A 57,062-nucleotide genomic window follows, 5' to 3' on the forward strand; every position below is an offset into this window, starting at 1 on the left:
AAATTATTGAACGGGAACAGCTTCTCGAACACGTTCGGAACGTCGCTCCGGTATTTCAGGATCAACTACAGCAGCTGCGTCAAATTGACATCGTTGCCGATGTGCGCGGGATGGGGTTGATGGGATGCGTTCAATGCTCAGTTGATGGTGATCCCCGGAGCGACCTGGGATGCGACTACGAGATTGGCGGCCAAATCGATATTGAATGCCAGAAACGTGGGCTACTTGTTCGACCTGTGATCAACATGTGTGTTCTTTCACCGCCCCTAATGATTAGCGAAAGTGAAATTGAGCAGATGTTTTCTGTCTTGCGCAAAGGGCTTGAAGCGACAAGTGCATGGCTCGGCGGGATCAGGGACTAATGAAATGCGTGCGCCTTTGTTGTGAATGTCCAGAGATCGGGATGCCATTGAAGCATTTGAGCTTAGAGCTCAAGGTCCGTTTCTCCAATTGAGCGTTTGGGTCAAGCTCGATTTCCTTGATTGTAAGGGGCCATATTCACTCTTCCGGGTCACACTTCTCTTCGCAGTCTGGGTGATGCCGGATGACTCACTTCGTTTTTTACAATTGCCTGGGCCACAGTCGACGGCCGTCCTTCCCAACGGGAATTGAGTAGCCGAACGCATGGAGTTGTTTTGTATTTTCTAATCACTTGTGAACTCACCTAAAGCTTGAGAGTTCATGATGTCTGTTTCCTTTTGAAGGCATCATAAGCTTCTAGGTGCTAGTTCTCACTAACTCTCTCGTCGCGCTCGTTTTCAGCGCCTGTGCGAATGGTCTCTCAGAAGCGCGAGAGAATGCACCTAAAAGGAGTTTTCGGCATGTTTCGCCGACCGGTCAGAGTTTTCACACAGCCTCCGGACAAAGCTGCCGTCGGTTAAATGGTTGCTTGTGACGGGTCTATGGCCCAAACCGGACGTTCCCAGCTGAGCTTTGCAAATCCCGAGTTGCTTAAGAAAGCAAAAAAGTCCGTGGCGAAGGCTTTGCCAAAGCCCCGTTCGGGCCAACCATAGACGCAGTTTAGATGAATTCTTCGCCACAACTGAGGTCTTGCGCAGGTCCATCCCTTCGAATCTGGCAATTCGACCGAATGACTGCAAACTGAATTTAGTGCGAGAAACCACCAATGCACTCAATTCAGGACATCAGCGATTGCCCTTATCAGGTTCAACACTTCATAAGTTTCACGGTTTATTTCGTAAACGTAGTTTCCGGCTCGCACGTAATATCCATTGCGCCGCAATCCCCACCGGCTAGGATTATCGACTCGGGCATACCCATCATAAATGTAGTCCCCACGACGGTATTTTTTGGCCTGTCTTGGCGGTACGAACGGGACCGCTTTTTTCGCCAAGCCTGGTGGACAAAGTCCGGATTTGGATTTCACTTGGATTGGCGGGTAGCGCCAACTCCACTAGCTTGCCCTGTGTTATGGCTGCACAAACTGGGATTTGCGTTGGCTGGTGACGCACCTTGTGCGGTCAGTGCCAGCGCCAAAACTCCAATAATTTTTTTCCTAACGAGCACCTTCTCTATCTTAACAGCCTAGATATAAGTTTGAATGGGTCATGGCGAGTTCATCAGCGAAGAGTCGCTTTCCTGTACGATAAATTGCTTACGACCTGAGACCATGTGCTGAGATTGTGATCGCATGATCCAACCAAAGTGCCAGGTTAGGGTGCTCTTCGTCCACCTCGTCGCCCGCTTAATCCTTTGTCTTTATTTCGCGAACAACATTAACCGAACGTGAACAATGTGTTCTCAAAGTGTTCAATCAAACTGAGGCATAGTGCTCATGTTGGATCGAACGAGTTGTAAACCGTTTGATCGCTGACAAGGGGAAACGCATGATTAAGTCTGCCTTTGTGACTGAAGAGTCCAGCCCAACAACTGTGATGCAAACCTCCGGCAAAGTTGCCGTGGAACGTTTGTCAACCACAACAAGGTCGAGCAGTGGTCGCTTCCCTCCTATAGAAAATGCACTGACAGAAATCGTTAAAAACAAGCGGCTTTTTGAGGCACATAACAACGTCTGAAGACAGTTCAGCAGACTCTCAAACAATTCCCGATATTCGTCCTAAATATTGGAATTGATAACTAAATCCTGCTCCGGTTTGGGGCGGGGTTTCTTTTTGTGCGCCCTAGGGAAATTGACGCAACCTTTGGCGAACTCAATGAACTTCGGGCCAGCCGCTTCTCACTCTTGGGAAACATTTGGCTGGCCCGGCGCTGAGTGCTTCCGTGAGTGGTCAGCACTTCGAGTTGATTGACGAGAAGAGGCTGGGATCTTTCGTTACAGACCCAACAACGCTTTCACCTCTTCTTCAACTGCGTCGGTGACGGGTTTGTTGGCTGCGGCTTCCAGCGCTTCTCGCTCAGCCAATTCTTGTTCATCAACCAGATCAACGAGTTCTTGCACTTCTTCGGTTGCTTCTTCGTATTCAACAGCAGCTTGTCGTTCGTCGTTCAGGTCCTGTGCTTCTTCGACCGAACTGTCTAAATCCGCACGTGCTTCTTCGAGCTGTTCTTCGATTTCAGGATCCGTTCCACCGGCGTCTTCGAGCGCCTGTTCAAGGTCTTCGACCCTCTCTTGATTCTCTTGAACGTCGACCAGAGCTGTGCGCAAGTCTTCTTCTATCTCGGGAATAGTCCGCTCTGGAGGTTCCAATCCGGCGAGTTCTTCCAATTGTTCCGCAAGCTCCTCGCGCAGCGGCTCTCCGGCTAGAACGGTGTCTCGGTAATTGGCAATTCGACCGACACGGGAATTGGGTGCAGCGTTTTCTAATGCAGTTGCGTTGGCATTGGCTGCGTTAAGCGCTCCTAATTCGGACGGGTGAGCGCCGAGAAGCGCCGCCATACTGTTCCCTTTGGTTCGCACGGCCGGGCGGATGGACTCTTCGACAATCACGGTTGTTGATGATTTCGAATATGTCCTTGGCTTTTGCTTACCGCTATGAGTGGTCGTGTTTTTCTTTGAAGTGTTAAACGTTCTAGTCTTACCTTTTCCGCTGAAGATATCCTTCAATGTAAAACGACCGCTATTCCCAGAAGCAGAGCGCGAGGATTTTGACTTCGAGTTTCCAAAAATGGACTTCCCAGCACTTCGCCCACTCCGGCCTTTGTCGGCATCTTTCTTTCCGCCTTTGTTACCGGCAGAACTGTGGTCGCTACGGTCTCCTTTATCTGAGTTCCCTTTGCCGCTGCTATTACCTTTTCCGCCGCCGTTTCCTCCAGCGTTTCCATTATCGGCGCCCTTGCCGTTTCCGCCAGCGTCACCTTTTCCGCCGCCGTTTCCTCCACCTTTACCGTTTCCTCCACCTTTACCGTTTCCTCCGCCATTGCCTTTACCTTCCTTAGCAAAGGCTACATCCGGCGCGGCGATGGTGGCCACGATGGCAGTTGATCCCAGCAACGCGATTGCCAAGGTTGATGCTTTTAACAGTCCAAAATTGGTGGTTTTCATAACAGCCTCCTCAGTGGAAATCAGCGGACGTTAATTCTTTAAATCGGCTCTCTGTGTTCCAAAGTCTCGATTCACGTACGAATCTTCAAAGTTCGTTTCCATTTAACTTGAGGGTAATTGAACGCAGGGCTAACTGCTTGTTCATCATCGGTTCATGTCGAAAGACGTAGCCTCTAGCCGCGAAATACGAGGACGTTCATGCGTGCGAAGGTGATCTTGATTGTTGCAAGTTTGCTGGTTGCTTTGCCCATTGGGGAAGCGGCTGCCCAGACGCGCGAGCTCATGCAAGGTGAACTGCGCAAGGCGACCTTGACCGGCGGCACCATCCGTTTGAAACGGGTTATCAAAGGCGTCGAGAAAGCCTTTGGTGGCACCCCCGTTGATGCGCGCGCGTTTCAGGCTGATCAAATTTACTATCGCATTCTTGTCAAAAAGCCCGATGGAAAAATTGTCAGTGTAATTGTGAATGCCCAGACCGGAACGGTCGTTTCCAATCGATCCAGTGTTGGTCGACAAATATCGAAAGCAGCGCGTTCGACACCTGCTGACGTCAGCAACAGTCGCAATACTTCTACGAGCCGTGGAAACAATGGCAACGGAGGTGGCAACGCTGGTGGCAACGGGAATGCTGGAGGCAATGGCAACGGTGGCGACAACGGCAATGCTGGAGGCAACGGCGGCGGCAATGGCAATGCTGGAGGCAACGGCGGCGGCAATGGCAACGCCGGTGGCAATGGCAACGGTGGCGGCAACGGTAACGGCGGCGGCAATGGGAACGGCGGTGGTAACGCAGGTGGCAATGGCAACGGCGGTGGGAATTCTGGCGGGAACGGCAAAGGCGATCGTTAAAAATAGTGCTTAAACTAATGCCGTTGCGACTGTAGCTTTTGAATATGAGAGTACTTCTGGCTGAAGATGAACCGCAGCTATGCGAGCAGGTTAAAAAACTTCTAATTGCGGAAGGCCGTGTTGTAGATGTGGCCAACAATGGTACAGACGCCCTGCACCTGGGTGCGACAGAACCTTACGACATAATCATCCTCGACATCGGGTTGCCAGAACGCGACGGTATTTCTGTCTTGCGTGAATGGCGTAGTGCAGGCGTTAAGACGCCTGTTTTGATCCTGACGGCTCGCGACGGGTGGAGCGAGCGCGTGGATGGCCTGGATGCCGGCGCTGATGACTACATGACCAAGCCGTTCCACATGCCCGAGTTGGCAGCACGTGTGCGTGCAATCCTGCGCAGACAAAGCGGTCAGTTGAACCCTGTGATCGAAATGGGGGATGTCTCGCTCGACACACGAAACGGGCGCGTCAGTGTTGGTGGAATTCCTGTGGTTCTGACCGCGCAAGAGATCGCCGTTCTTACCTACCTTGCTCACAACATGGGACGCATGGTTTCGCGCACCGAGTTGTCAGAACACATTTACGAATACGACGGCGATCGGGATTCCAACACCATTGCTGTTTTCATAACCCGGCTGCGTAAAAAACTAGGCTCTGAACTTATTACGACTGTCAGAGGGCGCGGCTATATGATCGATACCGCCTGATGTTGTCGCTTCGCCAACGCGCGTTGCTTGGCGGCCTCGCGACTGGCGCCCTTTCTGTGGGTGTCGGAACGCTCGTTGTGTTTTCCTACATCAATACCCGCGTCCTGGAACAGTTTGATGAGACGCTGCGCGACAGGCACACGCAACTTATTGTCGGCCTGAGCGCAACCACAGACGACCCTGAGGCTCTGCGTGATCTCATGTTCGACCCGGCCTACGGAACGCCGTACTCCGGCAGGTATTGGCAAGTGACGGATGGCAGCGGCGCCATATTTACGTCCGCATCGCTCTTTGACGAAACAATTTCCGAACCTGCTGGCTTGAGGGAAGAGGCAGTCGTCTGGAACACCGCTGGCCCGGATAATGAGGCCGTGCGAAGTGTGTTTCAGAAGATCACGTTCGAAGACGGAACCGAATGGGGCGTGACTGTCGCTGAAAGCAGAGGAGAGCTGATCAGCGAACGCCGGGCCGCGCAGGACAACTTGCTGCCGGTTTTTGGATTGGTTGGCTTGATCGGAGTTGCTGGTTCATTGATGTTGATGTCTGCAATTGTCGGTCCTCTCAGGAAGCTGCGCGCAGATGTGGCGCATCGCTGGGACAAGGGAGACGATCTTAAGCCGGAGGGCTATCCGGAAGAAGTTTCGCCACTTGTCGAGGACCTCAATCAATTGCTGCACAGAAACCGCGAGATTGTATCTGGTTCTCGACGGCAAGCGGCTGATTTGGCGCATGCGCTAAAAACCCCGACTGCGATCCTCCGAAACGAACTGGCAGCTTTGTCGGACAACGGAGCAGATACCGAACCTGCCGACGACGCGTTGAACAGGATCGATGCTCAGCTCAAGCGCTCCCTTGCACGCATGCGTGCGTCAAACACCGCTGAACTTACATACTCTCGAACTGATCTTACTCATTCGGTTAATAGGCTATCCAGATTGTTCTCGGTCACGGCAGAGCGTGAAGGAAAATCTTTAACGACAGAATGCGAGAGCGGACTTCAGGTCCGAATGGACGCTCAAGACATCGAAGAAGTGATTGGAAACCTCCTCGACAACGCTCTGAAATGGTGTCGGACAAGAATTCACATAGCTGCCAAACGTGTTGCGGGCGGTATTGAGATTTGCATTGAGGATGACGGACCTGGAATTCCAGAAGATGCACGTGAAGGGGTACTGCATTCCGGAGGGCGGCTGGACACTTCTGTTCGAGGAACCGGTTTAGGTTTGGCCATAACAGTTGACTTGTTGAACGCTTACGGCTGCAAGCTAACACTGGATACATCCTCTAGCCTCGGCGGCTTGGCTTGCCGGATTCTAATTTCAGGAAAGACACAAACATAAATAGCCGAGACCAGTCCCTAGCTTCGGGCAATCGAAGTACAACTCATTTGAGAAGAATGGGAATTCGAACGACTTCGACACTTCTCGTACGGGGAACAGTGTGCGTGTTGGCCGCGACTGCGGAATCGTAGCAAGATATAGAATAACGGGCGCATGTCACAGGGCGAACTTTGCAAAGCCCGGTTACTGCGCTTCACTGTTATTCGAACAGCATGCACCATCTTGTCGGTTTTTGACTCATTGCGGCCTTGCGCCAACGCAGCAATGCCGTTGCGCCAGGCAGGTTCACGCTGCACGTCTTGATCCTTAGCGCGGAGTAGATCGGGCCAACGCCAACTAGACCTGTGATGAGCGGGATGATGCCAATAAGCCCCACATCGTCTGAGAGCCGACAAAGGTCAAAGACAGCAACACAAGGTCAAGAATGATACGCGTGCGCGACCAAGTGTTCCTTCATTTCTGGACATCATTAAATCCTCCTTGGTTGATTGATGCCCAATTCTAACCTTTTACGTCGCCGACAGACGGTGACAGAGTCACCGCTAACCTGCGGCAACATGTTCCAGTTCCTTGCGATCAAGTATGGCGATGCCGTCCTCATGCTGCTTTACCCAGCCTTTCTTCGCGAACTCCGCCAATCTGCGGGACACGTAGGCGCGGCCTGAGGCTGTTTCGCTTGTGAGTACGGAGTGGGTTGCCTTCACCCTGCTGCCTGAAGACGCAAGCCTTATCAAGGCCTTGGCGAGTCACGCATCGAAGTTCGTAAGCGCCACATCTTCAATCAACTGCTGTTGTTCCGAAAACCGCGAGGAAACGGACAACATAATCATAACTCGGAACTCAGCGTCCTCGGCGAGCTTCTTTCGAAACTCGTGAGCTAGCACGATTTGCCCGGTCAAGTCGGTCTCTGCAACACCTTCGGCACCGTAGGCCTCGTCCCTTATCAGGCATGACAAAATCTGGAGGCATACGTCGGCCGACGTGACACGATATAGGACCACTTCGCGTCCGCTCGGGCCTGTAAGCGTTACACGACTTGATCCCTCTGACAGAATGATGAAGCTTGGACATGCTTGACCTGGTTGAAAGACTGTTGCGCCACATGGCGCGGCAAAACTGCGGAGGACACTCGTTCTCGCAAATATCCCAAATTCCCGAAGATTAGAAACTCGTGAATTGATCAATTCAAGCCGGATCGCCTTAGATTCTTCTCGTGTGCAGTCTGGGCTCAGTTTTGCCGTTCTCCGCAGCAATCATAATTGATTGGAGGAGCCCAATGCGAACGTTTCCGACTGGACATTGCAAATTTGGAAAGTCAAAAATGTAAGAACTCGAAAGTCTCAGTTGCATAAAATCACTTAGCTAGCGCTTCCGATATACGTTCGACTAGTGCCTTCTGAACTACAGCAAACCTTGGAGTTTGCGAGATTTCTTCTAACGTTGCGACCCACAGCGGAACCTCGAACTTAGGATTCACTTCCTTCGACCGCTTAAGGCGGGTATCCACGTCGCCAAAAAATGACGGCAAAAAGGTTTTACCAGCTCCCGAGGCCGCCATCTGCTGTAGCACCAGAAAACTGTCTGCTCCATTGGTCATTTCGTCGGCGCTTACATTCTGCGCCAGCCATTTGGCAGGAAGTGAACGACTCAACGCTCCGTCTAGCCTCATCCATTTGCGATTGGGGCTACCATCGTCATAGACACCGAAGGACAGCGTTCCTGCACGCTCTCCGATTAGCCCTTCCCCGAGCTTTATCGAAGGGCGCACAGCAATGTCTGCTGTCAGTCGGGAAAGATCATGGTGGCTGTTCTGGCTTAGCAGAGTCAGGTTCAAACCTGGGTAAAGGAGTGAGATTTCGTTGAGTATTCTTGGGAGAACAATCTGACAAAGACTATCAGTCGATGTAATGCGCACGTGACCCATTGGCGAGCGATTTGCTCCGACAACCGCCCGCTCCACCGAAAGCACCGCTTCTTCAACGCTTTCCATGGCTGAAAAGATCGCACTGGCTTCGGGGAGAACGGAATATCCTGACGAACTTTTCTGAAAAACCACGCAACCATTGCGTTCTTCGAATGCGGCCACCCTGCGCAAGACTGTGGCGTGCGTGACGCCCATCGCCGCCGCCGCCGCGTTCAACGAACCGTATTTGCTTACGGCTAGTGCGTACCGAATGTCATCCCAGTTTTCATTGTTCATAAATTAACAAGTGACGACCAATAACAAACAATTACAAGAAAATTCGTTCAAGCTAACATTCGGAGCATTGAACAGGGAGACACATCATGATGAAGAAGTTCTCAATCTTCGCGGCAGGTCTTTTGTCATTGGTCGCCATTGGCACAGCCATCGCCCACGAAAGTGAAAACCCGGCTGTGAAAGCTCGAACCTCAATCATGCAACTCTATGCCTTCAATCTTGGTACACTTGGCGGCATGGCCAAAGGCGAAGTGGACTATGATGCCGAAGCCGCAACACGGGCTGCAAACAACCTTGTTGTGCTAACGCAGATCGACCAATCCGCGATGTGGCCCCAGGGATCTGACAATGTGTCCGATCCGTCCACCCGAGCGCTGTCGGCAATCTGGGAAAACTTCCCTGACGTTGGTGCGAAAGGGCAGGCCATGGCAGATGCCGCTATTGCGATGCAGGCTGCGGCTGGCCAAGATGTTGATGCCCTGAAAGCGGCCATGGGCGATCTGGGTGGAAGCTGTTCGGCGTGTCACAAAGCTTACAGAGCACCGAAAGACTAATCGGCAGATAGCTGTGAAGCGGATTTTCCTATTTACCGCTTTCGTTGCACTTTTGGTTGGGTTGGCCGGTTTGGTTCTGACCCGACCACAAAGAGTGGAGCCGTCTCAACTCGACGGTTTGAACCCAGATCACGCCAGAGGTGAAATCGTGTTCTACGCGGCAGGATGCGCATCCTGTCATGCAGCGCCTGATGCAGTTGGCGAGGACAAGCTCATGCTCTCCGGTGGTCGCCGGTTTGAGACGGATTTCGGCACGTTCACTGCCCCCAACATTTCCAGTGACCCAGAAGTCGGCATTGGGTCCTGGTCTGCCCTGGATCTGGCCAACGCCTTGATCCAGGGGACCGGACCCGAAGGGCAGCACTATTTTCCAGCGTTTCCCTATACATCTTACGCCAACATGTCAGCACACGACGTCGTTTCGCTTCACGCATTCCTCGGCACTCTGCCAGCAGCCACAACTGCAAGCGTTCCGCATGAGGTAGGTTTTCCTTTCAATGTTCGTCGTGGATTGGGGGGATGGAAACTGTTGTTCATGACACCAGGTTGGGTAGTCGAAAGTGATTTGACCGACCAACAAAGACATGGCAGGTATTTAGTCGAGGCGCTGGGTCATTGCGCTGAATGCCATACCCCGCGAAATGGTCTAGGTGGTTTAAAACGAGACCTTTGGCTGACGGGCGCTCCAAATCCAAACGGGAAAGGTCGTATCCCCGGCCTTACTTCAGACCAGCTTGATTGGTCCGAGGCTGACATTGCCGAGTACCTCAAATCTGGCTTCACGCCGGATTATGACAGTGCTGGTGGTGAAATGGTGGGGGTCATCGAGAACACGTCTCGCCTTACAGATGAGGACCGTTTGGCGATTGCAGCGTATCTCAAAGCTGTTCCTGTTTCGTCGACGGGGCTTCCATCAGAGTAACGTCGTTGGCGCCATGCAGGTGGACCAGATGCTGTCGTCGGTCGCTGTTAGGAAGCCGCAGGGCATATTCCCTTTTCACCAAACACCTGTTTTACGTGCTGAACACCGGAGTTCACCAGTCACCCGAGTTTCTGTTCATGATTGACAAAGGGTCGTGGCCAAATGACACAAAAAATCGCTCTTTGGTCCATTCCAATTTCCATTGTGGTACCGGCCTTGTAACTGCTGACCTGGTAGCTGACGGGCTCGGTGGCGTTGTTGTCAGACGCAATGGAATCAACTGTAAATGTCGTTGCAGCGCTGCTGGCGTATTTTGCAGTTCGGATTTCCAATATACCCCTGACGAAAAACACCTCTTTGGTCACAAAAAGGCCGAGTATCTTTCCGCCGTCGCCGAGGGCGTACTGATTGTGCTGGCGGCATTCTTAATCATCAGAGAAGCTGTGCTGGCACTCCCAAACCCGCATCTTGAGGATGCGCCACTTCTTGGAATCGTTGTCAATGTCATCGCAACTGGTGTGAATGGCGCATGGGCTTACCCACTGTTCGGAAATTGTGCGTTTCCTTGCAAGCCATGGTGAGAAAATTTTACAATTGAACTTGAGCAACCACGCATGTGTTGATGCCCTTCCGTCCATTGGCGTAAGGAAGTTGATGAGCTCGTGCTCAAGGGAAACTGAACGTTCTGGCGATCCAGCGCCGGGAACCTGAAACTGATACGTACTCTTCGCAAAGAATACCCCCGCTTCCCTCAAACCGACACGTATAAGGAAAGAGCACTAAATGACCCAGACCACTGATACTAATCGCCGGATCGTATTGAATGAGCGTCCCAGTGGCGAGCCCGACGCCAGTACGCTCCGTTTGGAAACCGCAGATATCCCTACGCCGGGCGCAGGTGAAATGCTGGTCCGCACACATTACCTGTCGCTCGACCCCTACATGCGTGGGCGGATGAACGACGCTAAATCCTATGCCGAACCCGTAGCAATAGGAGAAGTGATGACGGGACAGGTTGTAGGGGAAGTCATTGCTGCAAATCTCGATGGTTTCGAAGTTGGCGACTTTGTCCTCTCAAACAGTGGGTGGCAAGATTATGCAATCTCCGATGGTCACGAGGTCATCAACATGGGTAAATCTCCCCAAAACCCGTCTTGGGCTCTTGGGATACTTGGGATGCCTGGCTATACTGCCTATGCAGGGTTATTGCAGATAGGCGAACCAAAACCCGGCGAAACCGTTGTTGTTGCCGCAGCCTCCGGCCCTGTTGGAGCTACCGTGGGTCAGATTGCCAAACTCAAGGGTTGCCGAGTTGTCGGGATTGCTGGTGGGGCCGACAAGTGTGCCCATGTGGTCGAAAACCTCGGTTTCAACGCCTGTATTGATCATAAGACCGCCGATTTTGCCGACCAGCTGCGCGCAGCATGCCCCGATGGGATCGATGTCTACTTCGAGAATGTTGGTGGCAAGGTGCTTTATGCTGTTTTACCCTTGCTCAACCCCTTTGCCCGTATGCCAATCTGCGGCGTAGTTTCGTGGTACAATTTGACGGAGCTACCCAAAGGTCCCGATATGGGACCAGCAATAATGGGCACCTTGCTGAGGCAGAAGGTGAAAGCACAGGGTTTCATCATTTTCGACAGCTTTCCAATATCGCTTTACCAAGAGTTCACACGCGATATGACAAGTTGGATTCAGGATGGTGCGGTTAAGTACCGCGAGCACATGGTGGATGGGTTGGAGGCTGCACCAGAAGCCCTGAACCAGCTACTTCGCGGGGAGAATTTTGGCAAAATGGTTGTGAATGTTGGTGCCTGAAGAGGCCAAGGAAAGTTCTAACGAACAAGTGCCAATCGATTTTTTGGTTGGCACTAATAGTACTTAGGGTCAGGACTCATAGCCAATAGATGACGGTAGCCGCCAGTGCGATGGCTGAGAGGAAGACGTTTGGGCACCTGTCGTATCGGGTTGCCACTCGCCGCCAATCTTTCAGCCTTCCGAACATGATCTCGATCCGATTGCGACGTTTGTAGCGGCGCTTGTCGTACTTCACCGCTTTCTTCCGCTGCTTCCGGCCTGGGATGCACGCGCGTATACCTTTGTCTTTCAACGCTTCCCGGAACCAATCAGCGTCATATCCGCGATCCCCAAGCAGCCATTCGACATCTGGCTGGCTGCTCAACAATGCCCGTGCGTCGATATAATCGCTGACCTGCCCGGCCGTCACAAAAAAGTTGAGTGGGCGTCCCTTGCTGTCGCAGATAGCGTGCAGCTTCGTGTTCATGCCGCCCTTGGTCCGACCGATCAGGCGTCCACGCCCCCCTTTTTGACGCCCAAAATGGTCGCTGTGCGGTGCGTCTTCAGGTAGGTCGCATCTATCATCACGGTCTTATCTTCGCCGTGCTCAGCGGCCAATCCGGCCATCATCCGGGCGAAGATGCCCTTGTCGCTCCAACGTTTCCAGCGGTTGTAGAGCGTCTTGTGCGGGCCGTATTCCTTTGGCGCATCGCGCCAGCGCAAGCCATTGCGATTAATGAAGACTATCCCGCTCAACACCCGCCGGTCATGGACGCGGGGTTTGCCGTGAGACTTTGGGAAGAAGGGCTCAAGACGCGCCATCTGGGCGTCGGTCAACCAAAACAGATCAGACATGTTCGCCGCTCGTTTTTCGAACCGTGAATCACGCAACCCCGTAGAAATCAATGGGTCCTGACACTAGGGATTCTATTTCTTTCAGAACCACGCCACATCGCAACTAACTTCATTGAGCCGCTTGGCGCTCTTTCTCCGGCCAAAATTCATCCACCACCACATATGCGATGATTACAAAAAAAGCGGCGCTGGCAACTTGCAATACGCGAGTGATGCTCTTGACGTCAGCCTCGTCTGAAAATGGTGCAACCGAACCCCCATATACAATCAGAGCTGTCGTAATAGCGGAACCGGCGGCGGCGGCGAGCGGGACTTTTGACTTTCCAAGTGCTCCGAGTGTTAGGCAAAAGAAAAAACACAGCAGAATGGGGGTGAGAATAACCGGAGCTATTACGTTTATTTCATAACAAATGATGGATACTGCCGCCCCAAGAAGATTTGCCGTCAGCATAGCTTTTGCAACTGTTTTGCCTGCAGCGGGCATTGCCGCAAGTTGCTGGCTCAGCAGGGCGACAAAAAACAAAACTAGTAATGCAGATGCGCCGGAAACAAAAAACGCCAAGGCAAACGGCACTGTTACAAGCGACATCCTGACTATTCGGCGATATGGGTCGAAGTTCGGCGACGATGCGGCCTTCTTCTGGGCCGCTGATTGAGGTTCGGCGGGGATCAGCACGAACATTAGCGTCGATACAAAGCCTGCAAACAGCAGATTCAAAGGTATCCAATACACAAGCACCAAGGCCAGATCCTGGGATTGCAGAACCAAGTTTGGGATCATCAATGCTCCCATGAGAGCGATGACACCTGGTAAAACTCCGGCGCCAGAAACTGACCACATGAAAGACAGGATTATTCCAATGGCCACCAGAATGAGAAAAACAAGAGGATATGGTGAGAAGATTGACGACACCAGGAACGAAATGAACATCAATCCAATCGAAAAAACAAACAGCTTAGCAAATGCTGCCAGAGGCAATGCGGCGGGCGCCTGCAAAAACAGTGCGGCGAACACCGCCCCAACGACGGCGAGTGGCCAGCCAAGAAACAAGCCCAAGGAAAAGACGCCGGTAACACCCACCGCAAGCCGGGCGACAGAGCGTTGGTCCTCAATACGCATAGGACAGTATTGAAACCACGCGGATGTAGGTGCGGCCTACCAGGTTCAGCAATGAGTTGTCACTTAGATACATGATCACATCGGCCTGCCCGTTCAACTGAAAGCGAAGATCATCTTCGGCACTTCCAGCTTCATAGCCCGGCAATACGATCCTGACTGGGAACCTTTCCGGCTCCCGCAAGAAACCTTTGGTACTGGGCGGACTCGCCAGTTGCCCGGGCACATCACCGCCACTTAGGGAAACGGCCGCGCTAAAGCTCTCAATGACGCCAGGAACAATCTGACCGGGATGCATATCCAAAACCACATCAACCGGAGACCCTACCGAAGCTCTTCCTAGGTTGTTCTCGGTAAAATACGCCTCGATCCAGACGTCAGTCGCGTCCAGAAATGTCAACAGATCCTGACCGGATCGCGCATACGTTCCAGGGGCTATCAACAGATTAGAGATCACGCCTGTCGCCGGAGCACGCAGTTCAGTCCATTCCAGGTTCAGTTCCGCATCCGCCAAGGCCGCCAACGCGCGCTGGATTTTCGGGTTTTCAATCCCATCGTCACCAAGCCTCTGTTTTGCTTTTTCCAGATCCGCTTTTGCGTTCTCATAGTTTGCCTCGGACTCTGCCAGTTGCCCTCGCGCATCATCGGCCTTAGTGACGGCGATCAACCCTTTCTTTTCGAGCGCAAATACGCGTTCCGTCTGAATGCGCATTGTATCCAGATCGCTTTGCGCCCTTGCGAGTTTGGCCTGTGCCGCTCTTACCTCTGCCGAAGATGCACCCACCTCTTGAGTGGCTGCCTCGAGATCAGCTTCCGCCTTGTCGCGCTGAATCTCGTAGGGTCGCGCGTCGATCCGGACAAGGACATCTCCGGCCGAGACAACCTCACCGTTTTCGACCAAAACTTCAGTCACAGTGCCAGTCACCTGCGGGACGATCTGGGTCGCCACGGCTTTTACTCTGGCGTTCCCGGTAAATGGTGTTTTCCGATCAGCGACCAGGTACCAGACAAGGAAAATCAGAATGACAGCCAGGGTTGTCCATATTGTCTTCCTCATTTCGCCGCACCTTCAGCAGCGCCCTCGGCTTCGGGCGAGGTATCAATCCAAACTTTGAATAGCTCATAGAAAACAGCGAAGAGAACCGGCCCCATAAAGACGCCGATCAAACCGTACGCCATCATACCTCCGAGAACACCGATGAGGATGACCAACATGGGAGTCTCAAGGCCTTTTGAAATGAATACGGGTCTTAGGAAACTGTCCATTATCATGACTGGAACGGCCAAAACGGTGAAGATCAAAGCAGTTCCGCCAGACATGGAACTCCATGCGTAAATAATAACCGGTATAAGAACCAATCCGGGCCCGATTTGGATAATCGAAAGTATCAGGCAGATAAATGCCAGCGTGGCGGCCGAAGAAATCCCAAACAAAGCCAACAGTATCCAAACGCAGACCGCCTGAATGGCTGCTACACCAATCACGCCTTTTGTCACGTTCCTAATAGTTGCGCCTGCCAGTGTTACGAATTCACCGCCGCGCGGTGCGAAGACACGGTTTGCAAAGCGCTGAAGACCCTGGACCAAACTTGGCCCGGGGCTGAACAAAGCCCCCATAATCAGTACGGAAAGAGCTAAACCAAGCAGCCCGATTCCGATGCCCAGCACCTTTCCGAAGAGCGATTTGGTGATCTCAAGGATTTGCGTGCCGTATTTTGCAAGCGCGCCGTCAAGATTGCGCTCAAACATTCCCCAGACATCGGCTATTTTGTCTCCCACCAAGGGCAACTCCTTGAGACCCTCTGGCGCAGGTGGGACTTTCAAGTCACCTTTGTCTGCTTGTTCCGCGAATTCAGACCCAAGTTCTGCGGCACCAGACACCGCGGTAGCGACTGGCCCGAGGGTCAGAACAAGGCCCAGCAAAACCAAGATCGTCGTGGCAAGTTTTTTCCGCCCTCCCAGCTTGGACTGAAGCCAATCAAATGCCGGATATAGCGCCACACAGAGGATCGTTGCCCAGATAACCACGCTCGCAAGCGGGGCCACCATGACCAGGGCGCTGTAGAGGAATAGTCCGAGAAACAGCAATCGTATCGCTAGATCGACAATCTTTGCGTCCTGTGTCTTTTCCATTCCATCCCTCCATGTGTTTTTCGAATGTTACACTCAAAAAACATAATATGTACATTTTTTTGAATTTTAGTGATCGTCTATCAGTTTGAAGACACAAATGAATCCGAGCCACAGCTTGAGGGGCCCAGTCAAACCAATGCCTGGGCATGAACTCGATTTGGTCAAATTGGGATAATCTACTTGTCCGCTTTTTTGTCGTCCTGGGACAAGATTGTATCCGCCACTGTGGTCGCCGCGGTCACGAAGACACCGAGGCCCACGACGATGTAAATCATTGTGAAGATCTTCCCTGCCGCGGTTTCAGGTGAGAAGTCACCAAACCCCACGGTCGAAATGGTCACGACAGAAAAGTAGATTGAGTCGAGCCAACTCCAACCTTCGACAAAGTGGTAAAAGACCGAGGCCCATAAAATCATTCCAACTGTGAAGGCAAGAATGCCTTTCACTCTACCGTCTTTGAGAGCGACGCCTATCCCACGTGTTATTCTGGTTAGTGAATTCATCATGTCCTCATTCTTTGATGAATTCATACATAGCAGTAATTAGATAAATATGGAAAACCGGAGGCACTTGGCTGCCTGTCGCTTGAAGCTTACGTCCTGCCGCCTTGGTCAAAGCTCATGCAGCGCATCCGCTTTAGCTAGGGTCCTGACCCTACACCGCACGACTCATGATCTCCGTGGTGTGCATAGCGTTCATTTCGAAGTGAGATTATTTCATCATGTGCATGCTTATGTTCCTCTGGGACGTTTTTTCTAACGTACTTTGTCACTCCGGTAGTGGATGAAAACAGCCGTCCATACGAAATCACAAAGGCGGCGGTCATTGCCTCAATTTCCATTAACGATGGAAGTGAAACTGTAGTTCTGTCGACTTCCACCTTATTCAGATCAAGCCAGTCGAGATAGAACTTAAGGTGATGCACTGTCATGATATTGGTTGTTGTCATTCTGAGTCGGTTGATGTCCCGTTTATTCTCATTAATGACGTCGGCTGCGTCTTCTTGGGTGAAGCTCCTTGTTACGTCTCCGTTAGTATGGTCAAAATATACCCTACGTTCACACCACTGAAACCAAAGTCTGCATTGGGCTCACTGCCGATGTTCTCTGTGGTGAGCTTGAATATGTCCTTTGAGCCCTTACTTGACCTTGGACAACACCTAAAGTCTCGCTCGTGCAGCAAGTCGCGAACCGCACATTCCAGACGTTCAGAACGAGGTGGCAAATAGCAGGTGAGCAGACAAAGAGGTCCTTCGCTATGGTGGATTAAACGACCGCTATTGATGCGGTCTTACAAAACGGGGAAAATTTTTCCATTTTCAACGATCAAAGACCGCTTCCCAAACATGTTTGCGGAAATATTTGGTTGCAACTAATCGTTTCACGTCCTCGCCTTTCTTCCATTTTCCAGAGCCAGGGCCGGCGTGCGGACTTTGACTCGATAGTTCCGGATGGTTTGGAGCGCTATAGTTTCGGTCGCACGGCAGTTTCCAAGCGTTAGCCTGTTTTTGTGGAGCGGACCAAAAGAGGAGCGTAGCACAAAACAAACCCACCAAAAGACAGAAGCCAGAAGATGCCCGAAAGATCGGTTAGGCTCGGTACTTTATCAGCGAATAGCCGCGCGGCAACTGCCACCAAAAGCGCAAAATAGATTGTAACCGTCATACGGTCTGCGCGCAGTGGACGGCCGGTGTGGCCCAAAGTGGCTCTGGTCATGACGGCAAGTGTCATCCCGCCGATAGCGCCAACCATCCAAAGATGTTGTGCTGCAGCAAGCCCGGAGCTGCCCGATAATATGGCCGCTCCCAGCGCAAATGCACCCAATGGAATGAAAGCGTAACAGACATGCAGCATCCAAAGCAGCGGTTCTGGTGCGGTCTGATGACCTTGCCAACGCAATAGACGTACCAGATGGAGGACACTCAGCAAAAGAAGCAGCACAGCGGAGACTTTCAGGGCCGGCTGAACCGCCCACAGCATTAGAATTGCCATCGTCGCCACAAGCACGACTTTGTCAAATGACTGCATCGGAGGCGCCGGGAGTTTATTGTGCTGCCGCTGAACCAACCAGTTGCGCGTGAACGAAGGGATGATCCGACCGCCAATTACTGCAACCATCATCAATGCAGTGGCGAGCCCCATACGTAACCCAATGCCTTGGGCTGCAAAGCCGCCACGTGCGTTCTCGATGTGGAACAGCGCGTTTGCAATCGTGAACAGGGCCAGCAACCCCAGAACCAACAGATTGCGCCAGTTCCTGCCTGCCACGATCTCACGCAATATCAGCCCGCCAAGAATTATCGGAAATATAAGATCAATGGCGGCGGCCCATCCAAGCGGAAGGAATGCGGAGGTCAGTACCGCGACGCGTCCTGCACACCAGATCGCAAAAAGCGCGATCAGAGGCCAGCCCACCAGAGGCAATCGACCGGTCCAGTTTGGCACTGCGGTCAGCAGAAATCCTGCGAGCACAGCACCAAGGTAGCCAAACAAAAAAGCGTGGGCGTGCCACGATACCGGATCAAACCGCGTAGGCAATGTCAGCACACCAGACAATATCAGGATCCAAAGCAGCATGGACAGCACAGCCCAGACCGAAGCGAACAGGAAGAACGGGCGAAATCCGTAACTGAACAGCGCCAGTCCACGCCAGGCGCGCATCTGTTGCATTGATGAGTTTGCCACAGCTAATCCCTAGCCCTCTGTTCTGCCATCGGCGATATCCATCAGGTGCCGTATGTGACTGGCAAAATACCATGTCGCAGGTCCACCAATTACACAGCCCAACGCGATGGACCATCCGGTCGACAGAACCGGTCCGCCTATCCAGCTGAATATCAGAGACAAGAAGAAAACGTTAACTGCCATGGCGCCTGCCCCTAACGGGTACAGAACCAGGGTAATACGGGTAACTGTCCAACTCTCCTGGGTCATCGGCGCGACACAAGCCAATGCACAACCCCCAGCGCGGCGATCAACGTGACGCTGCCAACTGCGAACCAGAACTCGGCGGTGGCGGATTGGGCCTGCGGGATCGGGCGGTCAAAACTTTCGGCCCAAACCGGGGATGCGAGAAGGGTCAGGAAAAAGGGAAGGACACGCATGTCAAGTTTCCTTTGTCAGAGTGCGATAAATATCTGGCAATGCCCGGGTCAGCCGTTCGGGGTTGGGCAGCAGGGTGAAACCGCCGCGCCCGAAGATGCGCGCGAACCAGTCCTGCCCGTCTTCGTCGATGACGACGCCATGCAGGCTCTGCCCTGCGCGTCGGGCTTCGCGGACGGCCATGTGACTGTCTTCGATCCCGTGCTGGCCCTCATAATGGTCAAGGTCGTTGGGCTTGCCGTCGGTCAGCACGATGAGCAGCTTGTGGGACGAGGGTTCTTCGGCCAGTTGTGCGCTGACATGCCGGATGGCGGCGCCCAGGCGTGTGTAGTGGCCCGGCTTCAGCGCGCCAATGTTGGCGGTGATGTCGGGGCTCATAGGGGCGTCGAAGGTTTTGCAGCGGGTCAGGAACACCCGGTCGCGGCGCAGTGAAGAAAAGCCCCAGATGCCAAGCCGATCACCTGCCGCGTCGATGCCCGCAGCCAATGCGCCCATCGCCTCGCGCGCTACTTCGATCACTGAGGTGTCGCCGATGGCGGCCTCGGTCGATCGGGAATTGTCGATCAGGAAGGCGACCGACAGATCACGCTCGGTCTGACGTGCGGCCTGCCAGATGCGGTCGGAACCGCGCCCGGTTGCGGCCAGATCCGCCCGTGTGGTCAGCAGGGCATCGAGGTCAAGCTCCGATCCGTCGACCTGCCTCGGCTGTTTGATGCGGCGCGGGCGCAGGGCTTCGAACTGGCGGCGCACTTCGCGGACGCGGCGCTCGTTCGGGTGGAAGGGATGCGCGGCGTCGGGCTGAGCCGGGGCATCCAGCACGCGGCAATGCCCTTCCATGTAAGAGCGCGCGCGGTGGTTCCATTCGGGATAGGTATGCTCACCGGCCAAGGCTTCGTGATCGGCATCGGCGGGGGAAAGGTCGAGATGCAGGCGCAGGCGCGTCGCCGCCTTGCGGTGCTGTTTCGACAGAATGATCTCGTCCTGATCCTCGGCCGCCTTCTGGGCGTTCTCGTCATCGTCGTCATCGACGCTGCGATTGATGTTCATCGACTCGACCCAAGACAGGATCGACTCAAACCGGTGGATGATGATGCTGTCCTTGCGGTTCTGCTGATCCTGATCCTTGCGGCGGCCCAGTTTCCGGCTCGTCTGTGCGGCATTGGGCGGAGGGGCCGCAGGGTCGGCCTGTTCTTCGGTTGCCGCCGCACCCGATCCTGGGCGGGAAAAACGCAGCCAGATCGGTACCGGCGCAAAGGGTTTATAGCCGCGCGAGGTGGTTTCGGCACCGATTACCGGTGTTGCGCCGCAAAGCTGGTCGCGGATCGCGGTTTCGATCTGCGCCTCAGGCTTGGGGCGCAACACGTCGAGCCGTGTGGCGGCGCAGTGTTCTGCCATCCGGGCGTAGTCACCGCGCAGGCCAGGGCAGCTTGCATAGGCCCGGTCGGCGGCTGCGGCATTGGCGCGAATTAGTGCCCCGTCCAAGACAGCGCCATCCCCTTCAAGATCGAAATCGGTCACTTCGCTGACAGCCGCCAGCGCGGTCAGCCAGAAATAGGCGGCGCGGTTCAGGTGTGGCTCGGGGAAGGCAGCGATGGCCGGAGGCAGCGACAAGCATTCGCCGTCGTAGCCTGCCACCCATTCGCGGTCTCGCTCGGTCCCCAGATTGCGGCGCACCGGACGGCGGTGGCGCACCAGCGTCGCGGGGGCCTCGGCCAGTTCCACGCCCGGCGCACCGCCCAGCGCGCGGAACAGGACCGCAAGGCTGGGCCGGACCGAGGCAAGGGAAACACCCGCCTCGGGGTAGCTGACATGCGCCGCGATCCCGCTGGCCATCTCGTGCCAGAGATTGCCAACGGTTTCTTCGGGTTCCATGAGATCGAGAAGTCGCATGACGCTTATCCGTAAATTGTGGCAACCAGATCGCGCAGCGCCTGCTGCATGTCGGCCTCATCAGTCAGGGGTTCGACGATGGCGGCCTCGATCGCCTGATTGACCCCCATGCCCCCGGCCATCAGCGTGGCGGCATAGATCAGCAGACGGGTCGAGACACCCTCTTCTAGGTCCATGCCCGATAGCGCCCGGATATGACCGCCCAAACGTACCAGAGGCGCGACGCGGCCGGGTTCAAGGCGGCTTTCGCGGGCCACTACGGCAATCTCGATCTCTTCGTTGGGGAAGTCGAACGAGATGGACAGGAACCGCTGCCGGGTCGAGGGTTTCAGCCGCTTCAGCACGTTCTGGTAACCGGGGTTGTAGGATGCAACGAGCATGAAGCCCGGTGGTGCCACCAGTTCTTCCCCGGTGCGGTCGATCATCAGTGTCCGGCGCGTATCGGTGAGCGGGTGCAGCACCACGGTCACGTCCTTGCGGGCCTCGACCACCTCATCGAGGTAGCAGATGCCGCCCTCGCGCACCGCACGGGTGAGCGGGCCATCGACCCAGACGGTTTCCCCGCCTTTGAGCAGGTAGCGCCCGATCAGGTCGGCCGCTGACAGGTCGTCATGACAGGCAACGGTATAAAGCGGTTTGCCCATCTTGGCCGCCATATGTTCGACAAAGCGCGTCTTGCCGCAGCCGGTCGGCCCCTTCAGAAGAAGGGGCAAACCATTGTCATAGGCCGTCTCGAACAGCTCGCATTCACGCGCGACGGGCTGATAGAACGGCAGGGTCGGAGGTGTTTGCATGTTCATGGCTTACTCTCCGGGAACCGAGTCTGCGGCGCCGGGCGTGATGATCTCTTGCTTGCGCACGACCAGCATCGAGTAGATGAACAGCAACGCACCGATCACCACGGCAGCACCGGCGCCGAACCGCATCAGATAGAAGACGGACAGAGCGTCCTGCACATCCATGTAATAGTCACCGACCACCCGCTGCATATGGGTCTGGATGGTGCCCGCGAAGGTCAGCACGAAGGTCATGAACGCCATGCCGCCGGTCATCAGCCAGAACGAGGCCATGTTCAGCACCTGATTATAGGGCGCCCTGCCCCGCAGCATCGGCATCGCGTAGGTGAAGACCGCCAGGTTCAGCGCCACATAGGCCCCGTAAAAGGCAAGGTGGCCGTGGGCTGCGGTGATCTGCGTGCCGTGGCTGTAGAAGTTTACCCCATGCAGCGTGTGCAGGAAGCCCCAGACACCGGCGCCAAAGAAGGCCACGGTGGACGACCCCAGCGACCACAATAATGCGGCTTTGTTCGGGTGGTTCTTACGGCCCTTCCAGACCATGACAAAGGCAAAGCTCATCATCAGGAAGAAGGGGATCACTTCGAAGGTCGAGAAGATCGAGCCGATCCACTGCCAATAGCCCGGCAGACCGATCCAGTAGAAATGGTGCCCGGTGCCGAGAATGCCCGAAAACAAAGCGGTGGCGACGATGACATAGAGCCATTTCTCCACCACTTCACGGTCCACACCTGTCAGCTTGAGCAGCAGGAAGGCGAGGATAGCGGCCATAACCAGTTCCCAGGTCGCTTCGACCCACAGGTGCACGACGAACCACCAGTACATTTTGTCGAGACTCAGGTTGTCCGGATTGATGAACGCAAACACCCAGAGCAGCGACAGCAGCCACAGGCCCATCAGCAACACATTGGTGATTGCCGTCTTCTTGCCCGCCAGAACGGTCATCGAGACGTTGAACAGAAAAATCAGCGCTGCGACGAGGATGCCGAACTTGACCCACAGGGGCTGTTCAAGAAACTCACGCCCGCCATGGATGCCCACCAGATATGAGCCGACCGCGCCCAGCGTCCCCACCAGCAGGATGATGAGTTGCAGATAGGCCAGTTTGACCGAGTAAATCTCGCGCTCGGATTCCTCGGGGATGAGGAAATACGCCGCCCCGAAGAAGCCCAGCAGCAGCCAGACGATCAGCGCATTGGTGTGGATCATGCGGATGATGTTGAACGGCAGAAGTTCGGACAGGAAGTTGGGCGAGACATAGATCCAGCCCGCCAGAAGCCCGCCCAGAACCTGAATGCCGAACAGGGCTATTGCGGCCAGAAAATAGTAATACGCCACTTTTTGAGATTGGTATTTCATGTGATTTCTCCTTCGTGCCGCTTAGCCAGCGTCATTGGGCGGCCAGCCCTGCGTGTCGGTCTGATCCGCCCAGCGCAGGAACTCGGCGAGGCCGCGCATCTCTTCTTCGGTCAGATCGAAATAGGGCATCTGGCGTCGTCCCTCGACGCCCGAAGGCTGCGCCTTCATCCAGCCATCGAGGATTTCATAGGCGTCCTCGGGCGAGTCCATGACATCCCAGCGGGTCATCACGTTGCCCAGCTCGGGGGCGAAATAGGCACCCTCGCCATGCAGGCTGTGGCAGTTGATGCAAGAATGACGTTCCCAGACATGTTTGCCCAGAACGACTTCTTCGCTGAGTTCCATGCCTGCGGTTGACGTATTAACCACGTAACGGTGGCTGTGGACGGTCATCGCCACGAAGATCACGACGAAAAAGATCGAGCCCCCGTAGAAGATGTTTCGCGCCCGCGATTTAGTTAAGATTTCAGCCATGCGTCGGCCTCCTTCAGATCGGGATGCTTATTGCTAGCCCGAGCGAAGAAGGCACTGTTTGCGCCAGCGCAACGTTTGGAACGGTTCCAAGCCTAAAGTCGAGGGTGAGAGGAACCCCAATGCCTTGCCCGAACATTGACGATCCAGACCTGACGCTTGCGGATCTTATGGCGCAATGGCCGCAGACAATGCGTGTTTTCCTAAAGCATGGAATGTTATGTGTCGGATGCCTGGTGAACCCGTTTCACACCATCTCAGATGCCTGTCTGGAATACGATCTGGATGAAACGGCCTTTTTGGAAGAGCTGAAGAGCGCAATTTCTAGCTGTGCCTGACCGGACTAACCTTGGCTGAGCTCGACCAGCGCGTGTGGATCACATACTTTGATGCGCTTGCGTTTGCTTTCAACGATACCTTGCTTTTCCCATGCGCTCAGCAATCGGCTGACCGTATGCAAGGTGGTCGCAGTAAGCTCTGAAAGATCCTGTCGGGTGATGGGGAAATCAATCTCAATCCCATCCTCCACCTTGCGACCAGTCTGATTGATCAGACGTAACAGCGCGTTAGCCACGCGCTGTTCCACCTGTTGCGTCGCAAGCTCCACAATACGGGTGTTCATTTCTCCTACACGGTGGCCAACCGTCTTGTAGGTTTCAGTGGCGAAGCCGTCATATTCGGTGACGAAAGTATCCCACAGTCTGGTGGGCCAGCTCAGCGCGATGGACTCCGTCGCCGTGACTGCCGTGGCCGGATATGTCTCGCGCCCGATCGCCTTTGCAATTCCTAGAAGTTGACCTGCAGGGATATGCAACGCGGTGACCTGTTCGCCGGTCTGCGTAACCCGCACCACTCGGACATAGCCATCCAGCAACATGAAGAAACGATCGGCCGGGTCTTCTTCTTCAAAGATATGCGCGCCCGCTTCATAGCGGCGCGAACTGGCCTGATCCAGAATCGTGCGGATTTGCCGACGATCCAGTTTTGAAAATGGTGGCAAATGCGTCAGCAGGCTTTCATCAAGCCGCGGCAATATTTTCTTGGCTGCTTCCATCATGGCTTACCTGATTTGGCACAATCACAGCCGCAAAACCAGATCGTAACGGTCAGTGTTTCCCGAAAACGCACCAAACCTTGCGCCAGCGCAAATTTCAGATCGCGGAAATCAATAGAGTCAGGCCCAAGAGATCATTCAGGAAAGGACAATTCGATGATCCGCACGCTTACAACCAGCGTTGCACTGGCCACCCTGCTGGCCAGTGCCGCCTTCGCGGAAACCTTCGAGGTGCAAATGCTCAACAAAGGCAGTGATGGCGAACGCATGGTGTTCGAGCCCGCGTTTGTACAGGCTGCCCCGGGTGACACGATCAAGTTCATCGCATCGGACAAGGGCCACAACGCGGAAACAGCCAAAGGCATGCTCCCTGATGGCGCCGAGCCGTTTAAGGGCAAAATCAATGAGGAAATCGAAGTCACGCTGGATACCGAAGGCGTCTATGGCGTGATCTGCAAACCCCACTATGCAATGGGCATGGTGATGACCGTAGCGGTGGGTGACGTCGAAATTCCCGAGGGTTTCCTTGAAGGCCGCGTCCCCAAAAAAGCCAAGGCGCGTTTCACAGCCCAACTTGAAAACTTCTGATCCCCGATACGGCGGCGAAATGCTTACTCGCTGCACTCATCCGACCTCAAGGAGGATACTATGACCAAATTCATCAACCCCGGCCTTATGAAAACCAGCCGCCGCAATGTGTTGCGGGGATCGGTTCTGGCAGGCGCCGCAGCTATGACCGGCGCAGGTGCCATGGCAGCTCGTCGTACACCAATGCCGCTCAAGGCAGATGCAGCCTCGGCTAAACTCTACAAAGTTGCGGGTGAACAAAAGGCTGACAGCACAGCCAAACCGGCGGATTTGTCTGGTTATACCCGTGTTAAACAGGAACTCGTTGCACCACCCTTTGCACCAGAGCACGAGCAGGTGGCCACAGGCGGACCAAAGATCATCGAAATCACCATGGAGACAACCGAGCGTCTTATGGTCGTTGACGAGGACACCGGCGCGTCTGTCTGGGCTCTGACCTACAATGGTTCAGTCCCAGGCCCGCTGATCATCTGCCACGAAGGCGACATGATCGAACTGACCCTGCGCAACCCCGAAGACAGCGTGATGGAGCACAATATCGACTTCCACGCTTCGACCGGTGCGTTGGGTGGCGGTGGCCTGACCCATGTCTATCCTGGCGAGGAAACCGTGCTGCGCTGGAAGGCGACCAAACCTGGTTGCTTTACCTATCACTGCGCGCCGGGCGGAGCGATGATCCCGTATCACGTCACCCATGGCATGAACGGTGCGGTGATGGTGCTGCCGCGCGATGGCCTGAAGGACGCGGATGGCAATCCGCTGACATATGACAAGATCGCCTATATCGGCGAGCAGGATTACTATCTGCCGCTGGACGAAAACGGCGAGTACAAGACCTATGAGGCCGCCGGTGACGACTATGCCGACAGCCTGGATGCGATGCGCACGCTGACCCCGACCCATTCGGTGTTCAACGGCGCGGTAGGTGCCCTGACCGGCGAGAACGCGCTGAAGTTCAACGTCGGCGAGACGGTTCTGATGATTCACAATCAGGCCAACCGCGACACCCGTCCGCACCTGATCGGCGGCCACGGTAACTATGTCTGGGAGACCTCGTTCACCGATGCGCCTCAGACCGGTGTCGAAACATGGTTCGTCCGCGGAGGATGTGCAGTTGCCGCAATGTACACGTTCGAACAGCCAGGCGTGTATGCCTATGTGAACCACAACTTGATTGAAGCCGCGCTACTGGGGGCCACCGCGCATTTCATTGTCGAAGGGGACTGGGACAACAACCTGATGGAACAGGTTGTAGCCCCCCGGCCTTTTGCAACCTAACGCCGTTGGACTTCAAATCATGAAAGCCACTGCCATGCAACGGATCACCAATCCAACCAATCTAGGTTGGGCAGGTCTGAGTGTGGCAGTGGTCATCTGTGCGGGTGTGTTGTTTTTGAATGGGCCACTCTTTCGAACACAACTGATGCCCGAAATGGCCGATAATCCGGTCATTTTTCCCGGCGGTGAAACGCTCTACGTTCAACGCCACGAAGTGACGGTCACTGAATGGAATCTGTGCTACGAAAGCGGTGGTTGTACGCAGAAATTACACACCCGGTTGGGTCTCGATCCGGCTACAACACCCGCTACCGGGCTTAATTATGTAGACGTGAGCGAGTACTTGCGTTGGATCAATGCCGCCACTAGTCACGATTTCCGCCTCCCCACAAGAGCGGAATGGAACCACATGGCATTGTCAGTTCTGCCTGAAGATCCCGACCCGATCTTTACCGACCCATCACTAAAATGGGCCTCAAGTTATCTGACCGAAGGACTCTCTCCACGTGCACTGAAACCGCAAGGCAGCTTTTCGATATCACTGCACGGGATCGCTGATCTGGACGGCAGCGTCTGGGAATGGACTCAGGACTGTTATGCTGGGGCAAGCGAAGACATCGACCCTGATCGATGCCCCGCCTTTTTTGTCGGTGGTGAGCATGTCGCAGCGGTGCCTTTCCTCGTGCGCGATCCAGCACGAGGCGGTTGCGCCGTCGGCGCACCCCCGGCACACCTCGGCATGCGTCTGGTTTCGGACGTAGATACAGAAAATTAATTCACAGGCATTGTTTGCCAAAGAGCCCCGCGACCGTGTTGCATGGATCACGATTGAGGCGGATTGACCCCATTGTCCATCACTTCAGAAGACCCACTCATACGCCGCACGACCGAGAGCTGTTATGCGGTTGAGCGTTGTTGATGCAATTTTCGCTTCAGATCTTTGATTGTTGAAATCGCGCGCTTGCAGGCGATTGCTGAGTACTTGTGTCCAACTGCCGATCTGGGCTTCAACCTTTGACCTCTGATTGTATCCTGCCTTGGTTTGCCACTTCATTCTACCATGTTCGGCGATGGCAGTGATGTGTTGATTGCGCTGTGCATTCGCCCCGTGAACCGCGTTCTTCCGCGAAGCAACAACCCACACCGGTTTCAATGCTGGCGAGCAAATCCGGGACAGCAGTTTCATCGCCTGCATGTTCAGTGGTCAACTCCTCCGCGGCGATATCGCCGGTTTCTGGGTCAAGGGAGATGTGGAGATTGCGGCATGTTTTGCAGGTGTTCTTAGCACCGTGCTTTTCTTCATGCCGGCTCCGGTCACCATGAATTTTCAGACCAGTACTATCCACACTCAGGGTGATCGGCTTTTCTGAAGCGCGCCGGTTTGGGGCCACTATCAGCCCCTTACCGCATCGTGATCGCGTCGAGTAATCCGGCACCACAAGATCCAGCCATCAGCTTGGAAAGCGATCGCATAAAGCCCAGCGATTGTCTCAAGGCAAGCCGAAACACGACCCACAAAGTGAGGCAAATCTCGATCGCTACGTCCGAATAAATCGCCTATCCTCAGCGAGACCTGCACCGTGGCGGCGACCATGTCTTGGCCAGATCACCTGAAACCCAAGTCGTCAAGTCACCGCGTTGCCGAAGGCTTTCGTTGAACTCTAATGCATTCACCACCCGATACCGTGCTTTTTCAAACTTGTCCCGACAGGTATCATTGATACTTGTGGGGCATCTATCATCGCTCACATCACAGAAAACCCAGGGAATACTCTGTGCAGACGCTCCCTGAAACAGGGTCGCAGCGGATCCACTTTCCAAACCTAACCCCGTTATGCCCTGGATTTCCTGATTAGGTCAGCTGCTTTCTCGGCGACCATAATGACCGGAGAGGCGGTATTTCCCGACACGATCTTTGGCATGATCGATGCATCTACGACGCGCAGTCCCGTCACACCCACTACACGCAATTGCGGATCCACGACCGCTTTGTCGTCCTGTCCCATTTTACACGTACCAACCGGGTGAAAGATCGTTGTTGCGATATCTCCGACGGCATTTATCAGATCCGGTTCATCCTGAATGGCCGGGCCGGGCAGAATCTCTTGCGGCTGGTAAGGTTCAAGTGCTTTGGCCGTCATAATCCGGCGGGTCTGTTGGACCGACTTGACGGCAACCGATCGATCCCGTGCAGCGGAAAGGTAGTTCAGCCGGATATCGGGTTGCTGATCCAGGTCGCGGCTTTGGATATGGCTGCTGCCGATACTTTCGGGACGCAGGTTACAGACTGACACGGTGATGGCGGGAAAGGGATGCAGCGGATCGCCTAGCTTGTCGGTTGACAAAGGCTGGACGTGATATTCCAGATCCGGCGTTTCCAGCGCGGGATCGGATTTGGTGAACATCCCGAATTGGCTGGGTGCCATCGACATTGGGCCTGATTGGGTCAGCCCGTATTGCAAAGCAATCCGAGCCTTGCCCAAGATGGAATTCGCCATCGTGTTCAACGTTTTAGCGTTCTTCACTTTGTACACGGTTCGGATCTGCAGATGGTCCTGCAGGTTCTCTCCGACGCCGTTGCTTTCGTGCAGAAGGTCGATGCCCAGCGAACTGAGCACATCGCCGCGACCGATCCCTGAAAGCTCCAATATCTTTGGTGAGTTTATCGCACCCGCAGTCAACAGCACCTCATGCCCCGCAAGTGCCTCCAACACTCGCCCCTTGTGGCGAAACCGGACGCCGCGCACGGATTTACCGTCCAGGATCAGGCGGTCGCTGGTGGCCTGGGTTATCACCCGCAGGTTCGGGCGCTTAGAGGCCGGGCGCAGAAAGGCTTTGGCGGTGTTCCAACGCACGCCGTTCTTCTGATTCACTTCAAAAAAACCCGACCCTTCGTTGTCGCCATCGTTGAAATCGTCGCGCGGCTGAATACCGAATTCTTTTGCTCCGTCCTGAACCGCCTTCAGGATGTCCCAGCTGAGCTTTTGTTTCTGAACCTTCCACTCACCCCCGCTGCGATGCACATCGGTGTCGCCGCCGTGGTGGTCCTCGGATTTCAGGAAATAGGGCAGAACGTCATCCCAGCCCCAGCCTGTATTGCCCATCTGTCGCCAGTGATCGTAATCCGCCGCTTGCCCGCGCATATAGATCATGCCGTTGACCGACGAGCAGCCCCCGAGCACCTTACCACGCGGATAGACTAGAGACCGCCCGTTCAGGCCGGGCTCGGGCGCGGTTTTCATCATCCAGTCGGTGCGGGGATTGCCGATGCAATAGAGGTAACCCACCGGTATATGCACCCAGTGGTAATTGTCGGATTTTCCGGCCTCTAGCAGCAATACACGCGTGTCGGGGTCTTCGGTCAGCCGGTTTGCCAGCACGCATCCCGCGGTCCCGGCCCCGACGATGATATAGTCATAGTCGCCATCAAGGCGTGTTGCCTGTGTCATGGTCAATCTCGATTGCCTGTTATTTGTGTGCCGATCATAGCGTAGTTTCAGGGTCGGTCTTGCCGCATGTGCGCGCGCGACCAGAAGCCCTGCATCGTTTCGATCAGATCCAGATAAGTGTCGTATCGGTCGCCATAGTGGGTGTGCATGCCCGGGTCGGGTTCAAAAACCTGTTTAACGCGTGTCATCCGGGCGATCCCTTCCTCATAGGTTCCTACCTCGCCCACAGCACGGGCCGCGCCGATAGCCGCGCCCAGAGCGCCGGTCTCGCGGGCTTCGGCCACGGTGATCGGAAAACCCAAACAATCGGCAAACATTTGCGGCCAATGCGGACTGCGCGAACCACCACCCGAAAGAATGGCCCGATCAAGCGAAACACCCGCTTGTTCCAGTACTCCGATATGGCGGCGGTGTTCGAACATCACACCTTCGAACAGGGCGCGCAGCATATGGCCTTCGCCATGCCAGCCAGCCAGCCCGTAAAACCCGGCACGGAACGATGCGCCCTGACCTGAGCCATAGAGGAAGGGGTGAAAGAACGGATCATCTGCCCGGGGTGTTACCCGCCCGACCTGCGCATTGCAATAACCGAACGGGTCATCGTGATGCCCGCCGCGTTCAACCAGCTCGCGCACGTACCATTCCAGATTGGCCGCCGATGTCGCACTGGATTCGATATTGACGAAACGATCCTGGCCAAAGCACGAGGCCATAAAGACGTTCCGGTCGTTGACCGGCGCTGCTGAGAACACCTGATTGATGCTCCAGGTTCCGGCGATGATCGAAGCCTCGCCCGCGGCAACCACACCTGACCCCATGGCGCTTGAGATCACGTCGAAAAACCCGCCGATCACCGGGGTTCCGGGTGCCAGGCCGGTTGCGGCGGCGGCTTCGTCGGTCACAGCACCGGCAACCTCTCCGGGGTCGATGAGACGCGGAAGGAATTCGCGCGCATCCGACAGACCATAGAGCGTCAGCAGCTCGTCGTCATAGACACAGTCCGGCATTCGGGTCAGACCGCAGCCGGACATGTCAGACAGATCGCTGACTCGCTGACCGGTCAGTTTGAAGGTGATGAAGTCCTTGCACAGCATTATGGTCTGTGTGCGGTCGTAAATCTCGGGCCGGTGCCGCTTGATCCAGGCCAGCAAAACCGGAGTTTGCGAGGGCCAGGGGTATTGCAGGCAAATCTCGTGCAATCTATCCCCGTTGGCCGCGGAAAGCTCTGCCGCCAGATCCGCGGCACGGGTGTCCAGCGATTGAATGCCGATCAGCGGGCTCCCTGCCCGATCCAGCAGATAGAGCCCGTTGCCATGGCCCGCACATCCAACACCGGCAATCTGATCCGCTTGAATGCCGGCTTTGGCGATACAGCCGCCAATTGCGTCACGCGCGTTGGCCCAAAGCTCATTCAGGTCACGTTCGACAAATCCCGGCTCGGGCGTCGAGGACTGCCCGTCCAGCGCGTGCACCGCAACCTGATGCCCGTCCTGATCAAACAGGACGGCCTTGATTACGGTGTTCCCGGCGTCCAGCCCCAGAAAAAATGTGCTCTTCTCAGCCACGGTTGTAGATATCCCAGGCTTCCTCGCCGTTTGCGCCGTTGTGGATCATTGCCATCAGGGCCGACACAACCGCCTTTGGGTTGTCATGCTGATAAATGTTGCGTCCATAGACCATGCCCTGCGCGCCTTGCGCCATCAAGGCCGCCGATTTTTCCAGAACGGTCTTCAGATCCTCTTTGCCGCCGCCGCGAACCAGAACCGGAACCTGGGCCGCCTCGATCACACGGTGAAAATCCTGCGCGTTCTCGGTTGGATCTGCCTTAATGATATCTGCCCCCATTTCCGAGGCAAGACGCACCAGAGTCACAATCTTTTCCGCGTTTCCGTCTACCTGATAGCCGCCGCGAATGTCATTTGGCAGCATGACCAGAGGTTCGATCATCAGCGGCATCCCGTACTTGTCGCACGCAGCCCGAACGCGTGAGATGTTCTCGACGCATTGACGAAACAGTTCGGGTTCATCCGGCAGCATGAACAGGTTCACCACAACGGCCGCCGCATCCATTTCCAGCGCACCGATGATGGGTTCATCAGCGTTTTGCAGCATTGACCACATCACACGGTGGCGTTGATCATTGTACGGGTTGCCCATGTCGATCCGCATGACCAGCGCTGGCTTGTCCTTTTCCGGGCGGTTCTGCAACAGATCTGCTTGCCCATAGGCGCATTGGATCGCATCCGGTTTGGCGTCGATCAATGTGTTCATGACTGCAGGCATGTCTTCCAGACCGACCATAAAGCTGGGCTCGTTACAGACCCCGTGATCAACTGCAACGTCGAGACATCCACCATTGGTGAACATTCGGTTCATGCGGGCTTTGCTGCTAATGCGCATTCTTCACTCCGTTTGATATTTCTGGCGGTCAGCGTCTTGGCGGATACGCCGTGAAACTCCGCCAATTCATTGATCAGCACCTTGCGCTGATGTTTTAGGTCTTGTTTGGACAGGTTTCGCTCCTGCGCCAGCAGATCGGCCAGAGTGTCGATGACCTGCATCGATATCCCGCCGGTAATGGCCAGCGATGTCCGGCGCAGCACGATGTCAGAGAGCGTTTGAGTATATTCCTCACGCAGCAGCAGTCGGATTTCCGTGTGCGTGTATGGGCAACCGGGGGCCAGGGGCGTGTCCGCCATCGCCGGACTGCCTTGGGCCACTTGTCGGGCTTGCGTACCGTAGTGAGCCACCAAATGCGCGGCGCGTTCAGTGCTGAGTTGGTAGTGGCGCACCAATTCCTCTTCCAGAACTGCCGGTTGTGCAGGAAAACTGGCCCCGCCACCTATGGCACTGCCAAGTGTGGACTGGCGTCGGGTTTTGCCCAATTCGGCCAGCACCTCATCGGCTGTTTGTTCGGCAAAGGCGCGGAAGGTGGTCCATTTGCCACCGATCATGCAGAATTGCGGCACCTCTCCATCCAGGCGCCTAGTGTAATGGCCGCGGGAAATCCGCCCGGTGAAATCATGATCGCTGTGAGGCAGGGGACGGATACCGCTATAGCTGAACACGACGTCGTCGGATGAAAACGTCAGGTCAGGGAACACAAGGCGCAGCGATTCAAGGATGTAGTCCCTTTCCTCATCTTCGCAGCGCACCCGCCGGGCGCGTTCAACCCGGATATCCGTCGACCCGGCCAGAACCTTGCCCAGATAGGGGAACACGATACACACCCGGCCATCGGTATTCTCAAAATATACCATATGTCCGCCAAGTGCCTTCAGCAGGTCAGGGTTGTCGATGATCAGGTGAGAGCCCTTGGTGCCAGACACCAGCGGCTTGTCCAGCCCATTGCCCAGGGTGCGGATCGTGTCGTCCAGCCACGCGCCGGTGGCGTTGACAATGATCTTTGGCCGAACCGGGAGGGTCACACCCGAGCGCACATCTCGCAGGTGATAGGTGCCGTCCCGCTGGTCCAGCTCAGCATAATTCAGCGCGACTGAGGCGCGATTGGCCCGTGCGGTGTCGCGTAGCATTTCGATGCACAGGCGTTCCGGGTGGCTGATCCATGCGTCGTGATAAACAGCCGACCGTGTGGCCTTGGGCGTCAGATCGGGCCAGGTCTGCCGCGTCTGCGCGGCCGAGTTGAACCCGTGGCGCGGCAAAACCCGGCGGCTACGCGTTACCCAGTCGTATAGCGACAGCCCCAGCTTGATCGGAACCGCGCCCCGGCTGGCAGGTTTTCCCTTCCAGCCCACAAAGCTGGCCGCCGCGTTCAGCATTCCGGAGAACCGAGAGGTGATCGGGATCATCGTGGGCAGCGGGCGCACCAGATGCGGTGCGTTTTCCAGCAGAGCATCGCGTTCGCGTAAGGACTCGCGCACGAGATCGAATTCACCGTTTTCCAGATAGCGCAGCCCGCCATGGATCATCCGGGACGGCGCGGCGCTGCAGCCTGAACAAAAGTCGTTCCGTTCAACCAACAGAACGCGCAAACCCTGCAGGGACAGATCGCGATAGACGCCGATGCCGTTCACGCCGCCGCCGATGACGACCGCGTCAAAGGCCGCATCGCTGCGCAGGCTGGCCAGGTTCTGTTCCCGTTGATCGGACATAACTCTCCTGTTCATTGAAACAGTGTTTCAATGGTCTTTGTGTTTTGGTTTTGATCCGGGATCAGGCGTCCAGATCGCTCAGGTGGTGTTTTGCTTGTTGATCGATTGTCGCAATATCTTCAGCCGACAGGCGCAATTGGCCCGCCCGTGCGTTTTCAGCCGCTTGCATCGCATCCCGCGCCCCACACAGTGAAAAGGTGATGCCCGGCTGCTGAACAGTCCAGGCGATGACTGTCTGCGCTGGCGTCGCGCCGTGCGCCTCGGCAATCGGCGTTATGGTTTTCATCAACTCAGCAACCTTTTCCCGGTTGCCCTGCGAAAAGCGCGGGTTGTCCTTGCGCTGATCATCGCCGGTAAAGACCCGGTCGGGGCCGACCTTGCCCGTCAACAGGCCAAGCGCCAGCGAGGAATAGCTCAGCACCGAAACCCCGTTCTCGCGGCATACGGGTAGCAGGCTGCTTTCGATGTCACGTTTGACCATCGAATATTCTTCCTGAATGGCGTCCAGCTGACCGGCGGCGACATAGGCGCGAATGTCGTCCGCCGAAGTGTTGCTGGCCCCGATAGAGCGGATTTTGCCCTGCTGCTTGAGCATCTCCAGCGCTTCCATCGTCTCGGCCACTGGTGTCGTCGTGTCCTGCCAATGGGTGATGTAGTGGTCGATATAGTCGGTCCCCAGACGGGTCAGGCTTTGTTCGACCTCATGAATGATCGCATCCTTGCCCAGATAGCGATGCACCGGTCGGCCGTCATAGTCGAAGAAGTGGTTGCCTTTCTGCGTGTGCCAGACCAGCCCGCATTTGGTGGCCAGCACCACCTGATCACGACGGCCCTTCAGCGCTTTGCCTACGATGTCCTCGGCCACGCCTTGCCCATAGGCCGGGGCGGTATCAATCAGGGTCACGCCAGCATCGACCGAGGCCTGAATTGCGGCGATGGATTTGGCCTCATCTGTGCCACCCCACATCCAGCCGCCTATGGCCCAGGTGCCCAGCCCGATGGCCGAGGCCTCGATCCCGGACGTGCCGACTTCACGTGTCAGCATGTCATGCGACATTCTGCGTTCCTTCCATTTCTTCCAGAACCGCCTTGGCGGTCTCTTCATCGACAATCAGTGAATCCAAAAATTTACCGTTCAGCGCCGCAGTGATCGGCTGCACCTTAAGCGGGCCTGCGGTCACACCGATCACCCTTGTGCATTCGGCCAGATCACCGGGCGGCAATGCGACCAGACGCGAGTTCAGAGCGTAGTTCGATACAGCGCCGTTGCTGTGGATCAGATGCGCCAGAAACTCGCCCACGACACCCATCCCGATCAGCATCTTGCGATCCGCATCCGGTACGGGATGCAGGTCGTAATAGCTTGAACATTCCGGCTCGATCGAACCGATCCCGACCAGCGCCACATTCGCACGCCGTGCCAGATTCAGAACGTCGCGGATCGAGGCGACGTCCATCAACATGTCCCGCTGTTGCTGGCTTTCGGCAAACAGCGGCGCGTGCATCAGCATCGTCTGACCGCCCAGACGTTCCGCCATCTGCGTCGCCAGATGGTTGACATCCGTGTAATACTTGCCCTGAACCCCGCCGGTCAGCGGCACAACGGTCACGTCAAAGGATTGTTCAGGGGCCAGGCTTTCCACCACGGCGCTGACGGCCTTGCCGCCGGTAATCGCGATCACGTCGCCGTCGCGCAGGGTCTCGACTAGACGACCCGCAGCGGCGCGTCCCACCTGTTGCAACGTCGTCTCGACACTGCCCGACACCGAGGGCGTCACCACTGCATCGTTCAGACCGGTGGTCTGTGCCAGCTCGCGCTCCAGATCCATCAACGTCTGGAACGGGGTTTCGATGTCGATCTTCACCATACCCATGCGGCGGCCCTGCGTGATCAGCCGGTTCACCTTGGACGTCGACAGGTTCAGCGCCTTGGCGATGTCCGACTGTTTCTGACCTTCGATGAAATGCAAGATCAGCACCGTGTGGATCTGTCGGATCAGTTCAAAGTCCTTTTGTTTATCCGTCATGGTCTACCGCCGCCGTTTGTTGAGGTAATGATCGATAGTCACCGCGCTCAGCAAGATCGAGCCGCGGATGATATCCTGCCAGTAGACCGACACATCCAGCAGGGCGAGCGAGCTGGACACCAGCGACAGCAGGATCACCCCGAGGATCGCACCCAGGATCGAGCCCGAGCCGCCATTCAGGCTGGCCCCGCCAATCACGGCGGCGGCGATGATCGTCAGCTCTAGCCCCAGACCAAAGGTGGGCTGGGCCGAGCCGAACCGCGCCATGTAGATGATCCCGGCGATCCCGCACAGGGTCGAACACAGGGTGGTGGTCAGGAAGATGACCTTTTTGGTCCGAATGCCGGAATACGCGGCGGCCTTTTCGTTGCTGCCGGTGTAGAACACCTTGCGGAACATGGTCGTCCGACGCAGCATGAAATCAAAGGCTATCACAAAGACCAGAAAGATGATGATTACAATCGGGACTGGTCCGATGCTGCCTTGCCCGATGAACTTGAACTCCGGCGGTAGGGTATAGAGGCCCAAGGGTCGTCCTCCGGTAAACAACAGGCAGGCGCCGCGCGCGATGACCATGATGGCCAGCGACACGATGAAATGATGCAGACCCACGCGGGTCACAAAGAACCCCATGAAAGCTCCGATCCCCGTGCACAGAGCGATGGAAATTGCTGAGGCAACCCAGGGGTCTACTCCGCTGAGAAACAGCCAGCCCGCGATCACCATTGCCAAGGCCGTGACCGAACCGACCGACAGGTCTATCCCGCCCGAAATCAACAGGATCGTCATCCCAATCACCAGAATGCCATCGACCGCAAAGGCCATCGACATGGCCCGCATATTCGCCCAGGTCAGAAAGTAGGGCGAGGCAAAGGACATGATCAGGAACAGCCCCAGAATGATCACGATCAGCCCGGTTTCGCGCATCCGAAACAGCCGTTTCAGCGGCGAGGTGCTGTCGCTCGGGTTTGCCTGGGCCATATTCACTGTGTTGTCCATCTTGTTTTCTCCGCTCATGCAACAGTGGCCTGCGCATCCATGACCGAGGCCAGATGCATGATGTTTTCTTCTGTCATATCCTCATCCGTTACCTGACCGCTGATTTGCCCTTCGCGCACCACCAGCACCCGGTCACACACACCGATCAGTTCCGGCAGCTCCGAGGAGATCACCACGATTCCGACGCCATCCCGCGCCAGATCCCGCAGAATGCGGTGGATTTCAGCTTTTGCGCCCACGTCGACCCCGCGGGTCGGTTCATCCAGAAAGATCAGCCGCGGGTTCACCGACAACATCTTGGCAAGCGCCACCTTCTGCTGATTGCCACCTGAGAGCGACGACACCGGATCGGAGAGGGATCCGTATTTCAAGTTTAGCTTTCGACCCAGCGCTTCGGCCTGCGCCTCCTCCGAGGCCGATTGAATCAACCCCAGCCCATTGGCTACCTGGTCGGGCTTCAGGGCCGAAATATTGGCCGAGATCGGCAGGTCCAGAAACACGCCGTCGCCTTTGCGGTCCTCGGACAGGTAGACCATGCCCTTTGCGATACTGTCCTGATAGGTGCGCAGGTTTAGTTTTTCGCCATTCAGCCAGACCTCTCCCGAGATGTCGCCTTCCAGACGGCAGATACCCTTGGCGATCTCGCTGCGGCCTGCACCGATCAGCCCGGCGATGCCCAGAATCTCACCCTTTTTCAGGCTGAAGGATACATTGCGGAACCGCGTCGCCTCGGTCAGGTTGCGCACATCCAACAGGATATCGTCCGATTTCTCGTCTTTGGTCTGTTTCTCGGGATACAAATTGTCGATCACCCGTCCGACCATGGCATTGACCACGTCCGAGGGCTGAATCTCTGCCACATTCTGCGTCACGATATGTTGGCCATCCCGGAACACGGACACCCGGTCGCAATTGTCGAATATCTCGACCATGCGGTGCGAGATATAGATGATGGAAATACCTCGATCCGCCAGATCACGCATGATCCCGAACAGGGTTTGGGCCTCGGCCTCGGTCAGTGCGGCGGTGGGTTCGTCGAGGATCAGGATACGGCAATCAAGGGTCAGCGCCTTTGCAATCTCGACCAGTTGCTGGTTCGAGATCGACAGGTTCTTGACCAAAACGGCCGGATCAATATTGCTGAGCTGGCGAAAGACGTCGCGGGCCTCATGCTCTAGCTTTTTGTAATCCATCAGCCAGGACCTGCTGACATTTGTCTTGGCCATAAAGATGTTTTCGGCGACTGACACATCCGGGCACAGGGCGATTTCCTGATGGACAAACCCGATACCTAGACGCTGTGCCATTGTCGGCGAGGTGATCTTGACCGGCTTGCCATCCAGCGTGATCTGCCCGTCATCGGGTTGCAGGATGCCATCGATCACGTTCATCAAAGTCGATTTACCGGCCCCGTTCTCGCCTGCGATGGCGTGTATCTCACCTTTGCGCAGTTCAAAGTCGACACCGCGCAAGGCTTTGACTGGGCCAAAGGACTTGCTGAGGTTCGAGATTTTCAGGATCACATTGTCTTGCATGACACCATCGCGCCCAGTTTCGTTTGGGGTGGGCGTTGCCTTCGATTGCAAGGCAGCAACCTTTTCGGGGATCAGGCCGGATCGCGGCCTTCCATATAGACGTTCAGGTCAAAGCTGTCGGCATTGTCCTTGGTGATGACGGCAAAGCCGTTGTCCATGAACGGGATCTGAACGGGGTTGAAACCACTGGTTTGCCAGTCGTTGAACGGGTCAAAGACATCCGCCCGATTGGCCAGGTGCACCGCCATGAAGCCCATGAAGCCCTGCACACCCTGGTTGGGGTTCAACGACATGTGAATGTTGCCTGCCTTGATATGTTCCAGCGTTGTAGGCGTCACATCCGCGTGCATGATCAGCAGGTCCGAGTTCGCTTCCAGCTTGGCCGCAACCGCGCCTTCGGCTGAACCTGCCTCAGGGATCCAGATCGCGGCCACATTCGGGTTGGCCTGAATGATCGACGCAGTAGCGCGATAGGCGGCGTTGCTGTCCTGATTGGTGGCCTGACGACCGACCAGGTTCATGTTCGGATAATTCTCTTCCATATATGCGACCAGGGCCGTCACGCGTAGGTCGTGGTTCGATTGGCCCGGGTTCTCCAGCACCGCATATTCCGCGCTGTCACCCACTTGCTTGACAATCTCTTCGGCGGCAAATTTCGCCTCGGCCAGGTTGTCCGACGTAATATACGCGGTCCGGTCCGAGTTCGGGCTGTCGGCGGCAAAGGTCACGATCTCGGTTCCATTGCCGATGGCCCGGTTGATCGGCTCGATGAACGGGTCCGACTGCATGGGGTGCAGCAGGATACCGGCGGGGGTCTTGACCAGATCCTGTTCGAACGAGGCGATTTGTTTGGTGATATCGTAATCGGGTGTGCCCGAGAACACCGTTTCGCAGCCGAATGCCTCGGCCGCCTGTTTGAAGCCCTGGTAGACAGGCACCCAGTAGGGGTGGCCCGAGACCATGACGTTCATGATATACGTCTCACCGGGTTCGCACATGATCCCCTCAGCCGCCGCCGGAGCTGCGGCCGAGATGCTGCCGACGAGTGCAGTTGACGCAAGAACTGTCTTGAGTTTCTTATAGTTCATGGAATTCCTCCCTAGGTCGATTGCTCGTCGCTCCTGAAATAGATTTCCTCCACAGCATCAGGAACGCAAGAAATTTCAGTGTGCGCATTTTGTTGCACAGCTTTATTCATAGGTGGAGCGTGCGCTTGGTCAACGAAGTTTAGGAAAATTCCCAAAACTTGAAAAAAATTTCACAAATACTCGCGCTGTGTCGCCGACTATCGGTTGTTTCGCAATCTATTGTAAAAGCCAATCTAGGCGGTTTACTGGACACATCTATCCTGCGGATAATGCAATTTGTGGACAGCTCCGGTGTTGCAAGGGTTTTCTTTGTGATTTTGATCGTTTTGCGTAGCGGTCATTTGTGCGGCGCGTTTGACCGCTGGCCCTGATGAAATCCACTTGCTGGATCCCTATCAAGCCCGAAGTGGACATTGGATTTGAAGCACACTTGGCGGGTCAGCGGAAAAAGCTGCCAGCCCGGATGACCGTCTTTTCTCCAGCGTAAATTTGTTGGTTGTCTTCCAATAGACCCACTAAAAGTCGCACGTCCACAAGGCCGCCATACTCTCGGAACTGGAATTGCCTGAGAAAGAGACTGAAGACTTAAGTGCGTTTACGAAGACGCTATCCTGTACACAGTCGCCCGAGATTCAAACTTATGGCTTCATTCCTGCAGAGCAGGTCAGAAAAACAAACGCCGTTCGCTGCAACTTGCGTGAGTAATTGCAGCTTGTCCGAAGGGTACACAAAAATCCATCGGGATGGCCAAAACTCACTCCCCAAAAACAAAGAGTGAATGGTGTGACTACATTCCAAAATGTTGCTTTTTAGGTTCCAAATGCACCTGCCCTTGAAAAAGTTTATTCCGAGTACTTTCGAAAAACCCGCACGACGCCCATCGTCTAAATTTTTTTGTTTTCAATACAGTAAGGCGCTGTATCTTGAACGGAAAGGACCACCGTTGGGACGCGGGAGATTTCACAATGGAATTGATTACAGAACAACTGCGCGCCTTCCCGATCATGGCACTGTTTCTTTGTCTGGGTCTGGGATACGGCGTAGGGAAGTTTCGGGTCGGCAAGTTCGAACTGGGGGGCATCGCTGGTACGTTGTTGGTGGCGGTCTTCATTGGCCAAATCGGCGGTATCAACCTTAGCACCGATGTTCAGAATGTATTCTTTTCCCTCTTCATTTTTATGGTTGGCTATAATGGCGGGCCTCAATTTTTTGCGGCCTTGAACCGAACTGCGCTGACCAAGTTACTTGCCGCGTTTATGATGACCCTTTGGGGGTTGTTTTTTGTTATTGTTGTTGCTCGGTTGGCCGGCTTGGACAAAGGGTTGGCGGCTGGATTGGCCGCTGGTGGCCTGACACAATCTGCAATCATCGGCACCGCTGGAAATGCCATCGATCTGCTTGGGCTGGCCGCAGATGAGGCGGAAAAGCTAAAAACTAACATCGCCGTAGGATACTCGGTCACTTATATCTTCGGCTCGATCGGCCCGATTTTGGCAGTTAGTGTCATTCCAATCATCATGCGTGTCGACCTGCGAAAAGAAGCGATTAAGCTGGCTCAGAAACTCAGCGGCGGCGGTCGCAAACTAGAGGAAGGTGAGTTCCTTCCTATGAACCGGTTTGACGCCCGAGCCTATCAGGTAAATGCCGATGCAACCATTGCCGGAAAACCCGTCAAAGACATCGAAAGCGGCTATGATGGCGATCTGATCGTCGAACGGTTACTCCACGATGGCGCTCCTGTGGATCCGAATCCTGAAACAGTAGTCAATGCAGGAGACGTTGTGGTCGTCTCCGGCCTCGTAGCGACTTTGACCCAGTTCGAGCGTAGCGCCAGTGGTGAAATCGGAGAGTATCCTCCTGAACTGACGGTTGTAGAGGAACGTCGTAACGTAGTGGTCACCAACCGCAAACTGACTGGCAAAACGTTGGCAGAATTGAGCGAGGCTCTGACTGCGGATCAGAGGCGCGGTGTTCATATCTCAAAGATCACCCGCATGGGCCATGATGTCCCCGTCTTGCACAACACTGAGATCCACGCAGGGGACGAGGTCAGTATTGTCGGTCACAAGGACGATCTGAACCGAGTTGCGAAAGTCGCGGGCTACGTTCCGCCTTCGGCCTCGGTAACCAATTTCATTGCATTGGGGATCGGCGTGGCCATCGGCTATCTGATAGGAGAGATCAGTTTTGTCATCGCGGGAACGAAGGTGGCTTTGGGGTCCGGCCTTGGTTGCTTGGTGACTGGGTTGATCATCGGCTACATGCGCATCCGGCGACCCAAGATCGGCGGTATTAACCGTGGAGCCGCGAATTTCCTTCAGAGCTTTGGATTAGCTGTGTTCGTTGGTGTCGTTGGCCTCAATGCGGGCAAGCCCGCGCTAGAGGCGATTCAGGAATATGGGATCACGCTGCTGCTGTTGGGTGTAGTGGTTACATTGATGCCCATGATCGTGCAGTTCCCAATCAACTATTTCGCCCTGCGTATAAAAAACCCGATTGAGGCCTGTGCGGTTGTGACCGGATCACGCTCGGGCAATCCCGGTTTTGCGACACTATTGGAAAAGGCTGGAAACTCGACTCCCACACCGGCCTTCACCATGACCTATGCCGTGGCCAACATCTTCCTGACGCTCTGGGGGCCGCTGGTTGTGGCTTTTGTTCCGTAAGTCAAACCGGAAATGGGCGCGACAACCGGGATCCTAACTTGGAAGGGTGGGATCAGCGTGTGTGGCAACCATCACGCTAATCCGTTCCTCATTGCTATTGCTAGATTTCAACCGTGCAAAGGCAGTCCTTGCGAGGCACGGTAGGCCTGCACGTAACCAGTGGCCACTGCGCGCACCGCTCTTCCGATCTGGCGGTAGGCACTATCATCCAAATTGGCGAACGATACCCGCGCCGACCAGTTGGGCGCTTCAAAGCCCGATCCATTCAGCAAAACGATCCCGTGATCCTGAGCCAGTTTGAAGGATATATCTAGCGGGTGGACATTCTCCTTAATCCATTCGACCACCTCTTCGCCCACGTATTTCCGGAGCCAGAATTCGAAGTCGATGATACCGTAGTATTTGTCGAATAGCGGGTTATCTGGAACTTCGATGCCCATCCCTTCGACCAATTCGTCAAAGCGATGCTTTAGAATACCCCAGCAGAATTTCTGATAGGCTTTCTCTTCGTCCATAAGCTCGACCAGTGAAAACAAAGTCATCATCACCTGCTGCGGCAGTGATAGACCTGCGGTGTGGTTCAGCGCGACATCGCGACTGTCAGCAACGATCCGGTCAATGAACTTGAACGAGGATGGATCGGGCGTCAACGTTTCGTACCGGGCGTTGACGACGGCCTTGGTTTCGTCCGGAGCCTCCGCAATCATCTTGTCGAAGATGTTGTTCTCGGCCACCAAAATCGCGCCCAAACGCCACCCGGTACAACCAAAATACTTGGAGTAAGAATAGACCCCGATGGTATTCTCAGGCAGGTGCCCCAAGATGGACTGAAAGTTTGGAACGAAGGTCCCGTAAACATCGTCAGTCAGAATGATCAGGTCCGGGCGGCGGTTCTTTACGAACTCGACAAGCCGAGTCGTGACTTCAGGGCTGATTGCAACTGATGACGGGTTGCCCGGGTTGACCAGAAATAGTGCTTTGACTTTCGGGTCGGACAAAATTTCGAAATCATCGTCGTTCAGTTGAAAGTGGTCCTCTTCTTTCGAAGATACATCCACTGTGTTCAGCCCGTAGTCCTCAAGTACCGGCATTTCCAGATAGGGCGTGAAAATCGGTGTGCCCAACGCAATGGTGTCGCCGGCATTCAGCAACCGCTGGTTCTTGAGTGCCTTGAAAATGTAACACATCGCAGCGGTTCCACCCTCAACTGCGTAGATATCGAACTTCGCATCCGGTCGGTTCCCCGCGCACATCGCCCACATGACGTATTCGTGGACAATCGCCTCGTTGTGCTCCATGCACCGGTCGGGCATCGGGTAATGGTCGCCAACAATACCGTCGGTCAGCTCAAGCACGAAATCGTCTGGCGTAAAACCAAATCTCTCAATCGCAAAATCCACTACGGCCACCAAAGTTTCCGCCCCTGGAGGGCCGTTTCCTTCAACCGATTTGGCGCAATAAGCTTTTAGCCGGTCATAACAGCCTGGCCCTTGCGGCATCCCAGCCAAACCGACCTGCGGTTCATTCCGATGGCGCTGAGCTTCTGCCATAGCGAACTGCCCTAAAAGGAAAAACGCCTCCCGCGCTTTAGTGGCGATCCAGTTAGGGTTCCCTCGACCGGCATTAAGATATGGCAGAGCCATCTGCCGCGCCTCTTTTTGCGCCAACTTGATAAGTTCGTCTTTGATTTGGAAAGGACTTAGGTTTTCAAATTTATGCAGGTTGAGCGATTCTGGCATGACATCAAATCCTTGCGCTAAAACAGATGACGTAGTTTAGCGGATCGCATGCAAGGCATTGTGTCAATTAAAACAACGCTAATTGAAGGGAACGGTGTAAAACCGAAGACTACTAGTCTTCGTAACAAGCCTTGGGCGTAACCATTTTGCAAGGCAGACAGAGTGATGGAATTTACGCCGAGGCTTTGGGCTCGGTAGTGACATCCCACGAACATTTGCAAAGTTCTCTATCTGCGCATAGCTGCCATTTTTGAGGATCCATGCCGCAACTGCAGCGAACGGCAGCTTGGTGGCCAGACTGTTACTTTTTCAGTTCGACAGAATGATACAATCGCAACTTGCGGTGGGGTTTTCTTCCCCACCATTTTCCTTTCGTGGGCCAGCGGGATTTGGACAGGTCAAACGCTCTGGCCGTCAGTGTGAGGGCGCGGCCCTCCCCCTCGGGCAACCCTATTAGACCGGCCGTGTCCTCGGCCGTGCCTGCGGGCCGCACCACCCCTGCCGATTAGCATTGCCTCGCCCCCTCCCGCGTTCGCCACGTGGCAGATCAGCAGGAACAGGCGGCTTCGCCGTCTGATCTGCAAATCAGCCCTGATTTCCGGAAGGGAAGTCAGATCAAACGAAACAGTCTACGGGAGAACGAAAAAGGGGGTGTTGGGTCAGTTTATGACGCAAAGGTCAATTTCGTCTGACGTCCAACTGTCGGGCGACACATAGTTTTGCCACTCAATGACAGCTAAGCTGTTGATTTTGAATCATGCGGAAATTCTTCTGCGCACAGGTTTTGCCATTTGCGACTCAAAAGCCTTCCACAACATGGGTACTTTTAGTTAGCCGTCATTACTCGAAATACGGTGAAAGCTGGGAAAGCGTCTACGTCGAACTTCAGCACGAAATGAAGTCCGTCATGTGATCAAATATTCTTGCCCTTCAAGGAAGGAGACACCGAACGACGGGATTTCAGAAGAGAATACAGTTTCAATTGAACGTGTTCAGAGGATCAAACCAAATCCCGAGCCTAAATTTAACCAAGTTTTGCGTTTCATTCTTCAATCCTGAAACCCATTTCAAGCATCTGCTTTAGACAGTTACGGCCTGCAACAACTTATCGCGTGTCACGTCTTCCCTAGTGCCGTTGATCAAGACTTCTCCGCGTCGCAACACGATAAATCTGTCGGCAAGGTCATAGGCAAAGTCAAAGTATTGCTCCACCAGGATGATTGCCATTCCGCTCGTGGTTCTGAGGTGCCGGATGACTTCGCCTATCTGTTGGATGATGTTGGGCTGAATTCCTTCGGTCGGCTCGTCCAACAGCAGCAGGCGTGGCCGCGTGATCAGTGCCCGCGCGATCGCCAGCTGTTGCTGCTGACCGCCAGAAAGGTCACCTCCACGACGGTTTTGCATCTGCTTGAGAACCGGGAACATGTCAAAAATTTCATTTGGAATAAAATGCTCGCTGGCTGCCAGACAGGCGTACCCCGTTTCAAGGTTTTCGCGAACTGTGAGCAAAGGAAATATTTCACGACCTTGTGGAACATAAGCCACGCCTTTCCACGCCATTTGATGAGCAGGCAGGACACCCAAAGGTTTCCCGTCCAGTTCCAGATTGCCACCCGAGCGCAGATGCGTACCTGATATTGCTTTCATCAGGCTGGTTTTCCCGACACCATTGGTCCCCATGACACAAGTCACTTCACCTTGTCTGGCTTCCATGTAAATCCCGTTGAGGATTTGCGAATGCCCATAATGTAAAGTCAGATCCGTCAGCTTCAGCATTGTTTAGCGCCCTAGATAAACGTCGATGACGTCCTGGTTAGATGTCACGTGATCAAGACTGCCTTCAGCCAAGGCGGACCCTTCGTGTAAAACCGTGACTTTGCAATTCAGGCGTCGGACAAATTCCATATCGTGTTCCACCACGACAACGGCACGGATTTTGGCGGCTTGTACCAGTAAGTCGGTGGTGTGTTCGCGCTCCTGCGGTGTCATGCCGGCGGCAGGTTCGTCCACCAGCAAGAGTAGTGGCTCCTGGGCCAGCAGCATGCCAATTTCCAGCCATTGTTTTTGACCGTGGCTCAGTTCACCAGCTTTGCGGCTTAGGTCTTGATGCAGACCGATTTCGACAGCCAGATCTTCAACTTTCTGCAAATCCTCAGTGGTGGTTCGATAGAAAAGCACGTGAAGCCAGCCACGTTTGTTCTGAAGCGCCATCAGCAGATTTTCGTGCACGGTCTGGTCTTCGAAAACCGTTGGTTTCTGAAACTTCCGCCCGATCCCAGCCTGCGCAATTTTTGCTTCGGAAAGTCCCAACAAAGATAGGGATTTCTCTCCCCAGATGACACGCCCTTCATCGGGCCGGGTTTTACCTGTGATGATGTCCATGAACGTAGTCTTACCGGCCCCGTTCGGGCCGATCACTGCGCGAAGCTCAACGTCGCCGATCTGGAACGACAAGTTGTTGATAGCTCGGAAACCGTCGAAAGTGACCGAAACACCGCTAACCTCAAGCAAAGTGTTCATTCCATGGCCTCCTTCTCTCGCAGAGCGCCGTCACCCGGTCCCAAATTTGCCCCATGCCTGTCCGGGTGGCGGCGATCGGTCCACAAGTCGAACAATCCTCCGATGCCCTGAGGGGCAAACAACGTAACCAACACGAAAGTTACGCCCAGTAGCACCTGCCACCAATCAACCCATTTGATCGTATAAAACCCAAGCGGAATATCCGGGGCCTGCCCGCCCGTGAACCACGTGCTCAGAAGGCTGACAAAGGCTGCGCCAACTACCGCGCCGTACAAGCGGCCTCGTCCACCGATGGCGACCCAGACGGCCAAATAGATCGAGGCGATGGGGGCCATCTCCTCGGGATTAATGATGCCAGCTTGCGGATAGTAAAGCGCGCCGGCAATGGCTGCGATGCAAGCAGTCAGGGTGAAGACGGCCAGCTTGTAGACCTCGACCGAGTAGCCAAGGAAGCGCACTCGTGCCTCGTTATCGCGAATGCCGCGGATGACCGAGCCGAACTTGCCTGACACGATCCATGCGGCCAGCATATAGCCCAGACCCAGCGCCAGTGCTGAAGCCCAGAGGAACCAGATCGACACCACGTCCTGCGAGGCGGTGACACCTGGCAGGTTCTGCAAGCCGGACAGCCCGTTATTACCGCGCAAGCCGCTGTCGTTCTGGAACAGGTACAGGGCCAGCGCCAGAGTCATAGCCTGGGTCAGGATCGACAGATACACACCGGTGACACGGCTCCGGAAAGCCAACCATCCAAAGATCAGCGCCAGTAGACCAGGGACCAGCACGATCAGGATCAGTTGCAGTGTCAGGCTGTGGGAAAACGCCCAGATCAACGGAAATTCCGACGATCCGACAACGCCAAAGACTTGTGTAGCGATGGCGTCCACCACCTCGGCCGAAGTCGGTGGAATTTCGGCCTGTGCCAGCGAGTCTACCACGATCAGGCGTGTACGCTCGTACATCAGCCACATACCGATCATGTAGCCGCCCAGCCCGAAAAAGGCGAAGTGGCCCAACGACAGGATGCCAGTGAAGCCCCAGACCAGATCCATCGCCACTGCGATCAGGCACAGGCACAGGGTCTTGCCCAGTGTTTTAACGAAACTGGTCGAGATTACGCCGATCCCGAAACCCTCGGACAGGATGGTCACGCTCAGGGTGAACAGGGACAGGATGGCAAGAAAGACCAGCACGGATGGGTTCTTGGAGATAAAGCTGCGTTCCATGGCTCAATCCCCCGCCGCGCGGCCCTTGAGGGCGATGATGCCCCTTGGCCGGAACTGGATGAAAATGATGATGAAGATGATCATGTAGGTTTGCGCCGCGAGGGTGTTCGATGGGTTCATCCACTCGATCCCTTTCTGCAGGAAGCCGATCATTCCGGCACCCGCCAGCGCGCCCCAGATGTTGCCGACACCGCCGACAACGACGGTCATGAAGCTTTGTACGATATAATCGTTGCCCAAATCTGATGTGACCTTGGCAAAGAGGCCGATGGCGACACCCGCAATCCCGGCGATGCCCGAGCCCAGCCCGAAGGTCAGCATGTTCACCCGCCCCGGATTGATCCCCATCGACCCCGCCATGCGCGGGTTCTGCGTCACCGCGCGCATCTCAAGCCCCAGCCGGGTCCGTTTCATGATGTAGAGGAACAGCCCCAGAAAGATCATAGCCAGCACGAAGATCGCGATGCGGATATAGCTGATCGCGACCACGTCGTTCAGCATCCACGCCCCGTTGAGCCAGCCTGGAGCGGTCAGCGGACGAGCCTGTGTACCAAAGATGTTCTTGGCCAGTTGCTGCAGGGCAATTGAGATACCGAACGTCGCCAGAAGTGTCTCCAGCGGCCGGGCGTATAGCCAGCGGATCACCAACCTCTCCATTGCGACACCCATGGCAAATGTCACGGCAAAGGCCATGGGGATTGCCACGACGATCGAAAGCGTGTGGTCAGGGATAAACTGTTGCACCACGTAGCCGGTATAGGCGCCCATCATAATAAACTCGCCATGGGCCATGTTGATCACGCCCATCACGCCGAAGGTGATGGCCAGACCAATGGCGGCGAGGAAATAGATCGACGCCAGTGAGATCGCGTCCAGCGTCAGGTCGAGTGTTTGGTTCAGGCCGACCTTCAGTTCGATCTGTTCCAGAGTTTTCTCGGCTGCTTCGGTGACCTCAGCAGACGACTCGCTGTAGGTCTCGAAGAATACATGCGCGTTTACTGCAGCGTCAATGTCTGCGTCCGTGAATAAGGCTGGCACAAGCCCGGCCTCTGCCAGAGAGGCATACGCACGCTCGCGCATTGCATCTGAACTCAGTTGCGCGACGGGAATGTCACCTACACGACCACCGACAATGTTAGTCGATAGTGCCGCTCTGATATCATCCGCTGAAACACGCGGTGGGGCGAGGTTTCCCGCAACGAGCAAGTCATATGCTTCGTCGGACGTTAAGACTTCTGAGCCCGCTTCAAGAATAACTGCGACGTTCAGGTCCGTGGGCAATTCGAGAGCGGCGTGCCGGGAGGTGACGACCAAAGGGTTCAAAGCGGCACGAACATCTACGCCCAGATCGCCGGACATTTCTTCGATTGCGGCCACGCGGGCTGCGGTATCTTCGTCAAATCCAATCGTCAGCAATCGTTCAAGCCGCTGTTTTTGCGCTTTCAATTCCGTGTCCGGTTCATCGTCTATCGAAGCCCGCAGCGGCTCTAATAGTGCGCTTTCGAGATCACGCTGAATGGATTGCAGGGCCGCCAGCCGCTTCGCGCGGTTGGGATCGGTCAGTTGGAACTGCACCAACGCTGTCCCAATCATCGCGCGGATACCGCTGTTGGGCTTCAACTGCTTAAGCTCGGACTTCTCGAAGGTGCCGACGATCGCACCTGTATCGAAATCGGTCAGTTCATACGACCGCCCCTCACCTTTCTGGCCAGCGAAGAACAGACCGTCAGACTTGCGCATCCACATGTTTTTGGCGGCCCATGTCTCAAGCATTACTTGCGCCTGAGGCAAACCGCTCGACGCAATAGCATCAATCGCCGGTTTGATCGTCTTACGCGAGCTTTTGGCGATGATCTCCTGATGTTCTTGCAGGATCGGTTGCAGACCGACCTCTTGAGCGTTTGCAGTCAGGCAGGCGCACAGGATTGCGAGGCCCGCAAGGAAAAGTCGTACCATGTGGTGAAACCCGAATGTCTTTTGTGGCAAGGCGGGCAAACAAACCCGCCTTGCGTGGTCTGTTAGTAGTTCGACAGGGTCTGAACGCAGGTCTTGGTCTCGGTGTTGTACATACCGCAACCCAGCTCTTTCCAATCAGAGACCAGCACAGCCGACTCCGGAAGGAAATCAGTCCACGCGTCACCCGGCACGACTTCGGTTTCGCTGATGATATCGAACTGGCCGTCTTCCTGAATCTCACCGATCAGAACCGGTTTCGCCAGGTGGTGGTTTGGCAGCATGACGGCGGTGCCACCGGTCAGGTTCGGGAACTCCTGCCCGTACATCGCAGCGCGCACGGAATCGACTTCGGTCGAACCGGCCTCGGTCGCGGCGTTCACCCACATGTTGAAGCCGATGTAGTGCGCCTCCATCGGGTCGTTGGTCACGCGTTCATCGCCCATGGTGGCTTTCCAGGTGTCCACGAATTCTGCGTTGACCTCGGTATCCGCCGACTGGAAGTAGTTCCAAGCGGCGAGGTGACCGACGAGGTTGGTGGTATCCAGACCGGACAGTTCTTCCTCACCGACCGAGAAGGCCACGACCGGAATGTCATCTGCCGAAACACCAGCCGCTGCCAGTTCCTTGTAAAATCCGATATTGGCGTCACCATTGATGGTCGAAATCACGCCGACTTTCTTGCCATCCGCGCCTAACGCGACCACATCAGCCACAATCTTGGACCAGTCGGAATGGCCGAAAGGGGTGTAATTGACGAAGATATCGTCATCAGCAATACCCTTTTGTTTCAGATAGCTTTCAAGAATATTGTTGGTGGTTCTGGGGTAGACATAGTCCGTGCCGAGCAGAGCAAATTTCTCGACCCCCAGTTCCTCCAGGAAGTAATCGGTGGCCGGGATGGCCTGTTGGTTCGGAGCTGCACCGGTGTAGAACACGTTTTTCGATGACTCTTCACCTTCGTACTGCACCGGGTAGAACAGCAGGCCGTTCAACTCTTCGATGACAGGCAGAACCGATTTGCGGCTGACGGACGTCCAGTTGCCAAAGATTACATCCACCTCATGCACGGTAAGCAGTTCACGCGCTTTTTCAGCGAACAACGGCCAATCCGATGCAGGATCCACCACGACCGCCTCAAGCTGTTTGCCCAGCAGGCCACCCTTGGCGTTTTGCTGGTCGATCAGCATCAGCATGGTGTCTTTCAGCGTGGTTTCTGAGATTGCCATCGTGCCCGACAGCGAGTGCAGTACGCCGACTTTGATCGTGTCATCGGCCGAAAACGCCGCGGTGGCCAAAGCAGCAAATACAACCGATCCGGCGAGCGTTGATTTGAGTGAATTCATGTTTTCCTCCTGGCGGGGCCGGGAGAGAGGGCTTGCGCAATGGCGCACTCTTCTTCTACCTGATCCCCGCAACTGTTGTTGCGTTCCGTGTGGCGGTTGTGTTCGAGGTCCAATTCGCGCAGCCGTCACACACCCCCGGGTCGTTTCCGCGGTGGCACCCATACGGTTTCTGCATCGCAGCAAGCTTGGCAACTTACCATTTACCCAATTTGGGAAATCGGCGAGATGCGCCTATTTTTTCATCCAAGACCGGGGTCGCTGTCTAAAATTTAGACGCGCGATGTCGAAATAAGCAGATTTCGACACTGTAGATTAGTGTTCCGCCCCTTCAACAGAGAAACAGGTGCCACCAAACCAAGCTCTATAGGTGCCTTATTACCCAAGTTACAGCCATATTGCCCACGCACAGTGCTGTTCCACCGCGTGCTGCAGGCGCCGTCAGCTTGAGCACCAAGCAATTGGGCGACAGGACGGTGCTGAACAAGTTTCGCCAGTCCGGCTCTTTTAAGTGCCTGTTCCCCAGAACCAATACACCTGATCTTGCCGCGGTTCTCTTAAACACTGCCGGCGGTGTAACCGGCGGCGATTCATTTCGATTTGCCGGCAAGGCGGCGAAAGGAACGGCGCTGACCTTGACAACACAAGCCTGCGAGCGCGCCTACAAGGCCAAGCCGCAAGAATGTGGCCAGATTACCAATCATCTGTCTGTTGAGACTGAAGCCCGACTGAACTGGTTGCCGCAAGAGACCATTCTGTTCAATGGCAGTGCTCTGAACCGACGCCTGAAAATCGAGATGGCGCCGGATGCCGAAATGCTGATGGTAGAGCCTCTCATCTTCGGGCGCATCGCAATGGGCGAGACGCTTACCGATATCCGCCTAAACGATCAGATCGAGATACAACGCCAAGGAAAAACGGTGTTCCTTGACGCGATCCGGTTCTCTGGTGATTGGCACAAGCATCTGTCCAAGCCGCATATTGCAAACGGCGCAGGAGCGATGGCGCTGATCGTCTTTGCTTCGGAGTTAGCCGAAGGTCATCTGGATTCCATTCGCAAAATGCTGCCCGAGGACGCAGGGGCAACACTAATCCAAGACGGCCTTTTGGCTATCCGTATTCTGGCAGACAACAGCTTGGCTCTTCGCCGCACATTGATGCCGATTTTGCGCTGGTTGAACAAAGACACATTACCCCGATGCTGGATGCTCTGACATGAACCTGACACCTCGTGAAAAAGACAAACTTCTGGTCGCCATGGCCGCCGAGGTCGCCCGAAAGCGGCTGGACCGCGGCGTCAAACTGAACCACCCCGAGGCTATCGCCCTGATCACCGACGCCGTGGTCGAGGGCGCGCGAGATGGCCATTCGGTTGCCGACATGATGCAGGCCGGGGCTGAAGTGATCACCCGCGACCAATGTATGGAAGGCGTGCCCGAGATGATCCACGAGGTGCAGATCGAAGCCACCTTCCCGGATGGCACCAAGCTTGTGACTGTCCATAACCCTATTCGCTAAACCTCAGAGGAGTTCCCAATGTATCGAATGCTGTTTCCCGCCCTTATTCTGGCTGGCCCTGCCATGGCCCATTCGGATACCCATGTTCACTCCCATGGCAGTGATTATGCTCTGCTCGCAGCTGGGCTGGCATTGATCGCGGTCATCGCTGTCACAGTGATTATGAAACTGCCAAAATGATCCCCGGTGAGATCATACCCGCCGAGGGTTCACTGACGCTCAATGCCGGACGCAGCAGTCTTCTTGTTGTTGTCGCCAATACCGGTGATCGACCCGTTCAGGTCGGCAGCCATTACCATTTCGCCGAAGCGAACTCCGCCTTGGATTTCGCTCGCTATGCAGCTTTAGGGATGCGATTAGACATCCCAGCAGGTACTGCCGTGCGATTTGAGCCGGGTCAGACTCGCGAGGTTATGCTGGTGCCCTACGACGGGCGCCGCCACATCTACGGTTTCAATATGCATATCATGGGGGCTCTGAAAAATGCCGGGCAAAATCAGTCGGAGTGACTACGCCTCTATGTTTGGCCCCACGGTCGGCGACAAAGTACGATTGGCGGATACCGATCTGATTATTGAGGTCGAGAAAGACCTGATCGTTGAGCGTGCAACAGCCGCGCGTTTCAGCGAAACCGGGCACCGCGAAGACGTCTATGGCGAGGAGGTCAAGTTCGGTGGCGGCAAAGTCATTCGTGATGGAATGGGGCAATCTCAGTTCACGCGCGCCGAGGGCGCCGTGGATACGGTGATTACCAACGCGCTGATTGTCGATCATTCCGGTATCTACAAAGCGGATGTGGGGCTTAAGAACGGGCGGATCGCCAAGATCGGCAAGGCGGGAAACCCCGATACGCAGCCTGGCGTAGACATTATCATCGGTCCGGGGACCGAGGCAATCGGAGGCGAGGGCCGCATCCTGACGGCGGGCGGGTTCGACAGCCATATTCACTTTATCTGCCCACAACAAATCGAAGATGCGCTGCATTCCGGCCTGACCACTATGCTGGGCGGCGGCACCGGTCCGGCGCATGGGACGCTGGCGACCACCTGCACCCCCGGCCCCTGGCATATCGGGCGGATGTTGCAGGCGGCAGATGCCTTTCCCATGAATCTGGCCTTTGCAGGCAAGGGCAACGCCTCATTGCCCGCAGCGCTTGAGGAACAGGTCCGTGCTGGGGCCTGCGCCCTGAAACTGCATGAAGATTGGGGCACGACCCCTGCCGCTATCGACTGCTGCCTATCGGTGGCTGATGCGATGGATGTGCAAGTGATGATCCACACCGACACGCTTAACGAATCTGGATTTGTCGAAAACACCGTGGCCGCCATAAAAGGCCGCACGATCCACGCCTTCCACACCGAAGGCGCTGGCGGAGGCCATGCCCCGGACATCATCAAGATCTGCGGCGAGAACCACGTTCTGCCGTCTTCGACGAACCCGACGCGGCCCTTCACCGTGAACACAGTCGAGGAACATCTGGACATGCTGATGGTCTGTCACCACCTCGACAAATCTATTCCCGAGGACGTAGCCTTTGCAGAAAGCCGCATTCGGCGTGAGACAATCGCAGCCGAGGATATCCTGCACGACATGGGTGCTTTCTCGATCATCGCGTCTGACAGTCAGGCCATGGGTCGAGTTGGAGAAGTCTTGATCCGCACGTGGCAAACCGCAGACAAGATGAAGAAACAGCGCGGGCGCCTGCCCGAGGAAACCGGTGAGAACGATAACTTTCGCGTCCGCCGCTATATTGCGAAATACACCATCAACCCGGCCATTGCACATGGCCTGAGCCACGAGATTGGTAGTATCGAGGAAGGCAAACGCGCTGACCTCGTCCTGTGGAACCCGGCCTTTTTCGGCGTTAAGCCCGAGATGGTTCTGCTGGGCGGCACGATAGCCTGTGCGCAGATGGGCGATCCCAACGCGTCGATCCCTACACCGCAGCCGGTTTATAGTCGCCCAATGTTTGGCGCTTACGGACGGTCGGTGGAAAACTCGGCGATCACATTTGTCTCGCAGGCGGCCCATGTGGATGGGATCGGTGATACACTGGGATTGGCAAAGCAAACCGTCGCCGTCCAAAACACACGAGAAATTGGCAAGCGGAATCTTCTGCTGAACAACGCGACACCGCATGTCGATGTTGACCCGGAAACCTATGAGGTGCGCGCGGATGGCGAATTGCTTACCTGTCAGCCTGCCGAAGTTCTACCGATGGCACAGCGATACTTTATGTTCTGATTAAAATTTACGCTGCATTGCAGCAAACGCATCCCGGGCATGACCAATCGCCTACTACTAAGCGAGTGAAAGATGACAGATATTAGAACGGAAGGGAGGACCAACGTCTCGCAATTTTACGAGGGTCCCAATGGCACACACAGAAAATCAACAGCATTCCGGTTTTTCCGTATTCGGTCTGTTCTCGGCAATTGGTTCGTCGATCTATTCGGCTCTTGCTCGATTGGCAGAAGCACGATCGCGCACCGATCAAATCCAGTTCCTGCAATCGCTGAGCGACGAAGAACTGCGCAAACGCGGCCTGTCACGCGACCGGATCGTACAACACGTTTTCGCGGGTTCTATCTGGTAATAGCTACCCGTTCCACAGAGGGGGCGCTGGCATGACCATCCTCCTTTGTACAGCACGGCGGTATTCTGATCATCTACACGGCGAGCCTGCAGATGCCCTGTCGCTGACCTATGAAGACCGTTTTTTGCGGCGCAAGGTTCTGACCTGCGAAAGTGGTGAACAGATTCTCATCGACCTGGCACAAACGACTTCGTTGAACCACGGCGGCGCGTTGGTTCTGGACGATGGTCGCGAAGTGGAAATACAGGCTGCGCCCGAAGCATTGCTGGAGGTAAAAGCCCCGGATCTGACGCGCATCGCGTGGCATATCGGCAATCGCCACACGCCTTGCCAGATCGAAAAGGCTCGCCTGTTGATCCAGGTCGATCACGTAATCCGAGATATGCTTCTCAAAATCGGGGCTACCGTGCGAGAAGTGCACGAGCCGTTCACCCCTGAAGGCGGCGCCTATGGCCACGGCAGGACCCATGGCCACACCCACTGACGCCGACATCCTGACGCTGACACAATGGTTGTCCCCTGCCTATCCTGTGGGGGGGTTTGCCTACTCTCACGGACTTGAATCCGCGATTGACCGGGGAACCGTCGCGAATTCTCAGGATACCGAAGCCTGGATTTCAGATGTGCTAGAATATGGCTCTGGTTGGAATGATGCTCTGTTCGTTGTGGCGGCCTTCAATGCGCTGGACAAAGATGAACTGATCAACGTCGATGTCACGGCGCGGGCCTTTTGCGCGACATCCGAAAGGCTCATGGAAACCGAGTTGCTGGGACAGGCCTTCGGAAATGTCACCAAAGGTGTCTGGGAATTGGACCTTGGGCACTTCACCTACCCCGTCTCGATTGGACGGGCTGCAAGACTACAAAACCTTCCCTTGCTGCTGACGACCAAGATGTTTCTGCAAGCATTCGCAAGCAACCTTGTCGCCTGTGCCACGCGCCTTGTGCCACTTGGACAGACCGATGCTCAGAGGTTGATCCGTCAACTGACACCGCTGTGTGCCCAGATTGCTGAAAACGCAAAAAAGGCGAGTCTGGACGAGTTAAGCTCTACTGCGTTCTTGGGGGACATTGCGGCCATGAAACACGAAACACAATATTCGAGGATTTTCCGCACATGACCAGTATAAACGGCCCTCTTCGCGTAGGTATTGGAGGCCCGGTAGGAGCCGGAAAAACTACTTTAACCGCCGCCTTATCTGAAGCGCTGCGCGATGTCTGTTCGGTGGGTGTTATTACCAACGACATATATACGCAGGAAGATGCCGAAGCGCTGATGCGCATGCAGGTCCTGCCGCGGGACAGGATCATCGGCGTCGAAACTGGCGGTTGCCCGCATACAGCAATTCGCGAAGACGCCTCGATCAATTTGGCCGCCGTCGCCGAGATGCAGACACGTCATCCGGATCTCGACATTGTTTTGATTGAAAGCGGAGGCGACAATCTATCAGCCACATTCAGCCCGGAACTGGCGGATCTGACCATCTACGTGATCGATGTCGCCGCAGGCGAGGAAATCCCCAGGAAAGGCGGACCGGCGATTACGAAATCGGACATCCTTGTAATCAACAAGACCGACCTTGCGCCGCATGTTGGCGCTTCGCTGGAGGTTATGGAACGTGATGCGCAAAGAATGCGTAAAGGACGGCCCTTCTTGTTCTCGTCACTTCGTCACAGAAGCGGGGTCGACACAATTGTGGATCTGCTTGTGAAAGGGGGAGGTTTAGAGGTTTCGAAAGCGAGTTAGCTCCCGAGACGAAGAGGCCAAGTTATCGATGCTCAAAGCTGATTGGACAAACCGAAAGCACGATCATCATTTTGG

General features: G+C 55.4%; 57 protein-coding genes and 1 pseudogene (1 of these 58 only partly in view). 23 read left to right on the top strand and 35 right to left on the bottom strand.

Annotated features, from left to right (window positions below; genetic code table 11):
• Positions 1-362, top strand: partial view of an aminotransferase gene (locus AC2FI9_RS17470; protein ID WP_496769401.1) — the 3' portion only. The gene continues 1,000 nt to the left of window position 1, outside the view; the window shows 362 of its 1,362 coding nt (coding positions 1,001-1,362); the start codon falls outside the window, past its left edge; its stop codon occupies positions 360-362.
• Positions 363-1,847: 1,485 nt separating this feature from the next.
• Complete coding sequence (locus AC2FI9_RS17475; RefSeq protein ID WP_480794126.1) at positions 1,848-2,036, top strand: hypothetical protein; 189 nt, start codon at positions 1,848-1,850, stop codon at positions 2,034-2,036.
• 257 nt (positions 2,037-2,293) lie between these two features.
• On the opposite strand, the gene AC2FI9_RS17480 is transcribed toward AC2FI9_RS17475, so the two are convergent.
• On the bottom strand, positions 2,294-3,463 hold the full coding sequence (locus AC2FI9_RS17480; protein ID WP_496742162.1) for a hypothetical protein: 1,170 nt from the start codon (positions 3,461-3,463) through the stop codon (positions 2,294-2,296).
• Positions 3,464-3,661: 198 nt separating this feature from the next.
• Between AC2FI9_RS17480 and AC2FI9_RS17485 the strand changes: the two genes are divergently transcribed.
• Genes AC2FI9_RS17485 through AC2FI9_RS17495 form a run of 3 tightly spaced genes read left to right on the top strand, consistent with a single transcriptional unit; the run spans position 3,662 to position 6,356 of the window.
• Positions 3,662-4,312, top strand: a complete 651-nt coding sequence (locus AC2FI9_RS17485) for a PepSY domain-containing protein (RefSeq protein WP_496769403.1) — start codon at positions 3,662-3,664, stop codon at positions 4,310-4,312.
• A 44-nt stretch (positions 4,313-4,356) separates the two neighbouring features.
• A complete protein-coding gene (locus AC2FI9_RS17490) occupies positions 4,357-5,016 on the top strand; it encodes a response regulator transcription factor (protein ID WP_496725618.1) in 660 nt (219 codons plus the stop codon).
• Positions 5,016-6,356 carry a sensor histidine kinase gene (locus tag AC2FI9_RS17495; RefSeq protein ID WP_496725619.1) on the top strand — a complete coding sequence of 447 codons (1,341 nt, stop codon included), beginning with the start codon at positions 5,016-5,018 and terminating at the stop codon, positions 6,354-6,356. The genes AC2FI9_RS17490 and AC2FI9_RS17495 overlap by 1 nt, the downstream gene beginning before the upstream one ends.
• 199 nt (positions 6,357-6,555) lie before the next feature.
• On the opposite strand, the gene AC2FI9_RS17500 is transcribed toward AC2FI9_RS17495, so the two are convergent.
• The 4 genes from AC2FI9_RS17500 to AC2FI9_RS17515 all read right to left on the bottom strand — a co-directional run bounded on the left by AC2FI9_RS17500 (position 6,556) and on the right by AC2FI9_RS17515 (position 8,556).
• On the bottom strand, positions 6,556-6,732 hold the full coding sequence (locus tag AC2FI9_RS17500; RefSeq protein ID WP_496725620.1) for a YgaP family membrane protein: 177 nt from the start codon (positions 6,730-6,732) through the stop codon (positions 6,556-6,558).
• Positions 6,733-6,898: 166 nt separating this feature from the next.
• The gene (locus AC2FI9_RS17505) at positions 6,899-7,090 is read right to left on the bottom strand and encodes a helix-turn-helix domain-containing protein (protein WP_496725621.1); all 192 of its coding nucleotides are present in this window, start codon (positions 7,088-7,090) and stop codon (positions 6,899-6,901) included.
• A gap of 12 nt (positions 7,091-7,102) precedes the next feature.
• Complete coding sequence (locus tag AC2FI9_RS17510; protein ID WP_496769405.1) at positions 7,103-7,609, bottom strand: Crp/Fnr family transcriptional regulator; 507 nt, start codon at positions 7,607-7,609, stop codon at positions 7,103-7,105.
• A gap of 101 nt (positions 7,610-7,710) precedes the next feature.
• The gene (locus AC2FI9_RS17515; protein WP_496769406.1) at positions 7,711-8,556 is read right to left on the bottom strand and encodes a LysR family transcriptional regulator; all 846 of its coding nucleotides are present in this window, start codon (positions 8,554-8,556) and stop codon (positions 7,711-7,713) included.
• An 89-nt stretch (positions 8,557-8,645) separates the two neighbouring features.
• Here AC2FI9_RS17515 and AC2FI9_RS17520 point away from each other — a divergent pair, with 89 nt between their 5' ends.
• The 4 genes from AC2FI9_RS17520 to curA all read left to right on the top strand — a co-directional run bounded on the left by AC2FI9_RS17520 (position 8,646) and on the right by curA (position 11,850).
• Positions 8,646-9,110: a c-type cytochrome gene (locus AC2FI9_RS17520; protein ID WP_496769408.1), complete on the top strand. Its 465-nt coding sequence runs from the start codon at positions 8,646-8,648 to the stop codon at positions 9,108-9,110.
• A 13-nt stretch (positions 9,111-9,123) separates the two neighbouring features.
• Positions 9,124-10,032 carry a c-type cytochrome gene (locus AC2FI9_RS17525; RefSeq protein ID WP_496769410.1) on the top strand — a complete coding sequence of 303 codons (909 nt, stop codon included), beginning with the start codon at positions 9,124-9,126 and terminating at the stop codon, positions 10,030-10,032.
• Positions 10,033-10,169: 137 nt separating this feature from the next.
• On the top strand, positions 10,170-10,613 hold the full coding sequence (locus AC2FI9_RS17530; protein ID WP_496769412.1) for a cation efflux transmembrane domain-containing protein: 444 nt from the start codon (positions 10,170-10,172) through the stop codon (positions 10,611-10,613).
• 202 nt (positions 10,614-10,815) lie between these two features.
• Positions 10,816-11,850, top strand: a complete 1,035-nt coding sequence (curA, locus tag AC2FI9_RS17535) for an NADPH-dependent curcumin/dihydrocurcumin reductase (RefSeq protein ID WP_496769414.1) — start codon at positions 10,816-10,818, stop codon at positions 11,848-11,850.
• A 76-nt stretch (positions 11,851-11,926) separates the two neighbouring features.
• On the opposite strand, the gene AC2FI9_RS17540 is transcribed toward curA, so the two are convergent.
• From AC2FI9_RS17540 to AC2FI9_RS17595, 12 genes are all read right to left on the bottom strand, one after another.
• Positions 11,927-12,684, bottom strand: a protein-coding gene (locus AC2FI9_RS17540) for an IS5 family transposase (RefSeq protein ID WP_496769416.1) whose coding sequence is annotated in 2 segments (ribosomal slippage) — positions 11,927-12,363 and positions 12,363-12,684 — 759 coding nt in all. Because the reading frame shifts where the segments join, the coding sequence is not laid out codon by codon here.
• Positions 12,685-12,793: 109 nt separating this feature from the next.
• Complete coding sequence (locus tag AC2FI9_RS17545; RefSeq protein ID WP_496742016.1) at positions 12,794-13,804, bottom strand: DUF2955 domain-containing protein; 1,011 nt, start codon at positions 13,802-13,804, stop codon at positions 12,794-12,796.
• Positions 13,794-14,858, bottom strand: a complete 1,065-nt coding sequence (locus tag AC2FI9_RS17550) for an HlyD family secretion protein (protein ID WP_496725629.1) — start codon at positions 14,856-14,858, stop codon at positions 13,794-13,796. Before AC2FI9_RS17550 ends, AC2FI9_RS17545 begins: the two co-directional genes overlap by 11 nt.
• Positions 14,855-15,934 carry an AI-2E family transporter gene (locus AC2FI9_RS17555; RefSeq protein ID WP_496769418.1) on the bottom strand — a complete coding sequence of 360 codons (1,080 nt, stop codon included), beginning with the start codon at positions 15,932-15,934 and terminating at the stop codon, positions 14,855-14,857. The genes AC2FI9_RS17550 and AC2FI9_RS17555 overlap by 4 nt, the downstream gene beginning before the upstream one ends.
• Positions 15,935-16,110: 176 nt before the next feature.
• Entirely contained in the window at positions 16,111-16,380 is a 270-nt protein-coding gene (locus AC2FI9_RS17560; protein ID WP_234416729.1) for a potassium channel family protein, read from the bottom strand.
• A gap of 1,050 nt (positions 16,381-17,430) precedes the next feature.
• On the bottom strand, positions 17,431-18,594 hold the full coding sequence (locus tag AC2FI9_RS17565; protein WP_496769420.1) for an NnrS family protein: 1,164 nt from the start codon (positions 18,592-18,594) through the stop codon (positions 17,431-17,433).
• A gap of 33 nt (positions 18,595-18,627) precedes the next feature.
• Positions 18,628-18,801, bottom strand: a complete 174-nt coding sequence (locus AC2FI9_RS17570) for an NnrT protein (protein ID WP_496725632.1) — start codon at positions 18,799-18,801, stop codon at positions 18,628-18,630.
• A gap of 62 nt (positions 18,802-18,863) precedes the next feature.
• The gene (locus AC2FI9_RS17575) at positions 18,864-19,037 is read right to left on the bottom strand and encodes a protein NnrT (protein WP_496725217.1); all 174 of its coding nucleotides are present in this window, start codon (positions 19,035-19,037) and stop codon (positions 18,864-18,866) included.
• Between the two features lies 1 nt (position 19,038).
• Positions 19,039-20,925, bottom strand: a complete 1,887-nt coding sequence (locus AC2FI9_RS17580) for a nitric oxide reductase activation protein NorD (protein ID WP_496769423.1) — start codon at positions 20,923-20,925, stop codon at positions 19,039-19,041.
• A 5-nt stretch (positions 20,926-20,930) separates the two neighbouring features.
• Positions 20,931-21,725 carry a CbbQ/NirQ/NorQ/GpvN family protein gene (locus tag AC2FI9_RS17585; protein WP_496725634.1) on the bottom strand — a complete coding sequence of 265 codons (795 nt, stop codon included), beginning with the start codon at positions 21,723-21,725 and terminating at the stop codon, positions 20,931-20,933.
• Between the two features lie 3 nt (positions 21,726-21,728).
• Entirely contained in the window at positions 21,729-23,078 is a 1,350-nt protein-coding gene (locus tag AC2FI9_RS17590; protein WP_496741978.1) for a cbb3-type cytochrome c oxidase subunit I, read from the bottom strand.
• A 21-nt stretch (positions 23,079-23,099) separates the two neighbouring features.
• Complete coding sequence (locus AC2FI9_RS17595) at positions 23,100-23,552, bottom strand: c-type cytochrome (protein ID WP_155147961.1); 453 nt, start codon at positions 23,550-23,552, stop codon at positions 23,100-23,102.
• A gap of 119 nt (positions 23,553-23,671) precedes the next feature.
• Between AC2FI9_RS17595 and AC2FI9_RS17600 the strand changes: the two genes are divergently transcribed.
• Positions 23,672-23,887, top strand: coding sequence for a DUF1858 domain-containing protein (locus tag AC2FI9_RS17600; protein WP_496725636.1), 216 nt, complete (start codon positions 23,672-23,674; stop codon positions 23,885-23,887).
• A 5-nt stretch (positions 23,888-23,892) separates the two neighbouring features.
• On the opposite strand, the gene AC2FI9_RS17605 is transcribed toward AC2FI9_RS17600, so the two are convergent.
• Positions 23,893-24,603 (bottom strand): Crp/Fnr family transcriptional regulator, encoded by a 711-nt coding sequence (locus AC2FI9_RS17605; protein ID WP_170335652.1) that lies wholly within the window; start codon positions 24,601-24,603, stop codon positions 23,893-23,895.
• Between the two features lie 156 nt (positions 24,604-24,759).
• Here AC2FI9_RS17605 and AC2FI9_RS17610 point away from each other — a divergent pair, with 156 nt between their 5' ends.
• From AC2FI9_RS17610 to AC2FI9_RS17620, 3 genes are read left to right on the top strand one after another with little or no spacing between them, the layout of a single operon-like run.
• Positions 24,760-25,191 carry a pseudoazurin gene (locus AC2FI9_RS17610; protein WP_496769425.1) on the top strand — a complete coding sequence of 144 codons (432 nt, stop codon included), beginning with the start codon at positions 24,760-24,762 and terminating at the stop codon, positions 25,189-25,191.
• Between the two features lie 60 nt (positions 25,192-25,251).
• Entirely contained in the window at positions 25,252-26,469 is a 1,218-nt protein-coding gene (gene nirK, locus AC2FI9_RS17615) for a copper-containing nitrite reductase (protein ID WP_496769427.1), read from the top strand.
• Positions 26,470-26,503: 34 nt separating this feature from the next.
• The gene (locus AC2FI9_RS17620) at positions 26,504-27,244 is read left to right on the top strand and encodes a formylglycine-generating enzyme family protein (RefSeq protein WP_496769430.1); all 741 of its coding nucleotides are present in this window, start codon (positions 26,504-26,506) and stop codon (positions 27,242-27,244) included.
• 84 nt (positions 27,245-27,328) lie between these two features.
• Here the strand turns inward: AC2FI9_RS17620 and AC2FI9_RS17625 are convergent, their stop codons facing one another.
• The 11 genes and pseudogenes from AC2FI9_RS17625 to AC2FI9_RS17675 all read right to left on the bottom strand — a co-directional run bounded on the left by AC2FI9_RS17625 (position 27,329) and on the right by AC2FI9_RS17675 (position 39,679).
• Positions 27,329-27,664: a hypothetical protein gene (locus AC2FI9_RS17625; protein ID WP_496769432.1), complete on the bottom strand. Its 336-nt coding sequence runs from the start codon at positions 27,662-27,664 to the stop codon at positions 27,329-27,331.
• A 13-nt stretch (positions 27,665-27,677) separates the two neighbouring features.
• Positions 27,678-28,023, bottom strand: a pseudogene (locus AC2FI9_RS17630) (transposase); the annotation flags it as partial.
• Positions 28,024-28,301: 278 nt separating this feature from the next.
• Entirely contained in the window at positions 28,302-29,918 is a 1,617-nt protein-coding gene (locus AC2FI9_RS17635; protein WP_496769434.1) for a GMC family oxidoreductase, read from the bottom strand.
• A 47-nt stretch (positions 29,919-29,965) separates the two neighbouring features.
• The gene (locus AC2FI9_RS17640; RefSeq protein ID WP_496769436.1) at positions 29,966-31,483 is read right to left on the bottom strand and encodes an FGGY-family carbohydrate kinase; all 1,518 of its coding nucleotides are present in this window, start codon (positions 31,481-31,483) and stop codon (positions 29,966-29,968) included.
• Positions 31,476-32,318 carry a class I fructose-bisphosphate aldolase gene (locus AC2FI9_RS17645; protein WP_496769438.1) on the bottom strand — a complete coding sequence of 281 codons (843 nt, stop codon included), beginning with the start codon at positions 32,316-32,318 and terminating at the stop codon, positions 31,476-31,478. The genes AC2FI9_RS17640 and AC2FI9_RS17645 overlap by 8 nt, the downstream gene beginning before the upstream one ends.
• On the bottom strand, positions 32,291-34,045 hold the full coding sequence (locus AC2FI9_RS17650) for a glycerol-3-phosphate dehydrogenase/oxidase (protein WP_496769439.1): 1,755 nt from the start codon (positions 34,043-34,045) through the stop codon (positions 32,291-32,293). The genes AC2FI9_RS17645 and AC2FI9_RS17650 overlap by 28 nt, the downstream gene beginning before the upstream one ends.
• Before the next feature lie 46 nt (positions 34,046-34,091).
• Entirely contained in the window at positions 34,092-35,087 is a 996-nt protein-coding gene (locus tag AC2FI9_RS17655) for an aldo/keto reductase (RefSeq protein WP_496769441.1), read from the bottom strand.
• Positions 35,077-36,057, bottom strand: a complete 981-nt coding sequence (locus AC2FI9_RS17660) for a sugar-binding transcriptional regulator (RefSeq protein WP_496725646.1) — start codon at positions 36,055-36,057, stop codon at positions 35,077-35,079. The genes AC2FI9_RS17655 and AC2FI9_RS17660 overlap by 11 nt, the downstream gene beginning before the upstream one ends.
• 3 nt (positions 36,058-36,060) lie before the next feature.
• Positions 36,061-37,056 (bottom strand): ABC transporter permease, encoded by a 996-nt coding sequence (locus tag AC2FI9_RS17665; RefSeq protein WP_496769444.1) that lies wholly within the window; start codon positions 37,054-37,056, stop codon positions 36,061-36,063.
• A 14-nt stretch (positions 37,057-37,070) separates the two neighbouring features.
• The gene (locus tag AC2FI9_RS17670; protein ID WP_496769446.1) at positions 37,071-38,591 is read right to left on the bottom strand and encodes a sugar ABC transporter ATP-binding protein; all 1,521 of its coding nucleotides are present in this window, start codon (positions 38,589-38,591) and stop codon (positions 37,071-37,073) included.
• Positions 38,592-38,662: 71 nt separating this feature from the next.
• Positions 38,663-39,679 (bottom strand): substrate-binding domain-containing protein, encoded by a 1,017-nt coding sequence (locus AC2FI9_RS17675; protein ID WP_496725649.1) that lies wholly within the window; start codon positions 39,677-39,679, stop codon positions 38,663-38,665.
• Positions 39,680-40,644: 965 nt separating this feature from the next.
• Here AC2FI9_RS17675 and aspT point away from each other — a divergent pair.
• The gene (gene aspT, locus AC2FI9_RS17680; protein WP_496769448.1) at positions 40,645-42,345 is read left to right on the top strand and encodes an aspartate-alanine antiporter; all 1,701 of its coding nucleotides are present in this window, start codon (positions 40,645-40,647) and stop codon (positions 42,343-42,345) included.
• 107 nt (positions 42,346-42,452) lie between these two features.
• On the opposite strand, the gene AC2FI9_RS17685 is transcribed toward aspT, so the two are convergent.
• The 6 genes from AC2FI9_RS17685 to urtA form a co-directional block, all read right to left on the bottom strand.
• Entirely contained in the window at positions 42,453-44,084 is a 1,632-nt protein-coding gene (locus tag AC2FI9_RS17685; RefSeq protein WP_496769449.1) for a bifunctional aspartate transaminase/aspartate 4-decarboxylase, read from the bottom strand.
• A 1,080-nt stretch (positions 44,085-45,164) separates the two neighbouring features.
• Positions 45,165-45,860 (bottom strand): urea ABC transporter ATP-binding subunit UrtE, encoded by a 696-nt coding sequence (gene urtE / locus AC2FI9_RS17690; protein ID WP_496725652.1) that lies wholly within the window; start codon positions 45,858-45,860, stop codon positions 45,165-45,167.
• Positions 45,861-45,863: 3 nt separating this feature from the next.
• Complete coding sequence (gene urtD / locus AC2FI9_RS17695) at positions 45,864-46,604, bottom strand: urea ABC transporter ATP-binding protein UrtD (protein ID WP_496769451.1); 741 nt, start codon at positions 46,602-46,604, stop codon at positions 45,864-45,866.
• On the bottom strand, positions 46,601-47,830 hold the full coding sequence (gene urtC / locus AC2FI9_RS17700) for an urea ABC transporter permease subunit UrtC (protein WP_496769453.1): 1,230 nt from the start codon (positions 47,828-47,830) through the stop codon (positions 46,601-46,603). The genes urtD and urtC overlap by 4 nt, the downstream gene beginning before the upstream one ends.
• Positions 47,831-47,833: 3 nt before the next feature.
• The gene (gene urtB, locus AC2FI9_RS17705) at positions 47,834-49,786 is read right to left on the bottom strand and encodes an urea ABC transporter permease subunit UrtB (RefSeq protein WP_496769455.1); all 1,953 of its coding nucleotides are present in this window, start codon (positions 49,784-49,786) and stop codon (positions 47,834-47,836) included.
• Between the two features lie 62 nt (positions 49,787-49,848).
• Positions 49,849-51,129: an urea ABC transporter substrate-binding protein gene (gene urtA, locus AC2FI9_RS17710; RefSeq protein WP_496769457.1), complete on the bottom strand. Its 1,281-nt coding sequence runs from the start codon at positions 51,127-51,129 to the stop codon at positions 49,849-49,851.
• Positions 51,130-51,572: 443 nt separating this feature from the next.
• On the opposite strand from urtA, the gene AC2FI9_RS17715 reads away from it, so the two are divergent.
• From AC2FI9_RS17715 to ureG, 9 genes are all read left to right on the top strand, one after another.
• Positions 51,573-52,340, top strand: coding sequence for an urease accessory protein UreD (locus AC2FI9_RS17715; protein ID WP_496769458.1), 768 nt, complete (start codon positions 51,573-51,575; stop codon positions 52,338-52,340).
• Position 52,341: 1 nt separating this feature from the next.
• Positions 52,342-52,644, top strand: a complete 303-nt coding sequence (locus AC2FI9_RS17720) for an urease subunit gamma (protein ID WP_170519446.1) — start codon at positions 52,342-52,344, stop codon at positions 52,642-52,644.
• A gap of 18 nt (positions 52,645-52,662) precedes the next feature.
• On the top strand, positions 52,663-52,824 hold the full coding sequence (locus AC2FI9_RS17725) for a hypothetical protein (RefSeq protein WP_496725659.1): 162 nt from the start codon (positions 52,663-52,665) through the stop codon (positions 52,822-52,824).
• Positions 52,821-53,153, top strand: a complete 333-nt coding sequence (locus AC2FI9_RS17730; protein WP_496769460.1) for an urease subunit beta — start codon at positions 52,821-52,823, stop codon at positions 53,151-53,153. Before AC2FI9_RS17725 ends, AC2FI9_RS17730 begins: the two co-directional genes overlap by 4 nt.
• Positions 53,128-54,888, top strand: a complete 1,761-nt coding sequence (gene ureC / locus AC2FI9_RS17735) for an urease subunit alpha (RefSeq protein WP_496769462.1) — start codon at positions 53,128-53,130, stop codon at positions 54,886-54,888. The genes AC2FI9_RS17730 and ureC overlap by 26 nt, the downstream gene beginning before the upstream one ends.
• 130 nt (positions 54,889-55,018) lie before the next feature.
• The gene (locus tag AC2FI9_RS17740; protein ID WP_170519457.1) at positions 55,019-55,240 is read left to right on the top strand and encodes a DUF1127 domain-containing protein; all 222 of its coding nucleotides are present in this window, start codon (positions 55,019-55,021) and stop codon (positions 55,238-55,240) included.
• Positions 55,241-55,271: 31 nt separating this feature from the next.
• A complete protein-coding gene (locus AC2FI9_RS17745; RefSeq protein ID WP_170519459.1) occupies positions 55,272-55,724 on the top strand; it encodes an urease accessory protein UreE in 453 nt (150 codons plus the stop codon).
• Positions 55,690-56,361, top strand: a complete 672-nt coding sequence (locus tag AC2FI9_RS17750; protein ID WP_496769464.1) for an urease accessory protein UreF — start codon at positions 55,690-55,692, stop codon at positions 56,359-56,361. The genes AC2FI9_RS17745 and AC2FI9_RS17750 overlap by 35 nt, the downstream gene beginning before the upstream one ends.
• Positions 56,358-56,987, top strand: coding sequence for an urease accessory protein UreG (gene ureG / locus AC2FI9_RS17755; protein ID WP_170519465.1), 630 nt, complete (start codon positions 56,358-56,360; stop codon positions 56,985-56,987). The genes AC2FI9_RS17750 and ureG overlap by 4 nt, the downstream gene beginning before the upstream one ends.
• Positions 56,988-57,062 lie beyond the last annotated feature (75 nt).

The sequence above is a fragment of the Ruegeria sp. CDSA246 genome (assembly GCF_059611225.1).

Bases quoted from the DNA above. Each gene is read 5' to 3' on its own strand.
- AC2FI9_RS17545 (WP_496742016.1), bottom strand. From the start codon at position 13,804: ATGCGTATTGAGGACCAACGCTCTGTCGCCCGGCTTGCGGTGGGTGTT.
- AC2FI9_RS17485 (WP_496769403.1), top strand. From the start codon at position 3,662: ATGCGTGCGAAGGTGATCTTGATTGTTGCAAGTTTGCTGGTTGCTTTG.
- AC2FI9_RS17585 (WP_496725634.1), bottom strand. From the start codon at position 21,725: ATGAACATGCAAACACCTCCGACCCTGCCGTTCTATCAGCCCGTCGCG.
- AC2FI9_RS17665 (WP_496769444.1), bottom strand. From the start codon at position 37,056: ATGGACAACACAGTGAATATGGCCCAGGCAAACCCGAGCGACAGCACC.
- AC2FI9_RS17675 (WP_496725649.1), bottom strand. From the start codon at position 39,679: ATGAACTATAAGAAACTCAAGACAGTTCTTGCGTCAACTGCACTCGTC.
- AC2FI9_RS17625 (WP_496769432.1), bottom strand. From the start codon at position 27,664: ATGCAGGCGATGAAACTGCTGTCCCGGATTTGCTCGCCAGCATTGAAA.
- ureC (WP_496769462.1), top strand. From the start codon at position 53,128: ATGCCGGGCAAAATCAGTCGGAGTGACTACGCCTCTATGTTTGGCCCC.
- AC2FI9_RS17580 (WP_496769423.1), bottom strand. From the start codon at position 20,925: ATGCGACTTCTCGATCTCATGGAACCCGAAGAAACCGTTGGCAATCTC.
- AC2FI9_RS17685 (WP_496769449.1), bottom strand. From the start codon at position 44,084: ATGCCAGAATCGCTCAACCTGCATAAATTTGAAAACCTAAGTCCTTTC.
- AC2FI9_RS17605 (WP_170335652.1), bottom strand. From the start codon at position 24,603: ATGGAAGCAGCCAAGAAAATATTGCCGCGGCTTGATGAAAGCCTGCTG.
- AC2FI9_RS17730 (WP_496769460.1), top strand. From the start codon at position 52,821: ATGATCCCCGGTGAGATCATACCCGCCGAGGGTTCACTGACGCTCAAT.
- urtB (WP_496769455.1), bottom strand. From the start codon at position 49,786: ATGGTACGACTTTTCCTTGCGGGCCTCGCAATCCTGTGCGCCTGCCTG.
- aspT (WP_496769448.1), top strand. From the start codon at position 40,645: ATGGAATTGATTACAGAACAACTGCGCGCCTTCCCGATCATGGCACTG.
- AC2FI9_RS17660 (WP_496725646.1), bottom strand. From the start codon at position 36,057: ATGACGGATAAACAAAAGGACTTTGAACTGATCCGACAGATCCACACG.
- AC2FI9_RS17645 (WP_496769438.1), bottom strand. From the start codon at position 32,318: ATGCGCATTAGCAGCAAAGCCCGCATGAACCGAATGTTCACCAATGGT.
- urtC (WP_496769453.1), bottom strand. From the start codon at position 47,830: ATGGAACGCAGCTTTATCTCCAAGAACCCATCCGTGCTGGTCTTTCTT.
- AC2FI9_RS17575 (WP_496725217.1), bottom strand. From the start codon at position 19,037: ATGCGTGTCCTTCCCTTTTTCCTGACCCTTCTCGCATCCCCGGTTTGG.
- AC2FI9_RS17515 (WP_496769406.1), bottom strand. From the start codon at position 8,556: ATGAACAATGAAAACTGGGATGACATTCGGTACGCACTAGCCGTAAGC.
- AC2FI9_RS17655 (WP_496769441.1), bottom strand. From the start codon at position 35,087: ATGTCGCATGACATGCTGACACGTGAAGTCGGCACGTCCGGGATCGAG.
- AC2FI9_RS17610 (WP_496769425.1), top strand. From the start codon at position 24,760: ATGATCCGCACGCTTACAACCAGCGTTGCACTGGCCACCCTGCTGGCC.
- AC2FI9_RS17550 (WP_496725629.1), bottom strand. From the start codon at position 14,858: ATGAGGAAGACAATATGGACAACCCTGGCTGTCATTCTGATTTTCCTT.
- urtA (WP_496769457.1), bottom strand. From the start codon at position 51,129: ATGAATTCACTCAAATCAACGCTCGCCGGATCGGTTGTATTTGCTGCT.
- AC2FI9_RS17750 (WP_496769464.1), top strand. From the start codon at position 55,690: ATGGCCACGGCAGGACCCATGGCCACACCCACTGACGCCGACATCCTG.
- AC2FI9_RS17725 (WP_496725659.1), top strand. From the start codon at position 52,663: ATGTATCGAATGCTGTTTCCCGCCCTTATTCTGGCTGGCCCTGCCATG.
- AC2FI9_RS17590 (WP_496741978.1), bottom strand. From the start codon at position 23,078: ATGAAATACCAATCTCAAAAAGTGGCGTATTACTATTTTCTGGCCGCA.
- AC2FI9_RS17520 (WP_496769408.1), top strand. From the start codon at position 8,646: ATGAAGAAGTTCTCAATCTTCGCGGCAGGTCTTTTGTCATTGGTCGCC.
- AC2FI9_RS17635 (WP_496769434.1), bottom strand. From the start codon at position 29,918: ATGACACAGGCAACACGCCTTGATGGCGACTATGACTATATCATCGTC.
- AC2FI9_RS17740 (WP_170519457.1), top strand. From the start codon at position 55,019: ATGGCACACACAGAAAATCAACAGCATTCCGGTTTTTCCGTATTCGGT.
- nirK (WP_496769427.1), top strand. From the start codon at position 25,252: ATGACCAAATTCATCAACCCCGGCCTTATGAAAACCAGCCGCCGCAAT.
- AC2FI9_RS17565 (WP_496769420.1), bottom strand. From the start codon at position 18,594: ATGCGCGCCTGGCGTGGACTGGCGCTGTTCAGTTACGGATTTCGCCCG.
- AC2FI9_RS17530 (WP_496769412.1), top strand. From the start codon at position 10,170: ATGATTGACAAAGGGTCGTGGCCAAATGACACAAAAAATCGCTCTTTG.
- AC2FI9_RS17620 (WP_496769430.1), top strand. From the start codon at position 26,504: ATGCAACGGATCACCAATCCAACCAATCTAGGTTGGGCAGGTCTGAGT.
- AC2FI9_RS17595 (WP_155147961.1), bottom strand. From the start codon at position 23,552: ATGGCTGAAATCTTAACTAAATCGCGGGCGCGAAACATCTTCTACGGG.
- AC2FI9_RS17650 (WP_496769439.1), bottom strand. From the start codon at position 34,045: ATGAACAGGAGAGTTATGTCCGATCAACGGGAACAGAACCTGGCCAGC.
- AC2FI9_RS17495 (WP_496725619.1), top strand. From the start codon at position 5,016: ATGTTGTCGCTTCGCCAACGCGCGTTGCTTGGCGGCCTCGCGACTGGC.
- curA (WP_496769414.1), top strand. From the start codon at position 10,816: ATGACCCAGACCACTGATACTAATCGCCGGATCGTATTGAATGAGCGT.
- AC2FI9_RS17720 (WP_170519446.1), top strand. From the start codon at position 52,342: ATGAACCTGACACCTCGTGAAAAAGACAAACTTCTGGTCGCCATGGCC.
- AC2FI9_RS17570 (WP_496725632.1), bottom strand. From the start codon at position 18,801: ATGGCAGTTAACGTTTTCTTCTTGTCTCTGATATTCAGCTGGATAGGC.
- AC2FI9_RS17480 (WP_496742162.1), bottom strand. From the start codon at position 3,463: ATGAAAACCACCAATTTTGGACTGTTAAAAGCATCAACCTTGGCAATC.
- urtE (WP_496725652.1), bottom strand. From the start codon at position 45,860: ATGCTGAAGCTGACGGATCTGACTTTACATTATGGGCATTCGCAAATC.
- urtD (WP_496769451.1), bottom strand. From the start codon at position 46,604: ATGAACACTTTGCTTGAGGTTAGCGGTGTTTCGGTCACTTTCGACGGT.
- AC2FI9_RS17555 (WP_496769418.1), bottom strand. From the start codon at position 15,934: ATGGAAAAGACACAGGACGCAAAGATTGTCGATCTAGCGATACGATTG.
- AC2FI9_RS17490 (WP_496725618.1), top strand. From the start codon at position 4,357: ATGAGAGTACTTCTGGCTGAAGATGAACCGCAGCTATGCGAGCAGGTT.
- AC2FI9_RS17745 (WP_170519459.1), top strand. From the start codon at position 55,272: ATGACCATCCTCCTTTGTACAGCACGGCGGTATTCTGATCATCTACAC.
- AC2FI9_RS17475 (WP_480794126.1), top strand. From the start codon at position 1,848: ATGATTAAGTCTGCCTTTGTGACTGAAGAGTCCAGCCCAACAACTGTG.
- AC2FI9_RS17670 (WP_496769446.1), bottom strand. From the start codon at position 38,591: ATGCAAGACAATGTGATCCTGAAAATCTCGAACCTCAGCAAGTCCTTT.
- AC2FI9_RS17600 (WP_496725636.1), top strand. From the start codon at position 23,672: ATGCCTTGCCCGAACATTGACGATCCAGACCTGACGCTTGCGGATCTT.
- ureG (WP_170519465.1), top strand. From the start codon at position 56,358: ATGACCAGTATAAACGGCCCTCTTCGCGTAGGTATTGGAGGCCCGGTA.